Origin of the sequence: Paenibacillus glucanolyticus, assembly GCF_037333485.1 — a bacterium.
GTDB lineage: Bacteria > Bacillota > Bacilli > Paenibacillales > Paenibacillaceae > Paenibacillus_AQ > Paenibacillus_AQ glucanolyticus.
On the sequence record NZ_CP147845.1, the window covers coordinates 5,865,515 to 5,923,185 of the forward strand.

The following is a 57,671-nucleotide window of genomic DNA, read 5'->3' on the forward strand; positions in this document are numbered from 1 at the left end:
CTGTCCATACACCAGACCTATGCGAGTGGTTTCCTCAGATCCTGCCTTGTCACCCGTGAACATTTGGATCAGAAAAGGAAGATTAATCCCGATTGTAATGATCAGTGCAAAAATCAGGGTTGATACGAGAAACGACTTCGTTCTTACCTTATTCATAAACGTAAATCGGATAACGGTCCACATATTATTCATTAGATTCACCTACCGCCTTTATGAAGATTTGATTGAGTGTCGGCTCCTTCACTTCAAACCGATGGATCACGCTTTGCGACATCGCTGTATTCAAAATATTCTGGGCAGCGTCGATGTGGCTTATGCGGATGGAGTAACCATCCTCTGTCCGCTCAACAGCCGTTACGCCCGGCAGTGAATCGAGCCCCTGAACTTCACCAGAGGTGCCGAGCACCACTTCTTCTCGCGGATACTTGGATTTAATGTCCTTCAGGTTCCCCTTCACTACGGTGTTGGAGCGATGAAGAATGGTAATGTTCCTACATAATTCCTCAACATGCTCCATCCGGTGGGTAGAGAACAGAATGCTTGTGCCTTTGTCGCGAAGTTCTTTAACCGTCGATTTCAATAGTTCAACGTTCACCGGATCCAGTCCGCTGAATGCTTCGTCCAGAATCAGGATCTGCGGATCATGAACCACTGCTGCAATAAAGCCCATCTTTTGTTGATTACCTTTAGACAGTTCCTCAATCTTCTTATCGTAGTAGTCAGGCACTTCAAAGCGCTCCAGCCAGTACTTCAAGCTCTTATCGGCGTCTTTGGCTGACATGCCCCGAAGCTGGGCCAAGTATGAAATCTGCTCGCTGACTTTCACTTTCGGATATAACCCGCGCTCCTCCGGCAAATAACCCATAATGTGACGAAGCTCCTTGTTGTAAGGCTTCCCATTATACAAAATCGTTCCATCATCCGGGTAGATCAAGCCAAGCACCATCCGCATGGTGGTTGTTTTACCGGCACCGTTCGCACCGAGCAGGCCGTAGATTTCTCCTTCCTCAACCTGAAGTGAAATCTGGTTTACGGCTGTTTTGTCCGCATAAATCTTAACTACATCCTCTAATTGCAATCGTTGCATATTGTGAAACCCCTCTCTATCCTAGTTCTGCACGTTGGCAGGAATATTACCTTCAATCCATAGTCGAAGCACTTCATCCAGCTCCAAGGAACGGGCCCGAATAAACGGTATGCCTGCAGACTGGAGGATCTTTTCTACTTCCAAACATTCCGTCGTTATAAAAGAAATCGTATTCGCTGTCTCTTGTTTGCTGCTAAGAATACCAGGCAATTCCTCTACGATGGAAGCATCGCCTTGAATCCAACATTCCTTCCAATTGTCGAGCAGCGAATCCTTCTCCACCATACCCAGCAGCTTTCCATGATGGATAAGGATCACATAATCCGCCAGCCGCCGGATTTCATCCACCACATGGGTGGACAGCACGATGGTCGTATCCATAGATTTCATCACCTTGTGCAGCTGGTCGATCATCAGCTTCCAAGCAAAGGGATCCAGACCGGAAGAGGGTTCATCCAGAAGCAGGAGTTTCGGCTTCGGCGCAAGCGCCGCTGCAATCTCGAATTTGCGCCGCTCCCCTTTGGACATCTTGCGAAGTTTTACGCCCCTCGGGACATCAAATCGTGACAGAAGCTCATCGAAAAAGTAACCATCCCAACTGTCATACCAAGATGCTCGAAAGCTGGCCGCCTCATCCACCGTCATATGCTGTTCTTCTGAGCTCAGCTGTTCGGGAACGAACCCCATCTGTTTACGAATCGAGACGGGGAGCTCTCTCGGATGGGATTCACCGAACCAGGTGATCTCCCCTTCATCTGGAAACACGGTCTGCATCATCATGTTCAGCAGCGTGCTTTTCCCCGAGCCGTTAGGTCCCACCAGCGCAACGATGTATCCTTGAGGTATCGATATTTGGATGGGTCCGATGGTTTTCGTTTTCCGCCGTTTAATGACATTACGAATTTCAATGATATGCGGTTCCATTGATTGCTAGCGACCTCCTCTTGCTTGGTATTTATCCCGAACAACTTCCATGAACAGTTCCTTTAATTCATCTTCATTAAACTGAACAGCAAGCCCCTTATCTACCGCAATCTTTAATGCCTCAACGACCGAATCGCGTTTATATTGTTCACGGGCCCGATCACCGACACCAGCAACAAAAGTTCCCGTTCCTTGTCTCGTTCGAAGCAGCCCTTCATTCTCTAGATCCTGATACACCCTGCGTACCGTAATGACGCTGCAGTTCAGATTCCCGGCAAATTCCCTGATGGACGGCAACAGCGTTCCCTCCTCGATCTGACCGCTGATAATAAGCGAGCGCAGCTGTGATTCAATCTGGTGATATAAAGGCTCCGCGCTATTTTCATTAATCTGAATCGGAATTCGCACCTTGTATCACCTCTCTTCTTCCTTGTACATAAGCGGCGAACCTCCGACACCAACGTGTATGTGTTCTATATAAATCATGTTAGATCCCTTGTCTGCTGCCGGGTGTACGTGAATTTACTCATGAGCAGCATGGCCGCCAGTCCGATGATGAGTGATCCCCACATGACCGGTGATATCAAGCTCCATCTGATGGATGCGTTAGCAATGAAATCGGTTAGGCTGTAACCCAGCAAGTTAAACAGAACGACGGATCCGGTGGTTAGCACCATCACCACAAGGGTGTTTCTGAAGTACGCCTTGCCGCTGCACATATGCTCCCAATAAATATAGGGCCCGGTCATTAAAAATCCGATGCCGATCCATGTCAGCATGAATGCGATATAACTCGGGATATCCATTGCGGATCTGATATGATCACCTATCGCATACATGACCCCAAAAAACACGATGCCGTTTATGGCATAAGCTATCAGGCTGTTTATAATGCGGCTTACGAAAATCGCGGAGGCCGGCACCGGTATGCTGCGGTAAAAATACAGCATCCGCGTATACGAATCCTCGCTCAGATAACGGAAGGATCTTCTGCTGAAGAGGTATCCCAATAACGGAGCGTAAAGCACCAATATGAAGTCAATGAACGGGTTGCTGCGCTCATACAAATGTTCAAACTGATTGTCTATGATAACGCTGGCGGCAAATCCCATGTATACCATGAAGAGAATGGTCCATAAAATCTGCAGCTTGTCGCTTGCAAAATCCTTCTTTACGATCTTCATTGCATTATGGAGTACTTGTTGCAACGCGCCTCACCCTTTCCCTCGTATATACAATCAATTTCTATACAATCAATTTCGTAATCATTGCAGTTGTGCACTTCCACTGTGCTTAGTGTGATTACTGTGCTCACTGTGTATATCTTTATATACAGTATATAGTCTGTATCTAAACAGTGTCAATAGAATTTGTAAATATTTATGATTCCTGGTTGATGGCAGCGACCGGAGCGGATCCACTTCCCCACTACATCCTGCAAATGAGTCACCCCGCCCGCCTCCATAAAAAAACACCCGCCAGATCTCTCTGACGGGTGTTCTCCCACACTTACATTCCAAATATGACTTTCCATACAGGCTGAGTATGACCGCCTGGATACAACAGATACAGCAAGGTGTACACGGCCACACCGGTAATTGCTGTAAAGAACCAAATAATGGACGTAACTCTGCCCCATTTACGGTGCTTGGAATATTTTTCCTTGAGTCCAAGAGTCAATGTCGTAATGCCAAAGACCGCAGCGACGGTAGCCAGCACAATATGGAAGATCAGGAATACCTGATAATAAGGCTTCAGTTCATCCGGTCCGCCCCACGACGTATTGCCAATGAATATAGTGCGCGATGAATAGATGATAAAGAAGATCACCGCTGCCACCGCTGCCCAGATCATCACTTTTTTGTGAGCTGCGCGTTTGCCTTTAATAATAAGTCCCCAACCGATAGCTACCAGCACGGCGCTTATCACGATAAACGTAGTGCTGACCGTGGGAAATATAAAATACCAATCCATATGGATCCTCCTTCATTAATCCTTATTAAGCTTGATTCAGGTTACCCGGAGGCACCTCACCAGGCAAAGGATCGTCTTCCTGATTCTCTCGTTTGTACCAATGGAAGAACACATAGGCCAGCATCGAAGCGAAGATGATCTCCTGGAAGAATTTCATGATAATCCCGCCAACACGCTGGTCAATGGCCGGCTCCAAGTAGCCGAAAAATTCGGGTCCTCCGAATTGGCTGAGTAATGCTGAGGTGTCACCAGACACACAATAACCCATCGCATTCGCCCATACAACCGGGTCACTATATGTAGCGTACATCGGCTCGTTTGCGAAAATAATGAGCCCACACGCCGGTGTCAGCAATACCATATTGAGGAAGATATACCCCATCTTCATAAGCCCCGAGGACTTGTCCTTCTCCGGAATCGGATTCAATATGGCCCACCACATGAGCAGTGAGGCAATTAACAGAATCAGATAGTACAACCGATGCACCCAGAAATTCAACATGACAAAGTCATGGATTACTGGAATGTGATAAAACGAAAACAAACCGTTAAACACTACTGCTGCCACAATCGGATGCGTGAGGAAGCCAAGCTTCTTAAATGGATTTATCCTGTCGAAAGCACGCCACAGCCAAACCGGAATGCCCAGAATCAGGAGTGGTGTTGCCATGAGATAAGACATCGCCATACTCACCATATGGAACGAGAACATTGTATGTCCAAGCAGATTAACCGGTCCACCTTGGGCAAGATAGAACGTAATCATCCCCGCAACAAATAAAGATTTCCGCCCAGCCGAAACCGGAGCACTTCCTTGGAATCGATGGCTCAAGGGACCGGTCAGCAAGAAATAGCCAGCAGTCAGGAGCAGCATAAACGCCAGGAACATGGGGGTCCATTTATCTGCAAAACTAAAATATTCTAAGCCCAGCATGCAAAAACCTCCCCTAAACGGGTTAAATTCTGTCGAAATTGTGACACCTTCCTACGACTTAAAAAAAGAGGGGGCTGAAGTAGCCCACCTCTTTTTCATTTTACCACCAAACCCAGAACAGTGCCATGACAATACAGGTACTTGCTACGAAGAAGCCGCCGATCATGAACAGGATTGGCATCAGATGCCCTTTGTCCTTTAAGTGCATCCAGTAACCCATTTGTACGAACACCTGCAGCACAGCCATAACCAGCAAGATGATGATCGTAAATGCTGTGTTGATGCCACCGGCTGCGACGGCTGCGAAGGCAATTGCCGTCAGCACGATGGAGAAGATAAATACTACAATGTGTTTCTCAGGGCCCTCCACGCGATGGCGGTGTTTAACTGTCGGCCCCTCATTAGCATTAGATGATTGGTTCGCAGTCATTCCTTAGCCCACCTTTCCAAGAAGGTATACGACCGAGAAGATGAACACCCATACAACGTCGATAAAGTGCCAGTACATGGCAGAAACATATACCTTGGGTGCTGTAACAACGGTTAACCCTTTTCTGTACAGCTGAGCAATCAACAGGCTGATCCACACGACCCCAAAAGCAACGTGAGCACCGTGGAAGCCAACCAGCGTATAGAATGCAGACGAGAATGCACTCGTCTTCATATTAAATGATTCATGTACAATATACTCGTAGAACTCATAAATCTCAAGGCCAAGGAATCCAAGACCCAGTGCTACGGTTACGATGAGCCACAACTTCAGCTTCTCGATATTGTGACGGTGGAGCGCCTGAATGGCGAACACACTGGTCAAGGAACTGACAAGCAATATCAGTGTTGCTGCTGCCGTAATCGGCAGCGAGAACAGCTCAGAAGCCGTTGGACCTTCGTTGTTCTGGCCGCGAAGTGCCAGGAATGTTGCAAACAACGTACCGAAGAGTACAGCCTCTCCACCAAGGAAGAGCCAGAAACCAAGAACCTTATTACGGCCTTCGAGTGTTGCCTTCTCCGGCTCGTGAGGAAGTTCGCCGTTTACATGTTCAGCGTGACTCATGCTTTCCCCTCCCCTTCCAGTTCTTCAACTTCGATGTGATATCCATGATCATCGTACAGGGAACGAGCGATCATTGCAGCGAACGTAATCAGAAGACCAACAATCAGAACAATGTATTTATTGAAGATTAAGCTCATGAACGAATTCGAGAAGTCCTCCGTGCTAAACATGAAACCAAGACCCGCGATAAACAGACCCAGTGACATCACAAACGGAAGGATGCTTGGCGAAGGCATATGGATCGGACCAACCGGCTCGGATGGTGTCATCTCTTTATTGCCTGCCATCTTCTCTTTCCAGTAAGCATCGATACCGCGAACGAGCGGAATTTGCTTAAAGTTGTACTCTGGTGGTGGAGAAGGAATGCTCCACTCGAGCGTACGGCCATCTTCCCATGGATCCGCTGCTGCACCCACCGGTTTTCTTGAAGTTGCAACAACGTTGGCCAAGAAGGCCAACACACCGATACCCATCAAGATTGCACCGATGGTACTGATGAAGTTGAGTTCATCGAAATTCTGATTCGGCAAGTACGATACAATCCGCCGCTGCATACCGAGCAAACCAAGGAAATGCTGTACAAAGAATGTCATATGGAAGCCGATAGCGAACAGCCAGAACGTCCATTTGCCCAGCGTTTCGTTCAGTACGCGACCGAACATTTTCGGCCACCAGTAGTGCAATCCGGAGAACAGTCCAAATACCAGACCACCGACGATTACGTAGTGAAAGTGAGCTACAACGAAGTACGTATCATGGAACTGGAAATCTGCAGGAGCAGATGCCAACATGACACCGGTAACGCCACCCATAACGAAGGTTGGTACGAAACCGATCGCGAACAGATTGGCACTGGTGAAACGGATTTGACCGCCCCACATCGTAAAGAGCCAGTTAAAGATTTTGATACCCGTAGGAACCGCAATCAACATCGTAGCGATGGAGAAAAGTGCATTTGCTACAGGTCCAAGACCTGTCGTAAACATATGGTGAGCCCATACCATGAAGCCCAAGAAGGCAATCAGGATGGTTGCAAATACCATCGAGCTGTATCCGAACAAACGTTTACGAGAGAATGTCGGGATAACTTCTGAGATAATACCGAATGCCGGCAAAATCAGAATGTATACTTCAGGGTGACCGAAAATCCAGAAAATATGCTGCCACAATACAGGGTTACCGCCGCCCGCAACATCAAAGAAATTGGCACCTAGCAAACGGTCAAAGCTTAGCAATACAAGGCCTACTGTAATTGCAGGGAATGCGAACAGGATCATAGCCGATGTAATGAACGCCGTCCATGTAAACATTGGCATTCTCATGAAGGACATTCCAGGTGCACGCATTGTAATAATGGTTGCCAGGAAGTTGATACCGCCGATCAACGTACCCAAACCTGCTATCTGCAGCCCGATGGTATAGAAATCCACACCGTGTGTAGGCGAGTAGTCCGTTGAGGATAGCGGTGGATAAGATGTCCATCCGGCATCAGGCGCACCGCCCATAATCCAGCTAAGGTTAAGCAACAGTCCACCGAACAAAAACGTCCAAAACCCGAGTGAGTTCAAAAATGGAAACGCAACGTCCCGCGCACCGATCTGAAGCGGAATGACCGCATTCATCAAGGCGAAGATAACTGGCATTACACCCAGGAAGATCATCGTCGTTCCGTGCATCGTAATTAATTCATTAAATACTTGAGCCGATACCAAATCGTTCATCGGCTTGATCAGCTGCAAGCGAATGAGAATCGCTTCAATACCGCCAATCCCGAAGAAAAAGCCGCCCGCTATCAGGTATAATATACCGATTTTCTTGTGGTCAACGGTTGTTAGCCAATCCATTATCCCCGTGTAGCGTTTGACGCTATGGCTATGAGCATGAGCGTGAGCCAAGGTTTGTACCCCCTTTTAAAGTTCCTGCTGTATTAATAATCCAACTTATAATTGGCTAAGTAATCGGCAATTTGCTCGATTTCTTCATCACTGAAGCCGAGATCCTTCGGATTAGGCATCGTGTTACCAGGTTTTACAGCCTGTGGCTCCATCAGCCATTCCACCATGTTGTCTTTTGTCGGCTTTGTCCCTGGATTGCCGCTTATGTCGTTCAGCAAGATACTCGCTACCGTCTCACGCGATCCAATGCCAGTCAAGTTAGGACCCATGGCTCCGCCTTGATCGCCAACAGCGTGGCAGGAGAGACAGTTGGTCTTAAATTTCTCAGCTAGCGCAGCGTCTGCAGGAAGCACGGCAGGTGCTTTCATTGCAGTGACCCATTGCTCAAACGTTGCATCATCAACCGCTTTCACACGGAATTCCATGAAGCCATGGGAAGGGCCGCACAACTCTGCGCATTTACCAATGTATGTATCCGCTTTGTCAGCCACCAGAGTCATGTAGTTAACGCTGCCTTCTGTGTTCGTATCCATCTTGCCGCCGAGCGATGGTACCCAGAAGGAGTGAAGCACATCATTCGTTTTTAATTGGAAGGCAATTTTCTTGCCTACAGGAACAACCAGCTCTTGAGCGGTTTTCACACCGTGGTCCGGATAAGTAAACTCCCACCAGAACTGGTGAGAAGTAACTTCCACCTTAACTGCTTCCGGATCGTTCCAATCGTTCGCTCCGTACGCAAACACCTTTTGAATAGTAGGAACTGCAAGCACAAGCACCAAGAGCAGCGGAATCGCCGTCCAGATAATCTCCAGCTTATGGTTCCCTTCCACTTGTTCAGGAATTTCGTCTTGTCCCTTTTTTCTACGGAACTTAACAAGCACGTATGCGGCAATTCCAAATACCACAACCATTACGACGATCATAATCGAAATGGAGAGCTTAATTAAATCCAGTTGACCTTGTGCTACCGGACCTTGTGGTCTTAAGACCGACAAATCCTCTCGGCCGCAGCCGGATAACACCAAAGCAAACATGGCCATCAAAGGAAGAAGACGCTTTACAGCCTGCCACCGTTTCATCATTGATCTACCCCACTTTTCCGATTTTCGTAGACTACCATCCGGCGCAAACAGCGGTAATCTACCTGCACAATCACGGATGAAGTAATCCTGTCAATTAAAGCAATCACTTATTAAATATAAGTTCATGGGTTGCTTTTGTCAATCATTCACAGGGAGTTCACAAATTGTTCGAAAAGTCGTCAAAGTCGCGCCGTTACTGATTTTGCAATCGCTTTCAAACTCATTTCACACTCCCGTGACCCATGATTCGACATTCTGCACAATGCCTCAGCGACAGTCTTTATAGCTATATATACAGTCATTTCCGTCTTTTTGAATCTGTATGCAGCGGCTGTGCAGGAGCTACATTCACCCCTGAATCTCCATGCTAAAGGAGGTGTTCCAGGCAAGCTGCATCATCCCCGCCAGGAATACCTCCTATTATTATGCTATATTTCTCTGCACTTTAATCCGTCAGAATGACAGGCCCTTCACGTGTGATAGCAATCGTATGCTCATATTGAACACCTATTGATCCGTCCGCGCTGGATATGGTCCAGCCATCATCTCCCCAGAACACTGCACCTGTGCTCCCCAGAGTGAATACCGGTTCGATGGTAATGACCATACCTTCTTTAAGCTTCAATCCCCTTCCAGGAACTCCATAGTTCAGCACATCAGGCGGCTCGTGTATGGCACGGCCGATTCCATGGCCAACCAGCGATTTTACGATCCCGTACCCTTCCCTTTCGGCAACCTGCTCGATGGCATGACCCACATCACCCAACGCAGCGCCGTGACGCGCCGCCTCGATCCCTCTAAACAGCGCTTCGTGCGTATGCTCCATCAGTTTTCTTACCTTGGGAGAAACCTCGGCTACCGCATAGGTCCATCCTGAATCCGCCAGCCATCCGTTCTTATTCACCACCATGTCGATGGTCACCACATCACCCGCCTCCAGCGGCCGCTGGTCGGGAAATCCATGACAGACTACATCATTAACCGATGCACAGGTTGCGTAGGGAAATCCTTTATACCCCTTTTGCTCAGGGACAGCTCCGTTCTTCTCCAGAAACTTCTCCACCCTGGCATCAATCTCGCTTGTCGTAATCCCTGGTTGTATGATCTTAGCTATTTCACGGTGGCACGCAGCCAAGATGCGTCCCGCCTCGCGGATATATCCGATTTCTTCCTTTCGTCTCAGCTGTATCCTCACATCTGCCACTCCCTTATATCCTTATCGGATCGACTGCTAACAATATATGAAGGGACAGATGCAAAATACCCTCAAAATAGTGGACTTCGCACGGAAGTTCGAGCCCGATGTCTATCATCGACCGCAAACGCAAAAAAACCGCCTTCGGGACATTTGTCCCAAAAACGGTTTAACCATATTCTCTAAATGGTTCATATTATTAGTTGATAACAAGATGAACATGCTTGTGATATTTCTATAGATATCAGGTGCTTATTACAGGTTACGAAACGGAGGAATTCAGCTTGCCAAGTTCATGCTCAACAACAAGTGTAAGCTCTTCTTCATAGCCCCCCATAATATGGTACTTCCGGACATACTCCTTTACAAATTTTTTCGGATCTTTAGGCCGGAAAATTCGTGTCATTTCCCGCAGACTTTCCTTAACCTCATTGTGACCTTTCGTTGCCATGATGGATCCCTCCCAAAACGTGTGGAATAAAATTACTCCGTTTAAAGAGAATGCCGAAAAGATCTACCTCATTAAGTTGAAGCCATATTGCAGTTCTAACGGTGATGATTAGGTTGATATTCAGCAACTTACCAATGCACCTGACACTATACATACCCTTACAGCATGCAACTGAATCATTAATATATTATATCATATTCTTCTGTTTGTTTCATCTTTCCCAAAAAATGTTTTTTTGTACGATGAATTTCATGAATCATCAATTACGCCCGGAATTGGTTAAGATACATTCATACGATCCATAAAGCGCAATCAAATCGCAATAAGATTCCAACATAAGGAGGCCCTTCCTATGGCAGAAACACGCTCTATCCTGCACTCCCCTTATTCTTCCGGCTCCCCGATTCCTAGTGCGGAACCGCAAGACTTGGGGCTCCAGCATGAGATCCTGGATCAGGTCGACAAGATCATCCAGAAACAATATCCGAAAATGCGCAGCTTTCTGCTGCTGCATAGGGGCAAGCTCGTATATGAACGCTATTATGGCGGGCACAGTGTTTCTTCGCTCAATGATCTCAGGTCAGCCACAAAGAGTTTTACATCCATATTATTTGGCATTGCCCTCTCGCGCGGCGAATTGCCCGATCTGAATTCATCCATTAAAGACATCTTCCAGCGGTATATTCCCGAACGCGCTCATCCTCTCCTGCACAAGGTTTCCCTTCATCATTTACTGACTATGACCTCAGGCTTTGCATGGCAAACAGGCAAGAAGCTGGGAGAGCCCCTCATTCACCGCTTCCACCGCAACCGGAAATGGACGAGCTTTGCGCTTTCCCTGCCTGTGGTTGAGCAGGAGATGGGGCTCTTTCAATACCGGAGCACGGATTCACATCTGCTCTCCGTCGCCATTAGCGAGGCCACGGGAATGGATGCTTACGCCTATGCCAGGCAGCATCTATTCGGTCCCCTGGGCATTCACCATGCTGCATGGTCTCCAAGCCCTGAGGGCCACAGCATGGGTCACGTCGGGCTCTATCTCACGTCAAGGGATATGGCCAAATTCGGTTTATGCTGCCTGGACGGAGGACGATGGGAAGGTGAGCGTCTCATTCCGGAATCATGGCTGGAGCAAGCACTTACTCCCCAAGTTAAGGGCTATCCCGCTTTTGGCGATTATGGATTCCAGTGGTGGAACGGCATGCAGAACGGTACGCCCTTTGCACTCGCACATGGCCATGGTGGACAGCAAATCTATCTTTTTCCCAAGTTGGATACGGTCGTTGTATTTACTGCCGATAGCAAGGTCAGCCGCTGGAAGAATCCTCGTGTGCTGCTGGAACGCCATATCCTTGATGCTATCCAATCCAAATCCCCACCATCGTCGGATGACTCTAACTAGTTTGTTAAATTGGGGCGGCATATTTAAAGAAGCGACCATTATTTTCAAGCCTGTATTTGACTTTCATGCACCTTTTAGCGGATAGTACCTTCTCTTTCTGGTTACTTTATGCGATATGAATCATTTCTAAAATCAAGCCTGAGAGGAGCATGCGACATGTCCGGTAAAGACAAAGATCTCCATCCGATTTCAAACGAAGAGGTTGAAGTGGACGGAACGTACACCAATGAATGGGGTCGGGAGGAATATTTGAAGCGCGGCGAGGAGTTCCCGTTTGATCCGCAGAAGGGCTCTACGGAGTGGAGACTGGCTGAATATGATTTTGACAACCATCATCAAGGCAGAACAGACGAACGTCTGGTTCCAAAAGAGAAGGGCCCGGATAAACAGGTGAATGCCGAATCTCCGCTGCGCCATGATGTCGAAGTTGATTAATCCCTTGTATACCGGCAGTGTACAGAGATGGTTCATCAAGTCCTGACCATAAAGGGTGATACCACATGCGAAAATCGAAATGGGTTCTGCTGCTTATCCCCATTATAGCCGTGGGCGCCCTATGGCTTGCAGCTTATATCGGGAAGCCGGAATACGCCTATGTACCGCCTGAACACAAGTTGGAAAATGCACCACAGCTCCAGGCCCAGCAACTGGGCTTCATTCGCCAGTATGATCTCTGGGGCAAAACACTTACGGTTCCCGGTTCTGCCCTTCAGGACCAGGATCCTCGCTTATCCGCGGCTAACGGAGCTATCGAAATAACGAAAGACATGCTTGCTCTGGGGCGCCGCACCCTTTATGAGGAGACCTTTGGTAATGAGGTATTCTTAACCGATATTCTGGGGATTGTTGATGGCCCAATGAAGCTGGGTAAAATCGCCAAGGCTATCGCTGAGCTGAAGGGAAAGGGCACGAACAATTTACAAATCGAGCTTGATCAGGATGTTACAATTGGTGGCAAATCCTTCCGCAAGGGAGATAAGATTGACACTGGCTTTGATGTGGCCAAAGGAGCTTATGCCCCGATCGGTGTCAAAATAAAATATGACAAGGGTAAAGCCCGTATCGGAGTCACCTGCATGGCCTGTCATGCTACCGTCAACCGCGAGACGGGAATGGTGGTGGAAGGCGCACCGAACTCTGATCTAAACTTGGGTTTCATGCTGGCGCTGGCACCTAACAGCTCGGCATATTTTACCCATACGGATGTCACGAAGCTCGTGGATTTTATTAAGAACGAGAACCGTACCGTCATCAATTCCAAAGGAAAACCCGAGGCACTGCCCGATCCAGCAGCACTGGAAAAGGCGGTTGACGACAATCTCATGAAATGGGCACCCGGCAATTTCGATACTACCGTTGATCTTATCAGCGATGTGACCCAAATTCCCGATATGTTCACGAAGGGTGATCATCCGTTCAGCTGGAGCGGCTTCGCTATTGCGGGCCCTTTCAAGGGGCTCAGCACCTTCAGCAACAATGTGCATGCACAGAATACGGATACCTTGAGCCAAAGCGAGATCAGCGAGCCTTTATGGGGGATCGACAAGGAAATCTATGTGGGTACCATTTTGCAAAATGCAGCTCATCGCAAGTTCCGTTACGACCCAAAGAGCGGGCTGAAGCCAACCGAATTCTTCAACCGGCTGGACCCGAATCCCGGCACCCCCGGTGTCAATGAAGTAATCAAGATTCCGAACTTCCCTAAGGTTTCGGCAATTGCGCCCAATGGACTGTACATCAGTTCGCCCGGATTTCATGCCGGGGAGCAGGTTAATGCCATGTCTGCCTATCAGAATACGGTGCGTCCGCCAGACACGGATTCTTCGGCAGCCACCAATGCCAAGACCATCCATCTCGGAGCGGAGGTATTCAAAAAAGCACAGTGCATCTCTTGCCATGCAGGTGATTTTTTCACGAATAACCGGATTCTGCCTGCTGTCGAAATCGGCACTGAGCCTGCAAGGGCCAAAGCCTTCCACACCACGCAAAACGCTTTTGGCGAGGCAGAGTTCTATCCTCCCAACACTCCCGTACCCCTCCCTTCGGATGCGAAGGGGGTCAAGATTCCCCTGGACGGAATCGACCCGAAGCAGATCGAGCTGGGCTTCGGCCATCATCAATCCGGAGGCGGTTATAAGGTCAAGGGGCTGATAGGGCTGCGCTGGTCTGCACCGTATTTGCATGATGGCGGAGTGGCCGTTGGCCCGGAGCTAGGACAAATTGGCGTAGCCGAAAGCGTTATGAAAGGCATTCAGCCGGATCCTTATAACAGCCTGAAGGCCCTGATCGACCGGAAGCTGAGAATGCAGGTCATTGAAGCGAACCGCAAAGATGCACGGCTGAGGGACACCCACATTACGGGTCAGGGTCATGAATATTGGGTGGACGAAAGCAGCGGTTTTACCAAGGAGGAGCAGGATGCTCTCGTGAAGTATCTGCTGCAATTGAAAATGAAATAATATCGGTGCACAACCATCATACTTTGTCCAATCGCTTCATAAGGTAAGTTATAAAGCTTGCCCTACCCAGAACCGGTTTTTAAGACAAGGAGTTGATGAGATGTCCCCTTTCAAATCGTCCACAGGGCTTCCCGAGAATCTGGCCGCAACACTCTGTTATCTTCTGCCCATGGTCGGAGGAATTCTGTTTCTTTCATTAGAAAAAAGAAGCCGTTACGTCATATTCCATGCCCTTCAGTCCCTGCTGGCCTTCGGCATCCTTGCCGTCGCTCACCTGCTGTCGAGCGCGGTGCCCATCATCGGCCTCCTGGCTTCCGCCCTCCTCGCACTGGTTGGCGTGCTGATGTGGCTGGTGCTTATGGCTAACGCCATTCAGGGAAAATGGTTCAAACTGCCCTGGATCGGCAATTTTGCCGAGAAACAAATGCAGCGTATCTGACGTGAGCTGCTCCCATTACGACTGGATACATTATTGCATATGTGAACAACAAAAAAACGGCCTCGCTCCTGCATCTGGAGCGAGGCCGTTTTGGTTGTTCGGGACCGCTGCTGGGAACGCTGTTAGAGAGCAGGCTGAATTCGACCCGTATGCTGGAGCGAAGTTGTTCTTAAGTTCGGGACTTTTTTTAAATTGACCCTCTTAAGGGTGCAGTTCACCCTTTATCCGTGCTAGTGCTATAGGTAAATATGGCGTAACGGACCTAGTAGACGTTATTTTCAAAAAGCGAGCATGTTTTGAGATGTAACGGACCCTGGAAGCGTTATTTGACAACTAACGGTGGGGATCAAGCCCATATGGACACTTTAACGACTACTGTGTCCGTTAGAGTTGAGGAAGTGGCGATATCCTGTAAATAAGGGATATGAGGTCCGTTAGCTAATAGCTCCTGATTCGAGGGGACAGCAACTATCACATTAGTTACTATTCATGCAGCAGCGATCACTTTAGTTACTATGCAAATCAAGCAGCATTCTATTGTGTTAGTTACTTATTACATTCAGATCACAACAATCCATCACATTAGTTACATTCATGCAGACACGGAGCAGCCATAGCCCCCAACCCATCATTCAAAGAAACCCACGGGTCCGCATAACACCGGGTAACGGCCATAACCAAGATAACCGTGAGTAATATTGAAGAGAATCACGGATAGCGACTCGCCGTCGCTATCCATCTGTAATGCCGGTGCAGCGATCCCGTCAGTCCATAATAAAAGGCAGAGCAAGATATGGAATCTTGCTCTGCCTTTTTTTTGAAACCCGAGTTATCCAGCTGCTTACACAGGCACTCCTTATGCGGCATGCCCTTCCGCAGTATCACCTTGCTCTGTACGAGTAGGCTTCGTATAGTTCAACCCGTTAAATATCAGGTTCAGCACGATTGCTGTCAAGCTGCCTGCAACAATGCCGTTATCTGCAAGAATACGGATGCTGTCCGGCAAATTAGCGAAGAGATCCGGTACAGTCGTCACGCCAAGTCCCATACCCACAGAACAAGCAATGATGAACAGGTTCTCATGACGGTTCAAGTCAACCTGATCCCCCAGCATGCGAATACCGGAAGATACAACCATTCCGAACAATGCAACCATGGCCCCACCGAGCACAGAAGGAGGTACCAGTTGAGTCAAAGCCGCAATTTTCGGAACAAACCCGATCAGGATCAGCATACTGCCTGCTACAACAATCACGTCCCGTGTCTTCACGCGACTCATCTGGATCAAACCAACGTTTTGAGAGTAAGTGGTATAAGGGAACGAGTTGAAAATACCACCTACCACAATAGCGATTCCTTCTGCACGGTAACCGCGCGAAAGATCTTTGGAGGTAATATCTCGGTCTACGATTTTGCCAAGCGCCATAAATACGCCCGTGGATTCGGCCACACTGACAATCGCCACGAGAATCATCGTTACGATCGGAACGATCTTAAACTCCGGAGTTCCAAAATAGAATGGCTGCGGAGCACGGAACCATCCCGCTTCACGCAGTGGCGTCAGATCCAGGCCCCCGAACATAGCAGCAGCAATGGTACCGATAATCAGACCAAGGAGGACGGAGATGGAACGCCAGAACCCTTTTGCAAAACGGTTCATAATAATAATGAAAACCAGCACCCCAAAGCCAAGGCTAAGGTTCAGCATACTGCCAAATTCTTCGCCGGCATTCGCACCGCCCCCTAGATCCGTCAAAGCAACAGGTATCAGCGTCAAACCAATGATGGTTACAACAGAGCCTGTAACGACAGGCGGAAACACCTTAATCAGCTTGCCAAACAGACCGGAGAACAGAATTACAAATAAACCGGAAGCAATGATCGCTCCGTAAATAGCCGACATCCCGTGCTGCTGTCCGATAATGATCATCGGACCCACCGCCTGGAAGGCACAGCCCAGCATGACCGGCAAGCCGATGCCGAAATACTTGTTGCCGAACACCTGCAGCAGAGTTGCCACCCCGCATGCAAGCAGGTCGATGGCGATCAAATACGTCAGCTGCTCCGTCGTTAAACCGAGCGCCCCGCCAACGATAAGCGGTACGATAATAGCCCCTGCGTACATTGCCAATACATGCTGCAGACCCAGTGAAAAGGTTTTACCCGGATTCCGATTCTTATCAAAGATCGGATCTTGCACCGCTTGTTTCTGCTGTTCCATGACTTCTTAATTCCTCCCAATAAATTGTTGGCTTGGTTCTATGCGAATGTCACTACACCATCATCAAGTGATGCAATACGTACAAGCGATTCGACCCGGTAACCCGCTTCAGCCAGCAATCGCCCTCCGGGTTGGAACGCTTTTTCGATGACGATACCGATGCCTGCCACTTCAGCTCCCGCCTGCTCAACGATGCGCGCAAGTCCAAATGCCGCCTCGCCATTCGCAAGGAAATCGTCCACGATCAGCACTTTATCGCCTGGCTTGATAAATTTCTTCGCTACCGTAATTTCATTCGTTTCCTGCTTGGTGAAGGAGTACACTTTCTCCACGAATATATCCTCACGGAGCGTCAGCGACTTCTGCTTCCGTGCAAAGATGAGAGGCACTTCCATCTCAAGCGCGGTCATAATGCCGGGTGCGATGCCGGAGGATTCGATGGTCAATACACGCGTCACATTCGCTTCCTTGAACAACCGTGTAAATTCCTTTCCAACCTCTTTCATCAATACCGGATCCATCTGGTGATTCAGGAACGAATCCACCTTCAGTACCTGTCCGCTTAATACAATGCCTTCCTCTTTCACTTTGTTCTGCAGTAATTGCATGATGCTCCCCCTTAAATTTTGTTCACATTCCAAGCAAGAAAAGCCCACTTCCTCCTCTCACCGAAACGCCGGGAAAGAAACAAGTGGGCATAAGCAACAAAAACGCACCGTTAACCAACCGGTCCATTGACCTGGCTTGTCCGCTGCTGCTGCCATAACCCGTAGTCCAATCATTTCCGGTGATCGGGTAGAAACATGCAGGCCTATTCCTGCACCTATACGAGAAAAGTATGATATCCAAATATCTTAGAATGCTTACGTATAAATGTTGAATTTCCGAATGGTTGAATTTCCGAATGAATGAAGTATAACGCATTCCGTATGAAAAAATAAAGTGAAAATTTACGGAAATTAAAAACGTACGCTTCCTGAACTGAAACCTGCAAATGAAAAAGCCACCCCCGGGTGGCTTCCTCAACAGCTTTTCTGCTGCGGTCATTTATTCAAAGGTAACATGGATCTGTACGATCTCGGAACGAGAGCCCAGCCGAATCGGCGGTCCCCAGAATCCATAGCCTGAAGAAACGATGGAATGCATCTGCCCTTTTTGCAGGTACCCCCAATCATTCTCGAACAAGGCCTGGGTAATCAAATGTGCCGGGAAGACTTGCCCGCGATGCGTGTGGCCGGAAACGGTCAGATCAACGCCCTGCTCCTGAGCCTCGCCCAGCGCATTGGGCTGATGATCCAGCAGAAAGACAGGCTTGGACAAGTCCGCACCCTCCATGATCGAGGATAACGCAGCTCGGTCCTGATCCTGTTTGTCACGCCTGCCTACAAGCGTTATGCCCTCCACCGTCTGCTTCTCATCATACAATACGGTCATGCCACTCTGTTCAAGCGCCTCGATCAACTCCGGAATTTCCCCTTCGAAGCGATCATGGTTCCCTAGTGATGCATACACACCGTAAGGTGCCTGGATGCCAGTCAGAATCTGATCAATGCCTTGGTGCAAGTACGCATCCAGATCGTCATCAATAATATCGCCCGGGAATAACACCATATCCGGCTTCAGGTCATTGATTTCCTTCACCATTCGCTCGGCATGGGCCTTGCCTGACAGTACGCCGAAGTGCATGTCGGATGCCATGACGATATTCAGCTGCTGAAGTGCGCCGGCGTCCTTGGCTACGTGAATGTTGTAAGCCCGCACCACTGGACTATATGCATTAAAGGAGCCAAAGCCAATCAGAATGACCATCAACAAAAGCACGATGGAACCAGCAACCTTCTCCATGCCGTCTCTCCGCAAGGCCGTCATTCTCAGCAGCCATAACGTGATATGCATTAACGGTAGCAGAACGATCAACACATAGAATATAGCCATCCAGTAGGAGCCGATAATATTCAGCACCGTAAGGTTACCGAGAAACCGTCCGGATATAAACGATGTCGATACCACGGTCAGCACGGCAATATACATCATTTTGAGCGCAAGGGAGGGGCCGGGTTTCATCCAGCTCCATACGCTTCGCCCGATATAATAAACTAATAAGCCATAAATTATAATCGCTACAATTCCTACAAAAATAAACATCGTCATCCCCTTCCGTAACATCCATTATAACAAGTGGATTTTATAAATCCCAGCGGACGCCGTGGAAGGGGGAATTTCCGATCTATTTAGTTGGGGTACTGATGATGAATGACCCGTATTTTGCAGTTATAGACCTGTTCTTTGTTTAGGGAGCAGCTCATTCAGAAGCGACTTAAGATTGCGATCTTCCGTATACCGCTCTTGACCCAGATCCAGCTCGTTCACCCGGATATACGTATAGGTTTCGGCACTATTCTCCGGTCTAAACAGCAGCTCGTCATGGGGATCAGGCACCACCTGGTATTCCATTTCATGAAACATGTCGAGCAGCTGCTGGCCTGTAGGACTCTTGCCTTTATCAACAAAAATCAATCCCCGCAGCTTCTTAGGCCCTTCCTTGTGTCCGACTGTAAAATGAACGATGCATTCCATGCTCATTCATCCCCCTTCTCTTGGTTGTCGTGGTTGTCGAATAAATCTGTCTCTCTCATGATCTCCTGTCATCTCAACCTTCATTCTAAAACCCATACCGAATCTTAAGCAAATAAACGCCAAGAACCTTCCCGGCGTTCATATCCTAATATGTCTACTTCATTGTATGATAAAAAATGATAGCCATCTGTGAGAAAAGTCACTTCTGGTCAACAGGATATCGCAGCCCAATGCTCAGGCCGTGTTGCGGCTAGCTTCGTCTACGATTTCTGTGGCGTCCGCTTCCAGTTCCTCCAACACATCCGAATGTGTCGAAGTGATGCTCTCCTCCGTGGATTCAAGGTCTGCTTCTGCATTCAGATACTGGCTTTGAATGAGGCCAAAATGATCTCCATAGCGCTCTTCCAGCTGTTCGCCCATATCCTGTTCAAGCTGGAACAAGACCATCTCCTGGGTAAAATGATGCAGCAGCAGCTCTGCCATTACCGGATGCTCCGTGATCACGGCCCCTGTATCATAATCTCCTCCGCGCATGCCGAGTATGCACCATTGCCGGTCTACCACAAACGAAAATTTCCGGCCGCCCCCTCGGCGCTCCGCAAGGCCGTTCCATCCTGACCATGCCAGCGTTCTGGAGAGCCCCTGGTCAGGTCCGTCACAGGCCCACAGAACCTTGACTCCGCGCGCTTCGGCCTCAGCTAGCGGTTCGCGCAGAAGTGCGGCTTCCTCACGCCATACGTCAACTACAATCTCTCGCTGGGCCCGCTTTAATTCCCGGGCTAGAACATCCAGCACGGCTTGGTCGCCTTCCATGCTAAGGAAGGGAGCTGCCGTTCCGCTGCCCCGCGGCAGGCTCTTCTCCACAAAAGCCAGTGATGCTTCCACGCGCCCGGATATCATCCGCGTCAATTCCTCCGGCTTCAGCGAACGGTAACGAACAGGTTCTCCGCTCATACGCTCCAGTGCCCCCTGCCGCTCCAGGCGCTGCATGGCTGCATATACGTTAGAGCGCGAGGCTCCCAGGCGTTTAGCGACCTCATAACCACCCGCAGGCCCATACTCGGCCAGGTCCACCATAATCTTCGATTCAATCTCCGTAAATCCCAAATTGCGCAGATGATGCAGCAATTGTTCCATAATATTAGTCCTCCCATAGATGCTCGAACGCTTGCTCATTCATATATAAAAGTCTTCTCTCGCGCGCAAGGGCATGATTGTCCGATCCCTACATCTTAAATCTGTTCAGCGCCGCAGCGCGGGCACCATTTGGAACCCTTTGGCAGGTCGACACTGCAGATTTGACATTTCACCATATCGCGGGTTTCCTCATCGTCGCCTACATAGTCCTGACTTTGGTTATTCTCCTGCCAGAAGCGTATCCTGCGATCAAGCTCCAGCTGTCTCTCCCGCTCACGCTCAAGCTCCTCCCAGTGACGGCGCTCCTTCTCCTGCTCTTCCTGCTCCAAGCGCAGCTGATCTCCATCTACCTCCGGTTCAGACAACTCGATATCCTCAAGCTCACGTCCACGATCGCGATCATGTTCCGGCTCTGGCTCCGACTCATACGAATCGACCTCGTATGGATCCGGATTCTGACGGTATTCATAGGAATGAAGCTCTTCCCGTTCCTGTTGTTCTTCGGCAGCTGCATATTCATGATCATCAAACAACATGCTCTTGCGCTCCTGCTGCTCTTTAGGTTCTTCCGGAGCCGATTCTTCCGGATTCATCAGATTAGCAAGCTTGTTCCCGCAATAAGGACAGAAATTGGCATCCAGCGCAACGACCCGGCCGCATTCGCAGACACGCTCATTCTTGAGCACCGCAATCCGGTTCCGGATCGCTTCGATTTGTTCCTGCAAACCATCGCAGGTCTGGGCGAGCTCCACCATTTCCTTTTCCGCGATGGTCATATCCTGCAAGCGGTAGCCTTCATAGAAAACTTTACCCATCTGCAAGTAATAGGAACTCCGCTGTTGTTCAATTTCCGCAATTTGGCTGTTCAGTTTATTCACTTCCACCACGTGCTGGGCTTTTTCAGTTGCACGATTGGCACCATCTTTTAGCTTTTGCAAAATATTCATTCATGAATCCTCCTCTTTCGCATATCCCGAGTCTTTCGACAATCGTCGGCTCATTGCCATATCTCTTCATTATGGTTATAAACGATTTGTAGTTAGCCATAAACCGGGCTATCCCATGTTTCTTTGCAGTTCACAGACTGAACCTCAAGCCATCATATGATCTCTTATCGTCCAGTATACTGCCGTCATGGTTATACTATCATACCAAATTCCATGCCTCATGTGAAAAAGGAAGGGCCTTCCAATCCTCTCTCTTGATTCATCCACGTCCTGAACGTGTATATGATTAGAAAAATGCACCGCACCCTAAAGGATACAACTTGCCTCTTAGCCACACCCTATTTCCGTGCAGCGCATGCTGCCGAAGTCTGGAGGGATATTATTATGACAAACGATAAGAAGACCTATTATGTTTCAGTCAATCACAACCTGATCCAGGATGTGCCGAACGATTCGAATGAATATGTTGTATATATGGATGATGAAGAGGTTTCGAAGCTGCGGGGGCTGCTCCATGAGGTCAGCAGCAGTGACCGGTACGCTTTTAAACGCACCTTTGTCCCTTATAAATCAGCAGATCATGATGACGCCGCGGAGGAATACGATGAACGAACGATAAACCTCTATATCTTTCTCCATGAACATGGGGATGAAACCACTCGCAAAACCATCGAGGATATGAACATCATAGGCAAGCTGAAGGATACCGGTTACGATGATCCTGGTTACGAAGACTCGCCACTGAATAAATAGCCGTTAAAATCCACTCAACACGAATGAATCCCGGAGCAGCCGCTCCGGGATTCATTCACGTAACAAGAACATTGCCCGGCCTTCCTCAGGTCCTGTTCTACTTTATAGATTTGCAGGGCGGGGGACAAAGATAAAAAGTCCCGTTTATCCTACGACTATTAGCACAGCTTACAGTTTAATGTTCGCCTCATCGAAGTATTCCTCCAGCGTCAAGCCGCTATCGGCGATGTCAGGCGCCAAGTCCTTGCCAACATAACGAATATGCCACGGCTCGTACACATAGCCCGTAATGTCCTCGGCCCCGTCCGGATATCGGATGATATATCCGAATTCAGGCGCGCGGCGTGCCAGCCATTGGCCTTCCTCCGTATGTCCGAATGCTTCCTCCAGCGCATTGCCTGCGCTTGGACTGGACACATCAATGGTTAGACCCGTTTGATGCTCGCTCGTACCTGGCACTGCGCTAACACGGTTAGCCTCTGCCTCCCCTTTGGTACGAACGTTATTCTCATATATTGTTTTCTGACGGTCATAAGAACGGTATCCTGATACGGCGCGAAGCTCAATACCGTCCGCTTTGGCTGCATCGAACAATTCTTCGAGTGCATCCGCCGCTTCTTTTCTCAGGTTCCGCTTCTCATGCGGCTCATCAAAAGAAAATGGAACATTCGGCTCCACGAGATCACTGGGTTCATAACCATCCGGCAGGCTGCGCTGTTTATTCACAACCACCGTCACGGCCTCCGCATTCGTTACGACTTGCTTGCCATTGCTCTCCTGAATGGTGGCCTGAAGTGCATTCTCGCTGCGCTTCGCCATCACCGGATCTGCTGGCTGATTCTCAGGCGATGTCTCTCCGTCACCCGAGCCGCCTTCAGGAAGCGTATTTCCTTCCTGACCTTCCGCAGGCGATTGCAGCTCCTGCCCCTGCTCCTTGCCGGAACCCGCATCATCCGATTGACACCCCGCCAGAATGGCCCCTGTCAACAGCATCGATGACAGCATCACGCTTGTAAATCGTATTCCTCTTCCCGAAAATGCATTCATCTCTGCTTCTTCCTTTCCCACAGTTTGTCCTGACCTCATTGTACCTTATCGGGAATCAGCGGGACAAACGAGCGGCTGGCGAATCATGGCGGATATACTCCGATTATGTCAGTTATACAGCAGCTTATCGCGTTTTTCGGCGCCATCCTTAGCTAATCCCATCCAAATTTATGATGGATTCCCCAGCTAAGGCAACCTCAAACTGCGGCGCTTCTGCTCGGCTTGCTTGGCCGCCCCGCGGGCGATCAGGCCGAGCGCCTTGGAAGCGCCGCGGACGCCGGGCAGCAAGCTTGTCCAGTCCCCGACTGGGCCAAGCTGATCTGCCGGAGGCGGCGGTGACAGCTGTACCGCCAGCTCGCCAAGCTGAGGGCCGGGCCGGTGCAGCCGGCCCTCGGCCGCGGCTTCGGCCACCCATTCGCCGGGAGAAGGGCCAGACGGCCCCTTCTCCTTCGCGCGCGTGGCCGTGTCTGCGGCAGAGCCGCCTGCCGGCGGGGCTGCTTTGGCCCAGGCAGCGAAGACGCCGGCCAGCAGCGCTTCCCGCGGCAGCCCCAGCAGCGTCAGCTGCTGGAGCGGCTCTGCCGCGATGTGCGACGCTGCGGCAGCCAGCAAGGCCGCAGCGTGCCCGCATGCCGACTGGCCGCAGGTGCAGTCGGCAGCAGCGGCGAGCGCGGCGCCCGGCAATGGCGAAGGTGCCAGCTCATCGAGCCAAGGGGCACCTTTGCCTGCGAGCAGGCGGTACAGTGCCTGCGGGTCTTCCTGAAGATAGGCCAGTACCGCCTCACGGGCAGCAGCGTCCAGCATTTTTACATGAACGCTGACTTCGCAGTCATCTGGTGATTCTTCGGCTCGCTTCACCTTACCCTTGAGCAGCCCCGGTTCGAACACCAGCTCCATCGGTTCGGATGCTCCTATCGGTTCCATAGCCCACACCTCCTGCAGCCCATCCTTATACTTCAACAGGCTGATTATTACGCTCTATTTAATCCAGGTTACATCCAATCCTGCTCCTGCAGCTCAATAAGCTGGCGGAGCTCGCCGTCTGACATTTCCGTCAGCCACGTTTCTCCTGATCCGACAACCTGTTCGGACAATGCCTTCTTCTGTTCAATCAGTTCATCGATGCGTTCCTCCAGCGTTCCTTGAGAAATCAGCTTATGCACCTGCACATTGCGATGCTGACCGATCCGGAATACACGGTCCGTTGCCTGATTCTCGACCGCCGGGTTCCACCATCGATCATAGTGGAGCACATGATTCGCACGGGTCAAATTCAAACCGACACCGCCGGCCTTCAGCGACAGAACAAAAAACTCCGGCCCTTCGCCTGCCTGAAATGCCCGGACCATCTCATCCCGTTCGCGTTTGGGTACCCCTCCATGAAGAAAATACGGTCGTTTCCCGTATTTGCGACCAAGCATGCTGACCAGCAGCTCCCCCATACCAACATACTGGGTAAAAATCAGCGCCGATTCGCCGACATCTGATATGCTGTCGAGAATCTCGAGCATGCGTTCCATCTTGCCGGAGGACTCTGCGCGTACCGCGCGGCCTTCATCCCGTCGAAGCAGCTGCGGATGATCACATATCTGCTTCAGCTTGGTAAGGGATGAGAGCACAAGCCCCTTGCGGGCCATGCCCGTCCGGCTCTCGATCTGCCCCATCATGTCATCGACGACCGCTTGATACATCGCACCCTGAACCTCGGTCAGCGGACAATATGATTTCAATTCGAGCTTCTCCGGCAGATCCTTGCGAATATCCGGATCACTTTTCAGTCTGCGCAGCATAAATGGAGAAACGAGTTTGTGAAGTTCACGGAATTTCTCCTGCTGTCCCTCGCCCGGCGCATAGCGCTGACGAAAGTTGTTAAACGATCCCAAATACCCCGGATTGAGAAAATGGAATATGGACCACAGTTCGGCCAACCGATTTTCCACCGGCGTTCCCGTCATCGCTATGCGATGAGGTGCAGACAATTTCATGACACTCTGTGCCTGCTTCGTACGATAATTCTTAATATATTGAGCTTCATCAAGCACCACACTCGACCACTGGATTGCGGATAAATCACTGCCGTCCCGGCCCGCCAAATGATACGTGGTCAGCACGACATCATGATCAGTTGCCTCCTTCAGGAAGTCTTCCCCGCGCAGACGGCGGACGCCATGGTGCACATGCAAGGTGAGACCGGGGGCGAACCGCTGAATTTCCCGCTGCCAATTGCCCAAGAGCGAAGTCGGACATATGATCAGCACCGGACCGCCTGCGGATTCGGTTTGAAGACGCTCGAGCAGGCAGGTAATGACCTGAACCGTTTTTCCAAGTCCCATATCATCCGCGAGGCAAACCCCGAATCCCAAATCGCGCATCACGCTAAGCCACTGATACCCCCGCTCCTGATACGGTCTTAATTCCCCGTGCAGCGAGGAAGGAATCGGCCGGGAAGGCAGCTTGCGAACCGTATCTCCATCCAACAAGGATGAGAGCAGTCCTGTCGTCTCCACTTCCTCGATGAACAAGCCCTTCCACAGGCGTTCCCCATCCATATCTGCGCTAAGATGCATCCATTCTGCAAGCTCCATCTCGCTCTTCTCATGGCGTTTCATGAAGCGTAACACCTGATGGATTTCCTTCAGATCGACCTCGACCCATTCACCGCGAAACTCCACATAAGGCAGATTCTGTTCGGCAAGAGACTTCAATTCTTCCCGTGTGAGGGATTGACCTCCCATCGCCGCCGATATCTGAAAGCTGACCAGATGTTCCATGCCCAGCACAGGCAGGGGATGCGCTTCACCAGGCAGCCTGGCCTCGGGCATCATTTTGAGAGATAAGCCGACGCGGCGCCGGCCTTCCCGGCTCCAGCGAGATGGCATTTGAACCGTGATACCGCTTGCCGTTAGCTTGGGAACCGACTCCTTCATAAACGTGGACAAGCGCTCGAGCGTTAGTGTTACGCTATCCGGAGCGCGTCCATACAAGCCTTCGGCCAGCTCAGGCGCCAGCTCTGCGGCTTCTCCCAGCTTCATTAACAGCTGGAGCTGAATCGAAGTATACATACGGCCGCGGATCACTTGATCCGGCTCCGGGTTCCCCCAGATGCTGCGAACAGGCATTAATAAACCTTCATCCTCCTGGCTGCGTACCCAGAAGGAAACCTTCCAGTCCTTCCGGCTGTCTTCGAGCGGCGGCTCGAGCCGGAGTCCAAGCGCGAACGTTCCGTTCTCGGGAGGCTGATCCTCCCCTGTAGGGTAAGGGAACACCGTTCCCCCAACACGTTCCACTGCTTCCTCCAGTTCACTGACTTCCTCCGCCGTGCCTTGAATGGGAATATCCCGGCTGACCGTCAGCAGACCGTTCCACCACAGCTCAGCCAGTGGAGATTGTCCCCGCCGGTAGTTCGCCAGATAGGTCCGCAGCTTATCCTCCGAATCCTGGACAGCGACTCTGGCCTGGCTGTCGATGATTCCGCACAGGAAGGAATACAGCACAATGGCCCCTGCTTCCTCCCGGGTAGATGGATCGCTCCCGGCAAGAGCAGCTGGCGTCCCAATCCCGATGGGCGGAATATTCGCCGCAAGCAACAAAAAGCGCGAAGTATCCTCCGCAGACAGCTGCGGCTTCCATACCGCTTTTATATTCTGCATCGTTGTCCGGCGCCTTCCTGCTGAAGGCACCTCCGCTGTACCCGGTGCAAACTTCCCTTGCAGGAGCAGCTCCAATGCAAACCTGCTGGCTTGTACCCAATACTCCATCTCTTCACCGATAGTCAGGCCCTGAGCCTGATAGTACTCGGTGTCCAGTGAGAGAAGCATCTGAAATGCGTCTCCCGGTGTGAGTGCGAGCCCTTCCATTGTCCGTCCGCCAAGCGTCTTCCGTTCCGGACGCCGCGTGCTTTTCGATCCGAGGACTTTGGACGGATATCTGAGCTCGGCAAGCCGGAGGGAAGCGTTAGCAAAGGGACGGGTTCCATCCGGTCTGTGAAAGGTACGGACCACGCGGCTCCATGCATCCACTCTGGGCTCCGAAGTCTCACCGGAAAAACAAAAGAATACGTCACCTAACCATACGCCATAGAGCGGTTGATTCATCGTTGTCTCCCGTCTTTTCCTGCTTTATAGATATTATTACTATCTTATACGATAGCTGCATAATTTCAAAACGATCAGGAATTTTACTTACTCTAAAATAACATCATCCTTTATCATACCATGTATTGGCTATTGCGTTGTGATCTATGTATTGCAGAATTCTTCTATTATATAGGTTCAGGAAATATCCTAATTATATAAGTTTGTGAAAAATCCGCCTTCTTATACAATACAGATACCCTCATCATCAAAAGGCAGAATTTCGAATCGCGGGTAATTTTATGCGACCCCTTTTGCCTGACACTCGTATGTAGATCATACTTTTTCAATTTTGGGAGGTTATTCATATGAGCAGTGTTGCTGGTGTCGGCATATTCGGTATCGGAGCTATGCTGGTAATGTTATTATTCTTCGTTCTTCACATTGTCATCTGCGTATGGGGTTACAACGATGCCCGGCGGAAAGGCCGCAGCCCGGAGTTTGTGCTCCTGGTTGTGCTCGGATTACTGTTCTTCCCCGTTGTTGGTTTAATTATTTATTTACTGATTCGAAATCATTATTAACAATGCCACTTGATGACTTGGTTGGTGATAGCTCCCCGCGCTTCCACCCTACCTGATCTGGCCCTGCTCATTGGCTGTTAAGCTCTCAGATAGACGTAAGCTGCAACGGACCAAGAAGACGTTAATTCGTGAATAATGGCTCTCGTGAAATTCTAGCGGACCTAAGCGACGTTATTCCGGGTAAAAAGCGGCGTTTGAAGAGGAAAACAACACATTAACAGCTACTGAGTCCGTTAGAACTGAAAAAAAGCCCAAAAGGGTGAAATAACGGCTAGGTGGTCCGTTAGCGTGGAAACAAACCAAAGGGATGGAATAAGCCCTGCTAGATATCACCGTAGTGTGGAAGCACACCAAGGTGATGGAATATGCCCTGCTAGATAGCACCGTAGCGTGGAAACAAACCAAAGGGATGGAATAAGCCCGGCTAGATAGCACCGTAGCGTGGAAGCAAACCAAGGTGATGGAATATGCCCTGCTAGATAGCACCGTAGCGTGGAAGCACACCATGGTGATGGAATATTCTTAGCTTGATCGCCCCTAAAAGTGGAAACAAGCAAAGCGATGGATTAACCCACCAGATAGTCCGTTAGTGTAGACTGCTTTTTAACTTCCACTACTGCGCACGCATGATCCTCTGCCAGTCAGTCAATGCGAGAGTCTTCATTCTTAATCAGATGCTGCTCGCTCGAATGAAACTTGATTACACATGCCATTGTGCTCAATAACCGAGCCCCGGGCTCAGGAATAGCCCCATTGTTACTCTAATTTTCATTCCCTCATATGCCGCTATTGGTGCAATCTTGTCCTTGACTCGTTTATTTTAGTTTTCTTCGCATCCAAAAACCAAAAAAGCGTTGCAGGGCTGAGCCCTGCAACGCCTTTTCAATGGATTTAACCCTCAATGACCAAGGTCATCGTCATTATTACTTCGCTTTCAGGCTTTCCCACGATTTCTGAATGCCTTCAAACAATTGATTCTTGTCCACATTGCCGGCTACGTATCCTTGCATCTGGCTTCCGAACTCATTCATGCCGCCATCCGGGAATTTATTGAACTCCCAGCTGAGTGCTTTGTTCTCTTGGCTGTATTTCATCACATCGTTACCCAGGTCGCCAAGCGTCTCGCTGTTCGCTTCAATGCTTGTCAGTGCCGGAATGAATTTAAATTCTTCCGTAATGTAACGTTTACCTGTCTCGGAAGTCACGAGCCAGTTCAAGAATTCTTTGGCTTCATCCTTCACTTTGGACTTATTGTTCACTACCCAGTTGTTCGGCACGCCGATTGGGAGTTTATCGTTCTCTTCCGCATTATCGTTGATTGGCATTGGCAGAAGGCCAATGTTCAGATCCGGGTTGATTCCGTCGATTTGCACTTGCGTCCAGTTCCCGTTCTGCGTCATCGCTGCTTCGCCACTGGCAAAGGTTGTGATCTCTGTATTGTAGTCCGTTGTCAACGGGTTCTTCTGCCCATATTGAATCGTCAGGTCGAACAGACGCATCCATTCGTCAAATTTCGCGTTGCCTACCAGCTTCTCCGTACCTTCATTCAATCCTTTAACAAAAGCATTAGGATCTGGCTGATGCGCAAACGGAATGTTCAGCAAGTGGTTTGCCAAGATCCATGTTTCCTGGTAACCATTGGCGAATGGAGTAATGCCAGCCGCTTGCAGTTTTTTAGCCGCTTCCTCAAGCTCGGTAATGGTCTTAGGAAGCTCGGTGATTCCTGCTTTTTCAAACAGATCTTTGTTGTAGATGAACCCGTAACCCTCGATGGTCATGGGTTGACCGTACAATTTGCCGTCTTTGGTCATCGGCTCTTTAGCCACGTCAACAACGTCTTTCACCCACGGTTGATCCGACAAGTCTTCCACGTTCTCGAACCAAGTCTCAAGATCGCGATATCCGCCTACGTTGAAAATGTCCGGCTCATCGCCAGAAGCGAATTTGGCCTTCAGTGCTGCACCATAGTCGGAGCCGCCGCCAACCGTTTGAATGTCCAGCTTGATGCCGGGATGCTCTTTCTCATACTCGGCCTTCAGCTTGTTCAGAGCCTCGGCTATTTCTACTTTGAATTGGAAGATCTTAATCGTTTTTGTTCCACCCTCAGTTCCGCCTTCAGCGCCTTGATTCTCCTCTTTGTTGCCTCCGCACGCTGCAAGAAGCGTGGAGAAAGCCAGAACCATGACCAGGAGCAGCTTACTGTATTTCTTCATTGGTGAATCCTCCCTTTTGTCTTCTCTAATCAATTGGTTTACATCGCTTGATGATAGCGTTTACTTTTTCAGTATAATCAACCTTTTTTCGTAAGATCAGGTATTATATTGATCTATCAGGGGGAAGGAATTGACCGATTGACTCCCGCTTATCCCTTCACCGCTCCCTGCGTGATTCCCTCAATGATGTATTTCTGCATAGCCAGGAAGAAGATAATGACCGGCATGATCCCCAGCACAAGCGCCGGAAGCGCCAAATCCCACTGCTTTGTATATTGCCCAAAAAATGCGAAAGTAGCAATCGGAATGGTCCGGAGCTCCGCGGACTGCAGAATCAGGGATGGAAGCAGGTAGTCATTCCAAATCCACAAGGTATTCAGAATGATGACTGTAACAAACATCGGTTTCATCAACGGAAACACAACCCGGAAGAATACCCCATAGCCGCTCGCTCCATCCACCGTTGCGGCTTCTTCAATCTCTACGGGGATCGACTTCACAAATCCATGGAACAGGAAGACACTCAGCGGGACCCCGAATCCAAGGTAACAGATAATCAAGCCGTACAAGCTGTTATTAATGCCGAGCGTAGCCGTCACTTTCACGAGCGGGATCATGATCGACTGGAATGGAATAACCATGGCTGCAACAAACAAGGCAAACATGAGCTGATTAAAACGCGTGTTGCGGCGCACCATTTGATACGCAGTCATCGCGCTTAACATCGCCAGCAGCAGGTTGCTTACAACCGTAACGACCAGCGAGTTCCAGAAGGCCAGCGGAAAGTTAGTAATGTTCCATGCCCGTGAATAGTTACTCCATTCAAACGCGGTCGGAAGACCCGCGGAATCCGTCAACAACTCGCCAAAGGTTTTGACGGAGTTCACAAACAGGAAGTAGAACGGGACCAGGAAGAGCAGTGCCACGATGATCATAATGATCTCGGTGGCCAAGGTGTTCAGCCGGTATTTTTTCATAGTCTCCATTAAGCCTCAACCTCCTTGCTCTTGGTGAATCGAACCTGCAGACTCGTGATGATGGCAACCACGATGAAGAAGATGACCGCCTTCGCCGTTCCGAGTCCGAGACGGTTATTCGTGTATGCCTCGTTGTAAATATTCATGGCCACCGACTCCGTAGAGCCAAACGGTCCGCCCTTCGTTAGGGAAAGGTTCAGGTCAAACATCTTGAATGACCAGGAAATCGCCAGGAACAAACATACGGTAACAGCTGGCATCACCAGTGGTATAATGATCGATCGCAGCACTTGTCCTCTGCTTGCGCCATCAATCTCGGCAGCCTCCAGAATATCCTTGGGCACGTTGTTGAGCGAGGAAATGTAGATAACCATCAGATAGCCCGCCGTCTGCCATACGAAAACGATTACAATTGCCCAGAACGCAGTTCCTTTTGTTCCGAGCCATGGCAGGTTGAAGAATCCAAGATTCGTGGCATTACCGATAGCGGCAAACCCTTTTACAAAAATAAACTGCCAGATGAAACCAAGCAGCAAGCCGCCGATTACGTTAGGCATAAAGAAAATCGTCCGCAGCACATTCCGTGTCTTTAGCGGTTTGGTCAGGAAATACGCAAGTAAAAATCCGAGCAGATTCGTAAGGATGACACCCAGCACCGTAAATCGGGTAGTGAACCAGAAGGCATCACGGAATTTATCATCATTGGTAAAAATGGTAACAAAGTTATCAAAGCCGACCCAGTCGATTTTGCTTGACACGCCATTCCAGTTCGTGAAGGAATAATAAAGCCCCAGCAGGAATGGAATGATCATGATCAGGATGAAAAAAATAGTGGAGGGTCCCACGAAAAGAAACTGCTGAAGCAGCGCCGAAGATTTTTTTCGATTCATCCCTTGATCTCCCCTTTTCGTTAAGTTTGTTGTATGATGTATAGCCATTATGCGGTAACCTGTTAACAATAAACACGGAGAATCATGAACCGTTAGGTGTAAAATATTGACCATACGCGCTTATGCCCATTCGATCATATTCGATAATCCAGAGGTGATCCATCATGAAATATCGCAGCATCCAGACCCGTCTTATCCAGTTCATGCTTGCAGTCACAACCATTCCCCTCCTGCTGTCGCTCTTCATCACGTTTACGCATACACGTGAATCAGTGAAGGAACAGACTGTGAATGAAAATGTTCGGCTGATTTATCAAGGAGCTACCAACCTGATGAACTATTTACGCGGCATTGACCGGGCATCGCTCTCTGTATATTCCGATCCCCATTTTCTGCGCAACCTTGCCCTAGACCCCGATAATTACCGGGTAATTGCCGAGCTGTACGCAACCTTGCAGGCTATCCAAACCGGCACACAGGACGTCCATCAGATTTACCTTCATAACGATTTGACGGGACAGTCCACCCAAATATCAAGCAACCTGCCTCGCAGGGAATTTCGGCAGGCTCCTTACCGCACCATAGAGCAATTTGGTCAGGGCAATACCGCCATCGAGCCTGTACATCAGGTGCACAGTTACGGGTTTCCGCCGCGGCCCGCGGATATCCTGGATTTTGAGGTCATCACCTTCTATCGATCCATAACCAACGTGCCGTCACCCGACCAATATGCCCTCATGGCCATTGATGTGAAACTTGACAGTATTTTGGCCATTTGCGATCAACTGTATGCTAAAGAAGAAGAACAGTTATACTTGATTGATGACAATGGCAGCATCATATATAGTCCGGATCCGGCACAAAGAGGCCAATATTTGAACGATCCGGAGCTGATGAATGTAATCGCTCAAGCGGACAAGGGATATTATGACGGCAACGATGCGATGATCATTTATGAAAAGCTTGATCTGCCTTATGCTCCCTGGACACTGGTGAAGCAGATTCCACACCAGACCCTGTATAAGAACTCAACGGAATTAACAAGCATCAACGCGATTATTGCAATATTCGCGCTATTGATTGTCATATTCGGTACGTTATGGATTTCTATTCGAATTACCAAGCCCATCAAGCAGCTCACAAGTTATATGAATCAAGTAAAAACAGGGCGGCTTGACGTGAATATCGATGTGACAAGCCCGGATGAGATCGGTGTTCTCTCCCGCCGCTTCCGGAACATGATGGATACTATCAACAACCTGATCCTTCGTGAATACAGACTGGAGATCGCCAATAAAACCAATCAGCTGAAAGCACTGCAGGCCCAGATTGATCCGCATTTTCTCTATAATTCGCTTCAATCCATCGGCACCTTGGCACTGCAGCATAATGTACCGCGAATTTATTCCCTGCTCTCTTCGCTGGCGAACATCATGCGTTATAACATGCGCAACAGCGAAGCCAAAGTAACATTGCAGGATGAAATCAATCATGTACGGCTCTATCTCGAGCTGCAGAAGCAGCGGTTCCGGGATCAACTGGAAGTCATATGGGAGCTTGATCCGGAGAGCCTTACAGCTCCGGTTCCGAAAATGATCCTGCAGCCGATTGTGGAGAATTATTTCAAACACGGCATGAATACCCATGCCGGGGTCGGCCTCGTATCGATTTCTTCCCGTATATCCGAGGATAGCCGCTTAATCGTTGTGATCGAAAATAACGGTTCCTCGATCGATGAGGAAGAGCTTGCCTTGATTCGGAGCAAACTCGCCGCCGCTTACGATCACTATGATCGTAACGACAACGGGAACGATTCTATCGGGCTGTTGAATGTGTTGATGCGATTGAATCTCTACACCAACAACAATGCTGAATTAATAATAGAGAACGCGTTGCCACACGGCGTCATTGTTACGCTCAATATCAACGCATGGGAGAGTGAACAGTAGAATGAGAGTATTGATTGTAGATGACGAGCAGCATGTACGGGAAGCGATCGGGCTTCTGGCTGACTGGGAGCGGCATGGTATAACCGAAATCGATCAGGCCGCTGACGGCGAGGAAGCCGTGAGATTAATTGAGGAGACCAGCCCGCAAATTGTTATGACCGACATGCGAATGCCCCGTAAAAACGGACTGGAACTTCTGACCTGGCTGCATAGCACCAAACCGGACATCAAGGTGCTTGTCATTAGCGGTTATGACGATTTTGAATATGTACGACATACGATTCGCTCCGGAGGCATTGACTATATCCTGAAGCCCGTGGAGCCGGACAGCTTGAACGAGGCGTTAAGCAAAGCGGTGCATACCTGGCAGCTAGAGGAAGAGAAACGGCAGCGCATCACCACTCAAAATATTGAAATGAATCAGATGACCCCGTTCTATATGGACCGCCTGCTTTCGGATCTCGTGAGCGGATACGGGAACAGGGAAAGCGTCGTCTCCCAATTACGGAACCGGATTAGGCTGCCCGAGGCCGGTACTGTATGCAATGTAGCGGTGCTCAGCGATGTTCAATTTGACGAAGCCTTGCTGTCGAAATTTCGCAACAGGCGGCACCTGCTCTCTTTCACGCTTATCAATATCTGCAATGAGCTTCTGAAGGATCAGGGGGTTGCCTTCAGACACAGCGATAAGCCCGGCGAAATCATCCTGCTCTGCTGGCATCCGAGGCTTCCCTTCAACGACCTGCTGGGGAGGATTAATGACGGCTTTTTCTCTACCCTTCGCAGGCGCTGCCATTTCGGTGCGGCGGAAGCAAGCGCCTTTCCCAATGATCTCCCGAAGGCTTATCAAAATGCCGTCCAAGCCTTGTTCAGCCGCAATCTGCTGACGGGAACATGCCGAATACACCGTGAACGCGCCGTCGACAGCGAAGGCTCACGGACGCTGCGGCTCTCTTCCTATGAGGAGAAGTTCAAGCTGGCCGCTCTTAGCGGAAGCAAGGAACGCATGGAAGCTGCCACGGAGGAATGGCTGCAGGATGTACGCGATCGGGATCTTGTATCCCCGGAGCATCTGCTCCGGTGGAATTCGGAATGGGACTGGATACAGTATCACTGGACAGAGAGTGAGGTGAAAAGCACGCAGGAGCCTATCGAAGACGCTGAAATCTCGCAGGATCTTCCATCCGCTCTGCCCTTTAGCGAGGAAGGAATGATCTGCTGGGATCGCTGGCGTGAACAGATCAGCGGCAGGCTGCATGCGGCATCCAGGGTGCTTACCCAGATCCATTCAAAGGATAACCATATCATCCATGACATCGCCCACTATCTGGAGCATCACTATCACGAGGAGATCTCGCTGCAGCAAATCGCGGGGAGATTCTTTCTGAGCAGGGAATACATTTCGCGCAAATTCAAACAGGAATTTGGCGTAACGCTATCCGATTTTCTCGGTCGGATTCGCATCAACAAAGCCAAGACGCTGCTGCTTAACCCCCAAATCCGGATTGCTCAAATCGCGGAGATGGTCGGTTATCAGGATGAGAAATATTTCAGTAAAGTGTTTAAAAAAATGGAAGGCTTCACGCCGAACGAATACCGTAAGAAGCATATGAATTAACGAGTTGCCTGCTGCCTCTCTCGGGAGGCACTGGCTCGATATCGATTCTTTTGGGTATATTCTATATATTCCAGACTGATACCAGGAGGAGATCGTATGTACCGCAACAATCCATACCGCTGGTGGAATCTTCTGTTTTTTGCCGGGGTTATCACCGTGAATGTGTTATCGGGAATTCTGCCGCTTGGCGGCAGAACAACCGGGGAAATATCGGATATGTATTATACGGCGATCACTCCCGCGGGTTATGCCTTTACGATATGGTCCGTCATCTATGTGCTGCTGCTCTTTTTTGTCATCTACCAGCTGCGCCGTGATACCGGAACCCGGGATACTGTCAGATCCATCGGACCATGGTTTATACTAAGCTGCGTCTTCAATATGGCATGGCTGGTATTGTGGCATTATCTGTATATCGAGTGGTCTGTCATTGTGATGTTATTGCTGCTGTTAACCTTATGGGTACTCTATGTCCGCACGCACTCCATAAGCTATCCAGCAACAGGGGAGAAGCTGTTTCTCCAATTACCGTTCAGCCTTTATATCGGATGGGTGTGTCCTGCCTTTATCGTGAATATTGCAATCGTGATTCAGAAGAATGGCTGGAGCTTTCTGGGTCTGAATGAGACCCCCTTGGGGATTGTCCTGCTCTGTATCGGGGCTCTGCTCGCCATTCTCATCGGCCTCCGTTACCGTGACAGTATCGTACCGATGGTCTTTACGTGGGCATATATCGCCATCGCTGCCGAGCATCGGGAGACGGACGCCATCTTGATGACAGCCTTTATCCTTTCTGTTGTCTTGTTCGTATATGCCGTATGGCTCTTCTTTACACGAAACCGGAGAAGGTCACGGTATTAAGTGAACCCCCCTCGCTAAGCAGTTAAAGCGTCTTGCTACCAATAAATCGAGGGGAAGTGTCATAACTTGGGTTGAATTGATCAATCCAAGGGGATTCCAATTCGAGAGACCTATTCAAGCGATCTTAGAATTTCTCCAATAATCCCCTTGGATTGATGAACACCGGAATCGATGTTTGTCATAATGATGCTGCCCTTGCCTTGATACGGCTTCGCTGTCAACAGGCATTGGAATCCCACACCCCAACCAAGTGACGATATTTCAACTTCCTGCTCACTCCCATCCAGAAAAACTCCAAGCCCTGTCCAGTCTCTGCCACCTTGAGGAGTAATCCATTCTTTTGCCTTGCCCTTAGAAATCCCTAGTATACTCTTGCTCTTCAACGAATTCATCAATTCGATCACCAGAACGGCCAGATCGGCTGGCGTGGTCCAAAACCCTGAAGCTGCTGGGTATGGATACATGGGGTACTTGCCTTCAACTAATCTCCCGTTTTTGTGGTGACCGCATGACAGCTGTCCATTCATTGATTTGTAGGAAGACGGATTCATTTTACTATTTCTGATATGTAACGGAGCAAATATAAGTTCATCTAACAGTACCTGAAACGGCTTTCCAGATACGTCCTCTATTACTTGTTGGATGATGCAGAAACCTGTATCGGAGTAAGCAAATTCACTACCAGGCTCATACGTGACATTAATCGCTTCTCTGCAATAGGCTGACCTTCCCTCTAACAGCTCCACCATTGAAGGTGAACCCTGTACGGAATTCCACACGCCAAAACTATCTTCAGGATCCAAGATCCCTGATTGATGACTGAGTAATGTTCGAAGGGTCACTTTATGATGTTGCGTACATTCGCTCTCAGGAACCTTCCAGGAAGAGAGTTTAACATTAACATCTTCATCTATATCCACAATTCCTTGATCAGCCAACTTCAACACGAGCATGGATGTAACAAATTTACTAATGGAGCAAGCGTTAAACATAGAATGGCTAGTTACCCTGCGATCGGTTCCCGCTTCCAGAATACCGTAACCTTCCGTCATACGAATGTGACCCTCCTGAATTCTTGCCATACTCAATCCTGTCACCTGATATCGTTCCATCCATTCACGTATATTCCTGTTGATATCAGACCCCATTCCCATGGTATTCCCCCATTCCATCTATCCTCTTACTAGATTCCAATCCATTATAGAACATACGTTCCTTAAAATCAAGATTAATGGGAATTAATTCATAAAACCAAACAAATAGGAGCTCTGCCAAGGTAGGCAGAGCTCCTATCATAGAATTGCTTATTTCTTAACAGCGATAACTTCGATTTCAACCAGTCCGTCCTTCGGAAGACGGGCAACCTCCACGGCACTGCGGGCAGGATACGGCTCTGCGAAGAAACTGCCGTACACTTCATTCACGGCGGCAAAATCATTCATATCCTTCAAGAACACAGTGGTTTTAACCACCTGTTCCAGGCTTGTCCCGGCCGCTTCAAGAATCGCCTTCACATTGCTAAGGGACAGCTTGGTTTGCTCCTGTACCCCTTCGCCGAATTCACCTGTCTCCGGGTTCAGACCAAGCTGGCCTGATGTATACACCAATCCGTTAATTTCAACAGCCTGGCTGTAAGGCCCGATGGCTCCTGGCGCTTGGTTCGTCGATATGATATTTTTACTCATCGTTCATCACCCTCTCTATGTATTCCTATCTGTGTACATTGTAATCTGCCACGGTGACTCTGGCAAATCTAATCAGCTGCCTCGCCAAGTACATGAATGACTTCGTTGGTGTAGATATGATGGCCTTTCATATCCGTTAGCCCTATGTTGACCATTGACTTGGCTACCTTTACCGCCGGAATGGCGCGGTATGGAGCGAGTTTCGGACCTCTGAACGCAAAATCGAAGGCTGTCATGAGAACCGAAGCGGCTCGCTCCCCAAACCGCTGCTCGGGCCTGTCACCCAGCAATAATGACGGTCTGAACAGATGCAGTCCTCGAAAACCGATCTCGCCCAATCTTTGTTCCGTTTCCCCCTTTGTCCGCAGATAGAAATTACGCACCTTCGGATTGGCTCCAGCGGAGCTGACCGCCATAAACTGTCTTACGCCATGCCGCTTAGCCAGCTCTGCGGTTTTGATGACATAATCCACATCCACTTTGCGGAACTCCTGCTGGGAACCGGCCTTCTTAATCGTTGTCCCCAAACAGCAATACACGCTATGGACGCCGGAAAAAGCATCGCTGTATCGATCCAGCCGATCCCACTCCACCAGGATGGGCTTCAGCTTGGGATGTGTAACATCCGGAAGCCTTCGAACGAGCACGCGCACCTCGTCAAGCTCCTCACGGCGCATCAGCTCGTCGGTTACCAAACGGCCTACAAGTCCCGTGGCTCCGACCACAAGGGCAATCATTCCCACCTCGAGTCTCCCTCCTTCCGTTCATGATATTAAATATAAATTACGTGAAGGATCTATCCGCAAATCGCCACTCTTCTATGGAGAACGAAGAACTCTCCGCCCAACCGTCAATGCGATCAGCACCATCAAGACGCCCACTGCGGTTTGAAATCCGTATTGAGATACCCAGTCCGGGGCATTTGCGATCCCCTTAAATATAAAACCTCCCAGCACAGGGCCCAGGAAAGAAGTAAAACCCGTTATCGCCGAGTATACAGCAATAAACATCGGCCGTTCGCTTTTTGGCGTATCCCCAATCATAAAGTTGAAGGCCAGCTGGTTAAACCCGCCTACTCCGGCACCCAGCAGCATATGCGACAGCAGCAGCACCGGAATAACCGGCAGGACTGACAGCAGTCCCCATGACAAGCATGAACCTGCAATAAGCGGCAGCGTCCAGTAGAGCAAGGTTCTGTTGCTGAAGCGCGCGTTCAAATTCCCCCACACATAGAAGCCGATCATCATGACCATGGTTTGTGCAACCGTCATAATGGAAACGACCGAATACGAAATATGCAGAACATCCAGCATGGCGTATGAATATAGCGGGACAATCAGCGTCTGCAGAAACAACCAGGCTGCCAGAAATAACGTTGACCTGATGAAGGTGGAGTCCGCAAGCGGCTTTCGGATCATCGCTTTAAACTGACGCTCACTCGAATGCTCGAATGGAGGGTCCGGATACAAGAAGAATAGGGACAAGTTCGCGGAAATTGCAATCCATGAAATGATAAACAGAATCAGGAAGCCCTCGCTGCCAGGATAACGGTCCAGGATCACCCCCCCGACAAACAGGGTCAAGGCCCCCAGCGCATTCAAAATCGTATTGCGTATGCCAAAATAACGTCCCCGCACCTTCGCTGGCACCATATCACTAATGAGCGAAGTCCAGAGTACGCCGGATACGGTATTGGCTATAAAGGCGGCCATGTACAAAACCATAAACACCGGAATCCACCAGCGTTCCGGGAAAATAAACGGAATAACGCCTGTGGCCCCCCATAAGATGCGGTGCACAAAGACGAATACAATCATGGCCTTCTTGCGGTATTGCAGGCGCTGGATCAGGTACGCTACTAGAATCTGAAGCACGTTGAACAGCGTTGTGACGGCGAGAACGAATCCAACCTCGCTGGATTCCGCGCCCAGGAACAATAAGTACCCTGTAAGAAAAGGCCCTCCCAGTAGCGTCTGCAATATGATCGCCGGGACCCCTTCCCATGTTGCCGCTATCAAATTTCTGCGCTGGTATGAAACCTGTTTACGCGGCTTGTGAATAACCTGGACAGCCTTGATGATGATGCACTCCTTCGATGTCTTAGAATGGGCTGATCAAACTTCCTTTTGACCTCATTCTACACCGCATTACACCTAAGTCAATATGACTTTTCAAATATAAAACTCACATGATTTTCTTCATGCCTAAGGGCTGGATACCCCGGCTTAAGAAGACACAAAAAGAGTGCAAATCAGGCACGATTTGCACTCTTTTTCCAAGCGGTTATGAAACTGGTCAACGGTTTCCATTCCCTGCGGAGCCAGCCGGATGATTCGGCAGTTTCCTCCGCCATAAGCCCCGCGGGGGAAGCCGCCTGCTGACTGTCTTTGACAGGGAGAGCTTCCTCGTTCATCATCTCATAGTATCCCAAATGATAGGTGCTGACCATGTCTCCGTGTAAGGTAAACGCTTTGCCGTCACGAATATCAATCAATTTGCCGGTCACAACCCGGGATTCCAGCATGATCATTCCGCCTCCCTTATCCTCTGAATAGACTAGTCACGGAACCTGGTACTCCAATCTGTATATTCACGCTCTGCGTCATCTTTCGAGTGACCGTAGCGTTCCTGTATCTTCCCTACCAACTTGTCCTTTTCTCCGGCAATCACGTCGAGGTCGTCATCGGTCAATTTGCCCCATTGCTTCTTCGCTTCGCCCTTCATCTGCTTCCATTTCCCTTTAAATACGTTGCTATCCATAAATATCAGCTCCTCTTAGAGTAATGAATGATGAATTCTATAATTGCCTGTACTTGTGTATACCCGTCACGAGTTTCTCTGAATCCTGGCAAAGGATGTCATGCGCAGATTCTTCCTACTTCTTTCTCCGGTGGCCTGCAATTGTGAAGATATAGAAAAGCTGCCACCGTGGATCTCGACAGATCCACGGGACAGCTTTTTTTACACCTTCCTATTCAAGGCTCATTGTTTCTTAGGTACCGGATTCAACCGCCTATCACCCTTTCAATTTAATGACCGATGCCTCCCGATCTCTCTCTTTGTCCTTCTCTTCCTCTTTATCATCGCCAACAAGCTCTCTTGCGGAAGCTTTGAATTCGAACAATGTACGGCCTACCGCCCGGCCAAGTTCCGGCAGCTTCGAAGGCCCGAACAGAATGAGGACGACAACCAAGATCATCATTAATCCAACAAAGCCGACATTCTGGAACATTTGGACTCAACTCCTCTAATTAAGTAATAGGTCTCTGTTTGACTCCTAAGCGCTGGATTTGTTATTTCTTTTTTTTCAACTATCCTGCTCCCTATTTCTTCTTACTCGGAAACACGGCTACCGCCTCAATCTCAATCAACCAATCGGAATTAACGAGACTGGCTACTCCTACGGTGGAACGAGCAGGCTTAACCGGATTCTCCTTCGTATTAAAGAATTGGGCGTAAGCATCAAACCAGCCGGTATAATCAAAACTTCCATTCTTGGCTGCATCCGGGGTCAGGTACACCCTCAGATAAACAACATCCTTCATTGTCAGTCCCTGCTCCTTCAGCTGCTTCTCAATCTCCTTCAGGATGCCGAGCCCCTGGGTTTTGGTGTCTCCATAACGTTCGTACACCGTTTTGCCATCCTTGTTCAATATAGGGGGCACCGTCCCGCTGGTATAGAGGTAAGAAGACCCTTCCGGCACAATTACCCCGCTTGAGATAGAAGAAGTAGGACTGCCGTAAAATTTAGGAGCGGGCGCTGCCTTGGATGGCTTCTTATGGACAGTGGCACTGTCTGCATACGCGGTGACGCTTACGGCACTGAACAACATGGCCAGAGCCAGTAACGTCTTCCATTGGTTTTTCATTGGATAGTCTCCCTTCAATTTAGGCTTTCATGACACGCTTATGGATATCGGTTACGACCTCACGTGCAGATTCGATGGCTCCTGCCTGCCAGGCCGTGATATAACTGATGTGCTCCCCTGCCAAATAAACGCGGTTATCCGGCTTGCACAAGGTAGGATAGTAGGTTTTCCTGTCGTTGGCGGAATAGGACACCCAGCCCCCTTCCTGGTACTTGGTCTTCTTCCAGTCGATGGAGTAGGAAGCCTCGAACTCCTTCAGATACTGCGGATGGATTTTGGCCCCTTGCGTAAGCGCTAGTCTCTCGCGCTCTGCGTACGACATGCCCCCAAGTTTGTCGGCAGTCCCCCCGTATGCATAGTAGCCGAGCAGAATTCCCTTTTTCCCGAAATAATCGGTCGGAGGATAGTAGATTTGCGTAATATCCATATTCGTGAGGCTGCTGCCGCCGTAGAGATCATCGTCTTCCTCCCAGAATCGCCGCTTGAACTGCAGACCGATTTTACCCGCGGAGGCGTATCCGACACTGCTGATGGCCTTGGACATCTCCGGCGAGAAGTCTGCCGGAATCTTCTTTAGTACCGTCAGCGGTATGGTACAGATACAGTAATCCCCTCGGAGCTCCTGATCTTTGCCGGAATTGCCATCCTTATACACGATCCGCACCCCCGAGGAGGATTGGCGAATCTCCTTCACCTCTGACTTGAACTTGATTCGGTTGCCAAGCCGCTTCTCAAATGCCTTCACGATGGCATCCATGCCGCCGACCGGATGAAACATCATCATCTGCTGGTCATAACTGTACTCATTGCTGAAATATTTACCGAAACCTGAATGAATGATGGCCTTCAGATCGAACGGATCCCGGAGAACCCCCGCATCCAGCCGGCTTCCCGGTTCATCCTTGTAACCGCCGCGTTCCGATCCCTTATAGAACAGGTCCGGATTCAGGTCCCCCTCGGCCTTCAGATAATCTACGAGCTTCAGCTTCTCTTCCGCCGTAAGCGGCAGATCCAGCGCGTTTTGATTCACCGCTTTGGCAAGCATCTCGGCAACATAACCGCGAACATCTGCCTTGGCCGCACGTTTAGGGACCCGCTGCCCGGATAACGCGCCAACATTCTCGTTATAGTAATAGCCACTCTCATTCACATTGTTGAAGGGCTCGATGGCAACACCAAACTTCTTGCAATAATCAAGCGTGACATGAAACTGCGGGATCCGCATCGGGCCTGCATTGAAATAAAGTCCGTTATCAAAGCGGGAGGTCTGGCGACCTGAACCAATCTCCGCCACAGAGGTCCCTTTGCGGATTGTCCAGTTACGACCACCGGCGAATTCCTTCGCTTCCAAAATCGTACAGTCATAGCCTGCCAGCCCAAGCTCATAGGCTGCCGTTAAACCCGCTATCCCTGCTCCAAGAATGATGATTTTTTTGCCTCCACGGCCGCTAAGATTTAAGTCATTCTTACCGGGAGGCGTATATTCCGCTGCTTTCAACGTTTCAGGCGATAGGAGCCCCATCGTACCCATTAGACTGAAGACGGCAACAGATCCTCCCACTTTGCCAACGGTCGTCAGAAATTGTCTCCGGGTCATCTCTTTTTCTTTTGGTTGTTCTTTTGTAGCCACCCTCGTTCACTCCTTCGCTAGTTGTGCTGGATTGGATTCATGAGCCGATCTTAGCAAAGAAACCAAAATTTGACGTAAATTTTGTCAGGAATCCTAACATTGTTTTTTTATTTTTGAAAAACGATTGCTTTTTTCACTTCTTTTTCATAAAATCATGTCATAAATCCTTCCAAACGAAATGCAATTGCCCAATTATTACCGTTTTATCTTCTTTCATTTTTAATCCCAAGCCATTTAACAAAAGCTCAGGGTTAATAATACTTACATAGGAGGTAAAGTTCATGGAGAGTAAGGTGATGAGTATTGGGGTGGTTTGCGAACTGACTGGATTGACGGAACGACAAATTCGGTATTACGAGGAACGAAAGCTTGTTTTTCCGGAGCGTACCAAAGGAGGGAATCGCCGATATTCTTTTGAGGATGTGGAGAGCATCCAGGAAATTCATCGAAAAATGCAGGAGGGATTTAATACGTTTGAACTCAAGGAATTGAAGAAAAAACAGCGATGCACACCCATCTTCCGATGATGAACAAGGAGTGATCAAGACTATGGAGATCAAGAATACCATGACGATGCTGGAACATATCGCCGAGTTAAGGAAACGGATCCTGCAGGTGGCCGCCGTTTTTATACTTAGCATGGTCATCGGACTGATTGCCGCGCCTTACGTCTTATCAGTGCTAAAGCATCATTCGCCGGCATTTCAGGTAACCTGGAATGTATTCTCACCCTGGGACGGCCTGCGCATCTATATGAGCATCGGTATCGTCCTGTCGCTGCTGCCCACCCTGCCGTTTGCCCTGTATCAAATATGGCTGTTCGTTAACCAGGGATTGAACAACCGCGAGCAGAAAGCGGCACTCCGGTTCATCCCCTTCTCGGCCTTATGCTTCATCATAGGAGTAAGCTTTGCTTATTTTGTGGTTTTTCCCATGAGTCTTGCCTTTACAACGGGAATCAACAGTCAGATGGAGCTGGTGGAAACATATGGCGTCTCTCAGTACTTCGGGTTTATGTTCAATATTATGATCCCACTGTCACTGGCCTTCGAGCTGCCGGTTGTTGTCCTGTTCCTGACCCGGATCGGATTATTAAGCCCGGCTATCCTGCACACCATGCGGAGGTATGCCTATGTCATTCTGGTGATCATTGCAGCACTGATCTCCCCGCCTGATCTCGTCTCCCACCTCATGGTTGCTATCCCCCTGATTGGCTTGTACGAGATCAGTACATGGCTGGCAAGCCGGATGCACCACAAGCAAAAGCATGCTGAAATCGATGAAACGGAGATAGACGCAGCGAACCAGATGATATGACGCTTGTGAGCCAATACGGGAGACACTTCCTATGTTAACGCGCCTTGCTGCTGGTCCTGAGTCCAGGGAGGACAGTCTCAATCACCCGCACATCATAAAAAGGAGGCCGTTTACCTAACAGGTAACGGTCTCCTTTTTTAGAAGCAACGAAAACAAGTCTTGCATTCGCCGCTTGCCCTTAACGGATTGAAATGACCTTCTTCTCCGTTTTCATATATTTAACGAACATGCCCGCATAATCAGGATCCCACTGGGTTCCCCTGCCAGCCTCCAGTATGTTCAAGGCATCCACGGACTTCATGCCGCTGCGGTACGGTCGATCAGAGGTCATCGCATCATAAGCATCAGCCACCGCAATGATCCGGCCAAACAGCGGGATTTCTTTCCCCTTCAGCCCGTCAGGGTAACCGGCTCCGTCGTACCGCTCGTGATGGGAACGCACCCCTTCCAAATAAGGGGCCATGGCGTCAGCCGGCTCGATCTGCAGCAGAATGTTCTCTCCTTGTGCCGGATGGGCTTTCACTTGATCGAATTCCTCTGCCGTCAGCTTTCCTTCCTTCAACAGAATATTGTCGCGGACCCCGATTTTTCCGATATCATGCAGCAGTGCCGTCTTATGCAGGATATCGACCTCCTTTTCGCTCAAACCAGCCAGACGGCCGATTAACACCGAATATTCCGCTACCCGAAGCGAATGTCCCGCTGTATAGGGGTCTCTTGCATCAAGCGCTGCTGCCAAGGCAGCAAAATAGCTGTCCAACAGCTTGCGGTTTCGCTCTTCCCGCACCTGAAGCCCTCGAACCATCATATTAAACCCTGCAATCAAGTTGGAAAATTCATCGGAATACAGATTGGAGGTCTGAATGAGGCGGCCTTCCTTAATCTCATTCATTGCCCTGTACAACTGCCGGATCGGGCGCTGTAAATCCTGAGTCAACAGCCAGGCGCCAACATAAGCAAAGCCTACGCCCAGCAGCAAAATGAATCCTGCCCATCCCCAGTACTGCTGGGCTATGATCTGACTGAGCCCCTCCAGCCGAATCTGGACCGCGAGACTGAACAGAAACAAGGGAAAGGTACCGATCAGCATCGTACTCAGCAGAAATTTGGTTCGAATTGCCATGAATACATGGCCTTCCAATGAAAAATCCACACCATAACGAGACAACGCCTGCCGCCTGATCTCCTTGATTAACGGACGGATTGCAGCTATCGTCAGAAAAAATTCAATCATTGCATGACAGCTGGCAAGGAGAATAGCTCCAAGACAAGCCAGCCATATGTAAAAAGGGGGAAAGTTCAGCTTCCCCTGCTCCATCATCCAAACAGTAAGTACTATGGCCGGAAGGGATAAACCCAATAAATGAGGACCGAATATACGATATACTGCCATTCGCGGCATCCGATGAACGCTCAAATATGCTTTTTCCAACACTTCCAGATCGATGTTGTCTTCATCAAATCCCGCATGAATCGGTCGTAAGTGCCTAAGAAAAATTGTCAGCTCTGATGCAATCATAACCATAAACGAAATAGCGAGAATGATCATAAGACGTGCGCCTTCCTCGAACGGGATGTCCAAGGTCGTAACCATCAATACGCCACCCACAACAAGCACAGCTGCAGAGGACCCAATCATATAGTTCCGGATGAGCTGCTTAAGAAAAGACTTATACAGTTGCATGGTACGCCTACTTTCGTTGACAGATAATAAATATCGGCGAGGCATATTCATTGTAAATCAGAACTTATTCGACATTATGCTACAATTTTAAGAGGGCATCAGCGGAATTTGCAAGAAAAATTTGTTAATATGAATATCGTTGGAAATCGGAAAAAAATCAAGCGCTTTTACACAACATTCTAATACATGTTTGAATATCTTTGCTTATTAGAACATACTATGTTATAATAAGTAATTGTTACATGAAGTTTAACCCCGTTAGTTCCTCGAAACATGGTTATTTACATCTCTGTTGAAGTGAAAATTCCTATTTTAATGACCCTAAGAGTAAGAGTTTTATGGAACGTTTTTCTGATTCACACTGGAGCGGTCATCGGAGCCGCAAGGACGAAAGAGAGGCAGGGCTTTTGTTGTTTTAGAATGATTCTTGAAGAAACTTCAAATACGGAACCAACTGTGCAGCCAGCCCATACTGGCCGTCAGGGGTTAAATTTTATATGCGCATTTAGCGCCAAATCAAGGACTCGGCCTTTGCCGGGTCCTTTTCCATGCCTCCCTTCGCACGCCCTTTTCGAATACCGAAAGACAGTGACAGCCGCCTAAACGGCTGCATATGATACCGAAGACGATCAGTATTCGGAAGGAGCGTGTTGTTTTGAAAAAAAAGAAGAAAAGCGCTGTATTTTCAACTGCCCAGTCCTACATGATAGATCCCAATACAAGAGAGCTTGACCTGCTGGAGCGCACGAAAGAGCACAGTCACCATAAGGAAACCGACAGAGAGGCCCACATTCTATCAGCGGCTCCTGTTGCGGATCTGGAAGAGAATGCCGTTGGCATTAGCGAATTGCAGCAAACGAACGAAACCATGGACGAAGACATAATCAACCAGGTTATATCGGACCAAAATTCCCTTTTGCAAACTGCCCCAGATTCAGATTCGACCAATGAAACCCCTGCCTTCGATCTAGCATCACAAGCTGTCGATTCCAGCAATCCTGCTGCTTCGGATGTCGATCTCAGTTCTCCTACAGTATCGGATGCCGAGCAAGTGCAGCTCATAACGGAAAAAGAAATGCCAGGAATCAAAGGAGCATTCATATTCACTGAAGATATTGGTGAATTTGCCATAACCGAAAACCGGATCGCTTCCAAAGCGGTCACAGCATCCAAACTGGCGCGCGCATCGGTGGGTCCCGAAGCCATCCAGGACCATAGCGTTACCAGCCTTCACCTAGCCGACGAAGCGGTGACCTCGGGTAAAATCGCGCCATTATCGGTCACGGGAGATCATCTGATGGATGGTATCTTATCCACGCGCAAGCTTCGGGACGGCTCTGTGAATGCCAGTAAAATCAAGGATAGCAGCATCACTTCACAGAAGCTGGCAGACCACGCTGTGACTGGCGATAAAATCGCGGATGGTGCCATATCTGCCCGTCACCTTGAGCAGCTTCTCATTACAACCGAACTGCTTGATAACCACGCGGTTCACGGGGACAAAATCGCATCAAGCGCCGTGGAAACGCGCCATCTCGCGAATGAGACCGTCCACAACTCCAAGCTGGCCGACCTTGCGGTTACCTCTTCCAAAATCCGTGACGGTGCCGTCACTGGAGATAAAATTGCCAACGATGCCGTAAATGGTTCCCACATCCTGCCGCAGAGCGTTGACAGTGAGCATCTGGCGAAGAAGGCCGTCACAGAAAAGCATATCGCACTCGGCAGCATTGGATCAGAGCAAATCGCGACTGGAGCTGTTAACGCTGCACATATCAAAGAAGGTTCGTTGAACGCCCGCCATCTGGAGGATGGAGCCATTGGATCAGAGCAAATCCAGCCGGGTGCCATAGGACCGGTCCAAATCAATAAAAACGCTGTATCCACCCACCATCTGGCCGATTTCAGCGTAACCAGCTCCAAGCTAGCCGATCAGTCTGTTCATACGGCAAAGCTGGTTGAGCAAGCCGTTACGGCTTCGAAAATCGCAGATCAGAGCATTCTCCCGCACAAAATCGCCAATGAGGCTGTTCAAACCCGCCATCTGGCCAAGGGAGCTGTGGAATCCAGCCAAATTGCAGCAGCGGCTGTTCAAACCGAGCATTTTGCTGCACAGGCAGTGAATGCAGAGCATATTGCAAAGGGCAGTATCCTATCTCAGCATTTGGCTCCTCAAAGCGTGCCTGGCACTGCCATTCAGTCCAAAACGATAACGGACCAGCATCTGGCTGACGGAGCTATCGGGAAACGGCATCTTCAGGCCGCATCCGTCGAAGAAGATACGCTGGCACCCGAGAGCGTAACCAGCCAAAAGCTCGCGCTAGGTTCGGTTGGCGGGGCCATTATTGCACAGGATGGCGTGACCTCTAGCAATATTGCCAGCCAATCGATACAGCAGCAGCACTTGGCCGCAGGCAGCGTAGGTACGAGAGCCTTGCAAGAAGGGGCCGTTCACGAGTCCCACCTGGCTGAGAGTTCCATTGCAAGCCGTCATCTGCAGAAGGAAAGCGTACGGACAGAATCGCTCGGATTCGGCTCCGTAACGACAGATAAAATCGCGGCCGGCAGCATTCTGGAGTCCTCCATCGGTGATGGAGTTATTGCGCCTCGGCATTTGGGGGACCATGCAGTTACTTCTCTGAAGCTGTCTCCGGAAAGTGTATCCACGGATAAACTGACCGACCTTGCCGTAACGACATCCAAGCTTGCCGAGGGCAGCGTATCTGCTGGAAAAATTGCAGCACAAGCGGTTCAACCCATTCATCTGTCGCCTGATGCTGTAACCGCGGAAGCGATTCAGAATCAGGCCGTAACCTCAGATAAGATTGCACCGCAAGCCGTAGAGGGCGCCCATCTGGGACTGGAAACCATCTTGGGTAAACACATTGTGCAGGAAGCCATTCATGGTTATCACTTGAAAAAGAAATCCGTCACCTTAAGCCATCTGGCCGACGAAAGCCGTTCTGCAGAAGTGTTATTTGCCGATGCCAGCATTCCGGGCACTAAGCTTGAGTCACAGTCCATTACAGAAAACCACCTCTCGCCTTCATCGGTCTCGGGTACAACACTGCAAGCACATGCCGTGAGTGGCGACAAAATCAAGCCTCTCTCCATCTCTGCTGTTCATCTGCAGGAGGCGAGTGTCCAGTCGGATCATCTGGGTGTGGAGATAATCAAGACCCAGCATATTGACGAGGACTCTGTGACCGATCGCCATATTGCTTCCGGCTCCATCAACGCTGGGCATATTCAAGATGAGAGCATTGAGTCCGCGCATCTCACGAGAGGCGCTGTTCTCTCAGAGCATATTGCCGGAGAATCGATTGATGGCGGGCATCTCACCGAGGGTGCTGTTGGCTCCAGACATGTGGAATTGTTCTCGATTCAGAGCAATCACTTGGCTCCGTATTCCATCAACTCTGCACATCTCGGAAATCAGTCCGTCAGTCATGTCCACCTGCAGCCAGACAGCGTTGGAGTTGATCAATTGCAGCCAGGTGCTGTTAAATCTCGGCAGCTGGCCGAAGGCGCTGTTCTTCCGCATCACCTGCAAACCCATTGCATCGGTTCGCAGCATATCGAAGCTGGTGCGATCACAACAGAACTTCTGCAGGATGGCGGAATAACAGGAAGCAAGATTGCAGAGGCTTCCATCACCGGGGTACATGTTGCCGATGGCTCTCTTACTGGTACTCAAATTGCCAATAGTTCCCTTACCGGCGCTCAAATCGCTGACAGCTCCATCGGCAGCAGACATCTCGGCCCTAATGCCTTCGATAACTTCGTATTAGACGAAGGTTCTGTGACTGGGGACAAAATTGCGAAGGCTTCTATCACTGGGGCGCATGTGGCCGATGGCTCTCTTACTGGCACTCAAATTGCCAATAGCTCCCTGACAGGTGATCAAATCGCTGACGGCTCCATCGGCAGCAGACATCTCGGCCCCGATGCTTTCGATAACTTCACCTTATTCGAGGGCTCGATTTCGGGAGAGCATATTGCTGCTGGCTCCCTTACCGGCGATAAAATTGCAGAGGTTTCCATATCGGCTGCGCATGTTGTCGATGGCTCCCTTACTGGCACTCAAATTGCCGATGGGTCCATTACCGGCACTCAAATCGCTGATGGCTCCATCGCCAGCCAACACCTGGGTCCCGATGCCTTCGATAACTTCGTATTAGACGAAGGTTCTGTGACTGGCGACAAAATCGCCAAAGCTTCTATCACTGGGGCGCATGTGGCCGATGGCTCTCTTACTGGCACTCAAATTGCCAATAGTTCCCTGACGGGTGATCAAATCGCTGATGGCTCCATCGGCAGCAGACATCTCGGCCCTGATGCCTTCGATAACCTCACCTTAGTCGATGGTTCGGTCACTGGGGACAAAATCGCAGAGGCTACTATTACTGGGGTGCATGTGGCCGATGGCTCTCTTACTGGCACTCAAATTGCCAATAGCTCCCTGACAGGTGATCAAATCGCTGACGGCTCCATCGGCAGCAGACATCTCGGCCCCGATGCTTTCGATAACTTCACCTTATTCGAGGGCTCGATTTCGGGAGAGCATATTGCTGCTGGCTCCCTTACCGGCGATAAAATTGCAGAGGTTTCCATATCGGCTGCGCATGTTGTCGATGGCTCCCTTACTGGCACTCAAATTGCCGATGGGTCCATTACCGGCACTCAAATCGCTGATGGCTCCATCGCCAGCCAACACCTGAGTCCCGATGCCTTCGATAACCTCACCTTAGTCGATGGTTCGGTCACTGGGGACAAAATCGCAAAGGCTTCTATTACTGGAGAGCATATTGCCGATGGCTCCCTATCCGGCAGCCAAATCGCGGGCGGTTCCTTGACTGGTTATCAAATTGCTGATGGCTCCATTGAAAGCCGCCATCTCGGCCCTGATGCCTTCGACAACTTCACATTAGTCGATGGTTCGGTCACTGGGGACAAAATTGCAGAGGCTTCTATTACTGGAGAGCATATCGCTGATGGCTCCATCGCCAGCCAACATCTGGGTCCCGATGCCTTCGACAACTTCACCTTAGTCGATGGTTCGATCACTGGGGACAAAATTGCGGAGGCTTCTATTACTGGAGAGCATATCGCTGATGGCTCCATCGCCAGCCAACATCTGGGTCCCGATGCCTTCAACAACTTCACATTAGTCGATGGTTCAATCACTGGGGACAAAATTGCGGCGGCTTCCATCACTGGGGCAAATATTGTCGATGGCTCCCTATACGGCATCCAGATTGCCGATGGTTCTCTTACCGGCACTCATATAGCTGATGGCTCCCTTACCGGTTCTAAGATCGCCAAGGGTTCCATCGAAAGCCGCCATCTCGGCCCTGATGCCTTCGACAACTTCACCTTAGTCGATGGTTCGGTCACTGGGGACAAAATTGCGGAGGCTTCCATCACTGGGGCAAATATTGTCGATGGCTCCCTATACGGCATCCAGATTGCCGATGGTTCTCTTACCGGCACTCATATAGCTGATGGCTCCCTTACCGGTTCTCAGATTGCCGATGGTTCCATCGAGAGCCGTCATCTCGCTCCCGATGCCTTCGACAACTTCACCTTAAACGAATGCTCGATCACGGGCGATAAAATTGCAGAGGCCACTATTACAGGAGAGCATATCGCCGCTGGCTCCCTATCCGGCATCCAAATTGCCGACGGCTCCCTTACCGGCACTCAAATCGCCGAGGGCTCTATCGACAGCCGTCATCTCGCTCCCGATGCCTTCGACAACTTCACCTTAAACGAATGCTCGATCACGGGCGATAAAATTGCAGAGGCCACTATTACAGGAGAGCATATCGCCGCTGGCTCCCTATCCGGCATCCAAATTGCCGACGGCTCCCTTACCGGCACTCAAATCGCCGAGGGCTCTATCGACAGCCGCCATCTCAGCCCGGATGTTTGCAGCAACTTCACCATAGACGAAGGATCAATCACTGGGGACAAAATCGCAGAGGCTTCCATCACAGGAGCACATGTTGCCGATGGAACGATTACCGGACAACAGCTGGCTGAGGGTACTATCACGACAGAACACTTGGACTTTACTCCAATACGCGGCATAGCTGGACAGCCGAAGCTGCAGCAATTCGGAATGACTCCTTTCGTGTTTGGAGCTGATGCACTGACCGAGGTAACCGTCCAGTTCGATGAGCCCTTTGCCGGAATTAATTATGTCATAGTAGGGATGAGCAACAATCCGGGCTTCCAGATCTCCTTGAAGTCCCAGCGCGAGAACAGCGCCGTCTTGGAAGTGATCCGTCAGCAAAACTGCAATCTTGCCTACGGCTTCATGTCCTGGATTGCCATCGGTCCTTCCCTGTAACCTCCACACCAATTCAAGGAGGCTCTCCCGCAGCATCCAACGGGAGAGCCTCCTATTTCAATGACCAGATTGTTCAAGGATGCAAAAAAAGACGAGTTTTAAGCTCGTCTTTTTTCCATTAATTCAGAGATGAATCTGTGCGGAGCCCCTCACCTATTTCCGGTAATCTCGAACGTATCCGCAAGGCATAACAGCCCGAAATGAACATAATCGCAGCTGCAATGATATACGTAGCCCGCACACCGAATTGGTCGGTAATGAAGCCGAACAACAGTGTGGACACGCCGAATACCAGCGATATCAGAGCACTTTGAGCCGCATACACTTTGGGCAGCAATCGAACGGACACACTTCGCTGCAGGGTGGTTTGTAGCGAAACAGCCTTCAATTGTTCGAACATACCAAAGCCGGCCGAGAACACGAGTGCCAACCAGGGCAACGAGGTAAGTCCGAAGCCGAACGTCATGAAGCTGATGCCAAAGGAAGAGATAATTACAAACTGACGGATGTTGCGGTCAATCACCTCCGCAGCTCTCATTCCAAACAGTCCGCCAAGCATGAGCCCGAGGAAGAAGCTTGCATTGATGTAACCCCACCACGCCTCTTCCCTATGCAGCACCTCCGCTACATATACATAGATGATAGCCGCAATCCAGATCACACCCGCAATCGTCTCCAGCACAAAAATCACATGGATCGCCCGGAGTGAGGGCTCCCTCCAAATAAGTATCCACCCTTCTTGGATCGAACTCCAATGCGATACTCCGGATTTTTCCTTCTGCCCTTGGGGTGTTTCATGCTGATCCTCGATCAGCCTCATGAAAATAGCGGCGGCTGCAGCCAGAACAAAGGTAACCCATATCACATTGCTGCCCCCAAGGGCTGCCACCAGCAGTCCTCCTACGGCCCATCCGCCCAGTTGAATCATCTGATCGACAAGCGCTATGAAGCTGTTCGCTTTCGTTAACTCGCTGGTATCCACGAGACGCGGCAGCATGGCATGGCTTGCAGGCGCAGCCCAGCCATCAAGCAATGAGATGAGGAATACGAATCCGAGAATGGCGTAGACCGTCATCTCCTGCTCACCCAGCGCATAGTCGGTCATGATCAATAGAAATAACATGGCCGTTTTTCCAATTTGAGACGAAGCAAGCAGCGACTTGAGATTGTATTTATCCATTAAAATGGGCGCAAAGCTCCCGCTTATAAACCGTGCCATCGTTGTGGCAAAAGGAATCAACGCCATAAACATGGCAGATCCTGTTATCCCATGAACGATAGCCATCAAACCGACAATATAAAATAAATCGCCGCTGTTGGCGAGTGCCTGACCCACCCAGAGATAACGAAAAGATTTCCTCTTCATCTTTCTACCCCAATTCTGTATTTAGTTGTGTTGGTTAGGGTAGAAAAACCTACATACTCTGGCCTCCAGACATTTTATATGCTTAATATAGTAACATCATTAAAGACTCCTGTTAAGGTAATGGCTTATTTTTCAGACCCTCCCTTTCCCTGCCGGTATCAGCTTTTGATGACCCTGATTTTACTGGTACATCTCCCCATTCGCCTATTTTTTGTCCCAAGCTAAAACTATTTGCCCGGCTCCAAGGTCTAATGATCAGTCAAGCGCACTCAAGTACTTGAGATGATCCAAGCCAGCCAATGAATAGATCAAACGAATTCGTGCAATGACATTAATACTAGTGCTAGTAGTTAGGGGTGAGTGAACTGAGAGCGAAAGAATCGCAGCAAAAACAGTTCAGCGAAAATATTGAGAAATGCAGAAACAAGTTATATCGGGTGGCCTATTGCTATGTCAAAAACGAGCAAGAGGCGCTGGATATCGTATCGGAGGCGACCTATAAGGGGTACCTCGCATATGAGCGGATGAATACGCCGCAGTACTTTGATTCCTGGATGACCCGAATTGTCATTAACGCTGCCATCGACCATCTCGGTCGTAAAAAACGGGTTACCTATATGGAAGACCACGCTCAAGACTATGCAGCTGCCGAGCATGCCGTGCCACTGGAAGAAAAACTGGATTTATATGATGCGCTGGACAGACTGATGCCAGAAGAAAAAACCTATATCATTCTGAAATTTTTTGAGGATCTGCGCTTTCGAGAAATGGCGGATGTGCTGTCATTATCCGAGAACACCGTCAAGACCAAGTTCTACCGCACTATCGGTAAATTAAAAACGTATCTAATCGAGGGAGAGGTCGATCGTCTATGACAGGAAAAGAACGCTATGAACACATTGAAATCCCAGCCCAGCTTGCCAGCGTTATGGAATCGGCTCAGAGAAAAGCAGCCGCACGTAAAAGATCCATGCGAATGATGAGGTACTCTTCCGTTGTTGCAGCAGCCGTTGCCCTGCTCTTCGTGATAAATATTCCGACGGTGGCTAATGCCCTATCCAAAGTACCCGTAGTGGGCAGCATCGTTCAGGTGCTCCAATTCGGAGGCGGAGGCGAAGTCACAGACGGTGTTACCGTGGGAACGGAAGCTTCCGAGGATGTGTTCAAGATTCATTTTGACCAGGAGGGCCAGTCCGTTTCCAGCGTACCTGCCTACACTGTGGATCACCGTGATGCGCCAAACCGTCTGATCTTTACGTTCAACGGGGTTCGAAACTTTGATTACGAAACCATCAAAAAAGATATGCTGGCGCTCCCGCTCGTGAAGGATGTCTATGAAAACGTCATTTTGGATGATTCGGCCATGCGATTTGTTGTTGAACTGAAGGATGGCGTGAAACATACCGTTTCCGAATATAAAGATCCTGGGTATATCGAGCTGAAGCTCACTTCTACCGGCGAGCCGGTAACACCGCAAGAGGTCTTCTACATTCGCAGTGAAGAGATGCCGCAAGGGGAATCCCTCGCTATCCTTGAAGAGATTTATATTGAAGACGATGTGACTTTCATCAAGACCGCCAGCAGCAACTTCATTGCGGTCATTGGCGGATTTGATACCCGTGAAGAAGCCGAGCAGAAGCTCAGCGAAATCTCGGCTCGTGAGAGCTACAGCGATGATCTCCGCATCGACAGCTGGATGAGCAATGAACGCCCGGACTAATCCGGATTATCAAAAAAGCACCGCTCCGACAAATGTTGGAGCGGTGCTTTTTATAGGATTCGACTTCGCTCTTTAGCGTTATGAGAGTGTCAGACCCGGAAGCGACTCTCCGGCTGCAGGGGTAGAGCTTCCACACGCGCGGTGTTCGGATATTTGATTCCCGCTCCGGTGTTCAGCACCACCACGGTACACCGCTCCAAATCATATTTGCCAGCCTCCCGTTCATGTCGTCTATTTATTATTTCAGGATATTCCGACTTTTTAACTATTTACAACAGTTTATTATGCATACAAAAAAGCAGGGCTCCTTCCCGGAGCCCTGCTCATTCTTTCGAAAAATTCAGCTGAATATTATGCGGTTGGATGAGGATAGATCATGACTTTTACACTGGTATCCTTCTGCGTTCTGGCTAGCTCGACGGCCTCCTCAATCTGATCTAGCGAAAACCGATGGGTGATGATGTCCCGTATGCGGCTGTCCTTGTTCTGCAGCATCTGAATGGCGGCCGGATAAGTGTTCGCGTAGCGGAACACCCCGAATACATCCAGCTCGGCATCAACCAAAGCGCCAATGTCCAACGGAATGGCATCGCGTGTCGGCAGGCCTACAAATACAATCCGTCCCCCGCGATTCACGTAACCGATCGAATCCGAGATGGCACCGGCATTACCGGATGTTTCAATGATAAGATCAATCCCTTGGCCGCCCGTAAGTTCGTACAAGCGGTCGGTAACGTCCTCCTCCAGTGGATTGATCACGCCGGAAGCTCCCATCTGAAGGGCCAGATTACGACGGTATTCAACGACGTCGCTGCCATATACCTGAGAGGCCCCGGACATTTTGGCGGCTTCGATAGCCAGCAAGCCGATCGGTCCCAGCCCGAGCACAAACACTCGATCCTCCGGGCGGATACGCCCGCGGCGGACGGCATGGAGGCCTACGGACAGCGGCTCAAGCAAAGCGCCCTCTTCAAAGGACATCTCATCCGGCAGACGGAACAGAAAATCGCTGCGAACCGCCACGTATTCTGCCCAAGCCCCATCCACCGGAGGCGTGGCCATAAATACAACATCCGGACACAGGTTGTAGCGCCCGCTCTTACAATAGGAGCAGCGCCCGCATGTGACACCCGGCTCTACGGCCACACGGTCGCCGACGGCCACGTTTGTCACCTTTTCTCCTGTTTTTACAACAACTCCTGCAAGCTCATGTCCCAGAATCAACGGTTCTTTGACCTCATACCTGCCTATTCGTCCGTGCTCATAGTAATGCACATCCGAACCGCAAATGCCAATGCAATAAAC

The 57,671-nt window shown here is 49.7% G+C and carries 51 protein-coding genes and 1 riboswitch (2 of these 52 running past the window's edge); of the genes, 14 read left to right on the top strand and 37 right to left on the bottom strand.

Annotated elements, in window-relative coordinates; all coding sequences use genetic code 11:
• The 13 genes from WDY75_RS27155 to WDY75_RS27215 form a co-directional block, all read right to left on the bottom strand.
• A protein-coding gene (locus WDY75_RS27155) for an ABC transporter permease (RefSeq protein ID WP_006208096.1) crosses the window boundary here: on the bottom strand, window positions 1-192 show its 5' portion. It extends 1,113 nt beyond the left edge of the window; the window shows 192 of its 1,305 coding nt (coding positions 1-192); the start codon lies at window positions 190-192; its stop codon lies beyond the left edge, outside the window.
• Window positions 185-1,087 carry an ABC transporter ATP-binding protein gene (locus WDY75_RS27160; protein WP_006208095.1) on the bottom strand — a complete coding sequence of 301 codons (903 nt, stop codon included), beginning with the start codon at window positions 1,085-1,087 and terminating at the stop codon, window positions 185-187. Before WDY75_RS27160 ends, WDY75_RS27155 begins: the two co-directional genes overlap by 8 nt.
• A 21-nt stretch (window positions 1,088-1,108) precedes the next feature.
• Window positions 1,109-2,011: an ATP-binding cassette domain-containing protein gene (locus WDY75_RS27165; protein ID WP_006208094.1), complete on the bottom strand. Its 903-nt coding sequence runs from the start codon at window positions 2,009-2,011 to the stop codon at window positions 1,109-1,111.
• 6 nt (window positions 2,012-2,017) lie between these two features.
• Complete coding sequence (locus WDY75_RS27170) at window positions 2,018-2,419, bottom strand: GntR family transcriptional regulator (protein WP_006208093.1); 402 nt, start codon at window positions 2,417-2,419, stop codon at window positions 2,018-2,020.
• A gap of 74 nt (window positions 2,420-2,493) precedes the next feature.
• The gene (locus WDY75_RS27175; protein WP_006208092.1) at window positions 2,494-3,219 is read right to left on the bottom strand and encodes a hypothetical protein; all 726 of its coding nucleotides are present in this window, start codon (window positions 3,217-3,219) and stop codon (window positions 2,494-2,496) included.
• A 301-nt stretch (window positions 3,220-3,520) separates the two neighbouring features.
• Window positions 3,521-3,985 (bottom strand): DUF420 domain-containing protein, encoded by a 465-nt coding sequence (locus tag WDY75_RS27180; RefSeq protein ID WP_006208091.1) that lies wholly within the window; start codon window positions 3,983-3,985, stop codon window positions 3,521-3,523.
• 25 nt (window positions 3,986-4,010) lie between these two features.
• Window positions 4,011-4,919, bottom strand: coding sequence for a cytochrome c oxidase assembly factor CtaG (ctaG, locus tag WDY75_RS27185; protein WP_006208090.1), 909 nt, complete (start codon window positions 4,917-4,919; stop codon window positions 4,011-4,013).
• 100 nt (window positions 4,920-5,019) lie between these two features.
• Window positions 5,020-5,349, bottom strand: a complete 330-nt coding sequence (locus tag WDY75_RS27190) for a cytochrome C oxidase subunit IV family protein (protein WP_006208089.1) — start codon at window positions 5,347-5,349, stop codon at window positions 5,020-5,022.
• 3 nt (window positions 5,350-5,352) lie between these two features.
• The gene (locus tag WDY75_RS27195) at window positions 5,353-5,973 is read right to left on the bottom strand and encodes a cytochrome (ubi)quinol oxidase subunit III (protein ID WP_006208088.1); all 621 of its coding nucleotides are present in this window, start codon (window positions 5,971-5,973) and stop codon (window positions 5,353-5,355) included.
• The gene (gene ctaD, locus WDY75_RS27200) at window positions 5,970-7,817 is read right to left on the bottom strand and encodes a cytochrome c oxidase subunit I (protein WP_051449340.1); all 1,848 of its coding nucleotides are present in this window, start codon (window positions 7,815-7,817) and stop codon (window positions 5,970-5,972) included. The genes WDY75_RS27195 and ctaD overlap by 4 nt, the downstream gene beginning before the upstream one ends.
• A gap of 83 nt (window positions 7,818-7,900) precedes the next feature.
• Complete coding sequence (gene coxB / locus WDY75_RS27205) at window positions 7,901-8,950, bottom strand: cytochrome c oxidase subunit II (RefSeq protein ID WP_006208085.1); 1,050 nt, start codon at window positions 8,948-8,950, stop codon at window positions 7,901-7,903.
• A gap of 445 nt (window positions 8,951-9,395) precedes the next feature.
• Window positions 9,396-10,145: a type I methionyl aminopeptidase gene (gene map, locus WDY75_RS27210; protein WP_063479737.1), complete on the bottom strand. Its 750-nt coding sequence runs from the start codon at window positions 10,143-10,145 to the stop codon at window positions 9,396-9,398.
• Window positions 10,146-10,407: 262 nt separating this feature from the next.
• On the bottom strand, window positions 10,408-10,596 hold the full coding sequence (locus WDY75_RS27215) for a hypothetical protein (RefSeq protein ID WP_006208082.1): 189 nt from the start codon (window positions 10,594-10,596) through the stop codon (window positions 10,408-10,410).
• 352 nt (window positions 10,597-10,948) lie between these two features.
• Between WDY75_RS27215 and WDY75_RS27220 the strand changes: the two genes are divergently transcribed.
• The 4 genes from WDY75_RS27220 to WDY75_RS27235 all read left to right on the top strand — a co-directional run bounded on the left by WDY75_RS27220 (window position 10,949) and on the right by WDY75_RS27235 (window position 14,896).
• Complete coding sequence (locus WDY75_RS27220) at window positions 10,949-11,998, top strand: serine hydrolase domain-containing protein (protein WP_063478518.1); 1,050 nt, start codon at window positions 10,949-10,951, stop codon at window positions 11,996-11,998.
• Window positions 11,999-12,154: 156 nt separating this feature from the next.
• Complete coding sequence (locus tag WDY75_RS27225) at window positions 12,155-12,433, top strand: hypothetical protein (RefSeq protein WP_006208080.1); 279 nt, start codon at window positions 12,155-12,157, stop codon at window positions 12,431-12,433.
• Window positions 12,434-12,498: 65 nt separating this feature from the next.
• Window positions 12,499-14,457, top strand: coding sequence for a hypothetical protein (locus WDY75_RS27230; protein WP_063478517.1), 1,959 nt, complete (start codon window positions 12,499-12,501; stop codon window positions 14,455-14,457).
• Between the two features lie 100 nt (window positions 14,458-14,557).
• A complete protein-coding gene (locus tag WDY75_RS27235; protein ID WP_006208078.1) occupies window positions 14,558-14,896 on the top strand; it encodes a DUF4870 domain-containing protein in 339 nt (112 codons plus the stop codon).
• Window positions 14,897-15,752: 856 nt separating this feature from the next.
• On the opposite strand, the gene WDY75_RS27240 is transcribed toward WDY75_RS27235, so the two are convergent.
• The 6 genes from WDY75_RS27240 to WDY75_RS27265 form a co-directional block, all read right to left on the bottom strand.
• Entirely contained in the window at window positions 15,753-17,117 is a 1,365-nt protein-coding gene (locus WDY75_RS27240) for a nucleobase:cation symporter-2 family protein (RefSeq protein WP_063478516.1), read from the bottom strand.
• A gap of 38 nt (window positions 17,118-17,155) precedes the next feature.
• The gene (locus WDY75_RS27245; RefSeq protein WP_006208073.1) at window positions 17,156-17,725 is read right to left on the bottom strand and encodes a xanthine phosphoribosyltransferase; all 570 of its coding nucleotides are present in this window, start codon (window positions 17,723-17,725) and stop codon (window positions 17,156-17,158) included.
• A 142-nt stretch (window positions 17,726-17,867) separates the two neighbouring features.
• Window positions 17,868-17,968: riboswitch (purine riboswitch) on the bottom strand.
• A 196-nt stretch (window positions 17,969-18,164) separates the two neighbouring features.
• Window positions 18,165-19,262, bottom strand: coding sequence for a metallophosphoesterase (locus WDY75_RS27250; protein WP_197477086.1), 1,098 nt, complete (start codon window positions 19,260-19,262; stop codon window positions 18,165-18,167).
• 126 nt (window positions 19,263-19,388) lie between these two features.
• Window positions 19,389-19,694: a hypothetical protein gene (locus tag WDY75_RS27255; RefSeq protein ID WP_370511138.1), complete on the bottom strand. Its 306-nt coding sequence runs from the start codon at window positions 19,692-19,694 to the stop codon at window positions 19,389-19,391.
• Window positions 19,695-19,928: 234 nt separating this feature from the next.
• Window positions 19,929-20,831, bottom strand: coding sequence for a TrmB family transcriptional regulator (locus WDY75_RS27260; protein WP_063478514.1), 903 nt, complete (start codon window positions 20,829-20,831; stop codon window positions 19,929-19,931).
• Between the two features lie 95 nt (window positions 20,832-20,926).
• Window positions 20,927-21,778 carry a zinc ribbon domain-containing protein gene (locus WDY75_RS27265; protein WP_006208069.1) on the bottom strand — a complete coding sequence of 284 codons (852 nt, stop codon included), beginning with the start codon at window positions 21,776-21,778 and terminating at the stop codon, window positions 20,927-20,929.
• A 384-nt stretch (window positions 21,779-22,162) separates the two neighbouring features.
• Here WDY75_RS27265 and WDY75_RS27270 point away from each other — a divergent pair, with 384 nt between their 5' ends.
• Window positions 22,163-22,531 carry a hypothetical protein gene (locus WDY75_RS27270; RefSeq protein WP_006208068.1) on the top strand — a complete coding sequence of 123 codons (369 nt, stop codon included), beginning with the start codon at window positions 22,163-22,165 and terminating at the stop codon, window positions 22,529-22,531.
• A gap of 168 nt (window positions 22,532-22,699) precedes the next feature.
• Here the strand turns inward: WDY75_RS27270 and WDY75_RS27275 are convergent, their stop codons facing one another.
• From WDY75_RS27275 to WDY75_RS27285, 3 genes are all read right to left on the bottom strand, one after another.
• The gene (locus tag WDY75_RS27275) at window positions 22,700-23,578 is read right to left on the bottom strand and encodes a D-alanyl-D-alanine carboxypeptidase family protein (RefSeq protein ID WP_063479736.1); all 879 of its coding nucleotides are present in this window, start codon (window positions 23,576-23,578) and stop codon (window positions 22,700-22,702) included.
• A gap of 186 nt (window positions 23,579-23,764) precedes the next feature.
• Entirely contained in the window at window positions 23,765-24,499 is a 735-nt protein-coding gene (locus WDY75_RS27280; protein ID WP_063478513.1) for a hypothetical protein, read from the bottom strand.
• 68 nt (window positions 24,500-24,567) lie between these two features.
• A complete protein-coding gene (locus tag WDY75_RS27285) occupies window positions 24,568-27,669 on the bottom strand; it encodes a DEAD/DEAH box helicase (RefSeq protein WP_063478512.1) in 3,102 nt (1,033 codons plus the stop codon).
• Window positions 27,670-28,016: 347 nt separating this feature from the next.
• Here WDY75_RS27285 and WDY75_RS27290 point away from each other — a divergent pair, with 347 nt between their 5' ends.
• Entirely contained in the window at window positions 28,017-28,232 is a 216-nt protein-coding gene (locus WDY75_RS27290; protein ID WP_063478511.1) for a hypothetical protein, read from the top strand.
• A gap of 923 nt (window positions 28,233-29,155) precedes the next feature.
• Here WDY75_RS27290 and WDY75_RS27295 read toward each other — a convergent pair.
• The 3 genes from WDY75_RS27295 to WDY75_RS27305 all read right to left on the bottom strand — a co-directional run bounded on the left by WDY75_RS27295 (window position 29,156) and on the right by WDY75_RS27305 (window position 32,312).
• Window positions 29,156-30,445, bottom strand: coding sequence for an ABC transporter substrate-binding protein (locus WDY75_RS27295; protein WP_006208061.1), 1,290 nt, complete (start codon window positions 30,443-30,445; stop codon window positions 29,156-29,158).
• Window positions 30,446-30,594: 149 nt separating this feature from the next.
• Window positions 30,595-31,431, bottom strand: coding sequence for a carbohydrate ABC transporter permease (locus WDY75_RS27300; RefSeq protein WP_006208060.1), 837 nt, complete (start codon window positions 31,429-31,431; stop codon window positions 30,595-30,597).
• The gene (locus WDY75_RS27305) at window positions 31,431-32,312 is read right to left on the bottom strand and encodes a carbohydrate ABC transporter permease (protein ID WP_006208059.1); all 882 of its coding nucleotides are present in this window, start codon (window positions 32,310-32,312) and stop codon (window positions 31,431-31,433) included. The genes WDY75_RS27300 and WDY75_RS27305 overlap by 1 nt, the downstream gene beginning before the upstream one ends.
• A 164-nt stretch (window positions 32,313-32,476) precedes the next feature.
• Here WDY75_RS27305 and WDY75_RS27310 point away from each other — a divergent pair, with 164 nt between their 5' ends.
• The 3 genes from WDY75_RS27310 to WDY75_RS27320 all read left to right on the top strand — a co-directional run bounded on the left by WDY75_RS27310 (window position 32,477) and on the right by WDY75_RS27320 (window position 36,740).
• Window positions 32,477-34,261 carry a sensor histidine kinase gene (locus WDY75_RS27310; RefSeq protein WP_006208058.1) on the top strand — a complete coding sequence of 595 codons (1,785 nt, stop codon included), beginning with the start codon at window positions 32,477-32,479 and terminating at the stop codon, window positions 34,259-34,261.
• Between the two features lies 1 nt (window position 34,262).
• The gene (locus tag WDY75_RS27315) at window positions 34,263-35,879 is read left to right on the top strand and encodes a response regulator (protein ID WP_063478510.1); all 1,617 of its coding nucleotides are present in this window, start codon (window positions 34,263-34,265) and stop codon (window positions 35,877-35,879) included.
• 96 nt (window positions 35,880-35,975) lie between these two features.
• The gene (locus WDY75_RS27320) at window positions 35,976-36,740 is read left to right on the top strand and encodes a hypothetical protein (RefSeq protein WP_063478509.1); all 765 of its coding nucleotides are present in this window, start codon (window positions 35,976-35,978) and stop codon (window positions 36,738-36,740) included.
• 110 nt (window positions 36,741-36,850) lie between these two features.
• On the opposite strand, the gene WDY75_RS27325 is transcribed toward WDY75_RS27320, so the two are convergent.
• The 9 genes from WDY75_RS27325 to WDY75_RS27365 form a co-directional block, all read right to left on the bottom strand.
• Window positions 36,851-37,894, bottom strand: coding sequence for a serine hydrolase (locus WDY75_RS27325; RefSeq protein WP_231887993.1), 1,044 nt, complete (start codon window positions 37,892-37,894; stop codon window positions 36,851-36,853).
• Between the two features lie 150 nt (window positions 37,895-38,044).
• Window positions 38,045-38,425, bottom strand: a complete 381-nt coding sequence (locus tag WDY75_RS27330; protein ID WP_006208053.1) for a RidA family protein — start codon at window positions 38,423-38,425, stop codon at window positions 38,045-38,047.
• Window positions 38,426-38,493: 68 nt separating this feature from the next.
• Window positions 38,494-39,168, bottom strand: coding sequence for an NAD(P)H-binding protein (locus WDY75_RS27335; RefSeq protein ID WP_063478507.1), 675 nt, complete (start codon window positions 39,166-39,168; stop codon window positions 38,494-38,496).
• A 75-nt stretch (window positions 39,169-39,243) separates the two neighbouring features.
• Complete coding sequence (locus WDY75_RS27340; protein WP_387799724.1) at window positions 39,244-40,503, bottom strand: MFS transporter; 1,260 nt, start codon at window positions 40,501-40,503, stop codon at window positions 39,244-39,246.
• Window positions 40,504-40,676: 173 nt separating this feature from the next.
• A complete protein-coding gene (locus tag WDY75_RS27345) occupies window positions 40,677-40,949 on the bottom strand; it encodes a hypothetical protein (protein WP_006208050.1) in 273 nt (90 codons plus the stop codon).
• A gap of 32 nt (window positions 40,950-40,981) precedes the next feature.
• Window positions 40,982-41,185, bottom strand: coding sequence for a CsbD family protein (locus tag WDY75_RS27350; protein WP_006208049.1), 204 nt, complete (start codon window positions 41,183-41,185; stop codon window positions 40,982-40,984).
• A gap of 256 nt (window positions 41,186-41,441) precedes the next feature.
• Window positions 41,442-41,657: a twin-arginine translocase TatA/TatE family subunit gene (locus WDY75_RS27355; RefSeq protein ID WP_006208048.1), complete on the bottom strand. Its 216-nt coding sequence runs from the start codon at window positions 41,655-41,657 to the stop codon at window positions 41,442-41,444.
• 91 nt (window positions 41,658-41,748) lie between these two features.
• Entirely contained in the window at window positions 41,749-42,294 is a 546-nt protein-coding gene (locus tag WDY75_RS27360) for a RidA family protein (RefSeq protein ID WP_006208047.1), read from the bottom strand.
• Between the two features lie 19 nt (window positions 42,295-42,313).
• On the bottom strand, window positions 42,314-43,924 hold the full coding sequence (locus tag WDY75_RS27365; RefSeq protein WP_082834288.1) for a flavin monoamine oxidase family protein: 1,611 nt from the start codon (window positions 43,922-43,924) through the stop codon (window positions 42,314-42,316).
• A 281-nt stretch (window positions 43,925-44,205) separates the two neighbouring features.
• On the opposite strand from WDY75_RS27365, the gene WDY75_RS27370 reads away from it, so the two are divergent.
• Together WDY75_RS27370 and tatC are read left to right on the top strand one after the other, a co-directional pair.
• A complete protein-coding gene (locus WDY75_RS27370; RefSeq protein WP_006208045.1) occupies window positions 44,206-44,451 on the top strand; it encodes a MerR family transcriptional regulator in 246 nt (81 codons plus the stop codon).
• A gap of 22 nt (window positions 44,452-44,473) precedes the next feature.
• A complete protein-coding gene (gene tatC / locus WDY75_RS27375; RefSeq protein ID WP_063478506.1) occupies window positions 44,474-45,241 on the top strand; it encodes a twin-arginine translocase subunit TatC in 768 nt (255 codons plus the stop codon).
• A 178-nt stretch (window positions 45,242-45,419) separates the two neighbouring features.
• Here the strand turns inward: tatC and WDY75_RS27380 are convergent, their stop codons facing one another.
• Complete coding sequence (locus tag WDY75_RS27380) at window positions 45,420-46,925, bottom strand: HD-GYP domain-containing protein (RefSeq protein WP_006208042.1); 1,506 nt, start codon at window positions 46,923-46,925, stop codon at window positions 45,420-45,422.
• 655 nt (window positions 46,926-47,580) lie between these two features.
• Here WDY75_RS27380 and WDY75_RS27385 point away from each other — a divergent pair.
• Complete coding sequence (locus WDY75_RS27385; RefSeq protein WP_197477085.1) at window positions 47,581-53,280, top strand: WIAG-tail domain; 5,700 nt, start codon at window positions 47,581-47,583, stop codon at window positions 53,278-53,280.
• Between the two features lie 118 nt (window positions 53,281-53,398).
• On the opposite strand, the gene WDY75_RS27390 is transcribed toward WDY75_RS27385, so the two are convergent.
• Window positions 53,399-54,646: an MFS transporter gene (locus WDY75_RS27390; protein WP_063478505.1), complete on the bottom strand. Its 1,248-nt coding sequence runs from the start codon at window positions 54,644-54,646 to the stop codon at window positions 53,399-53,401.
• 356 nt (window positions 54,647-55,002) lie between these two features.
• Between WDY75_RS27390 and WDY75_RS27395 the strand changes: the two genes are divergently transcribed.
• Both WDY75_RS27395 and WDY75_RS27400 read left to right on the top strand, forming a co-directional pair.
• A complete protein-coding gene (locus WDY75_RS27395) occupies window positions 55,003-55,521 on the top strand; it encodes a sigma-70 family RNA polymerase sigma factor (RefSeq protein WP_006208035.1) in 519 nt (172 codons plus the stop codon).
• Window positions 55,518-56,366 carry a hypothetical protein gene (locus WDY75_RS27400; RefSeq protein ID WP_006208034.1) on the top strand — a complete coding sequence of 283 codons (849 nt, stop codon included), beginning with the start codon at window positions 55,518-55,520 and terminating at the stop codon, window positions 56,364-56,366. The genes WDY75_RS27395 and WDY75_RS27400 overlap by 4 nt, the downstream gene beginning before the upstream one ends.
• A 351-nt stretch (window positions 56,367-56,717) precedes the next feature.
• Here the strand turns inward: WDY75_RS27400 and WDY75_RS27405 are convergent, their stop codons facing one another.
• Window positions 56,718-57,671: the 3' portion of an NAD(P)-dependent alcohol dehydrogenase gene (locus WDY75_RS27405; protein ID WP_006208032.1), read on the bottom strand. The gene runs 108 nt beyond the window's last position; the window shows 954 of its 1,062 coding nt (coding positions 109-1,062); its start codon lies beyond the right edge, outside the window; the stop codon is at window positions 56,718-56,720.

Bases quoted from the DNA above. Each gene is read 5' to 3' on its own strand.
- WDY75_RS27275 (WP_063479736.1), bottom strand. From the start codon at position 23,578: ATGAATGCATTTTCGGGAAGAGGAATACGATTTACAAGCGTGATGCTG.
- tatC (WP_063478506.1), top strand. From the start codon at position 44,474: ATGGAGATCAAGAATACCATGACGATGCTGGAACATATCGCCGAGTTA.
- ctaG (WP_006208090.1), bottom strand. From the start codon at position 4,919: ATGCTGGGCTTAGAATATTTTAGTTTTGCAGATAAATGGACCCCCATG.
- WDY75_RS27195 (WP_006208088.1), bottom strand. From the start codon at position 5,973: ATGAGTCACGCTGAACATGTAAACGGCGAACTTCCTCACGAGCCGGAG.
- WDY75_RS27345 (WP_006208050.1), bottom strand. From the start codon at position 40,949: ATGCTGGAATCCCGGGTTGTGACCGGCAAATTGATTGATATTCGTGAC.
- WDY75_RS27330 (WP_006208053.1), bottom strand. From the start codon at position 38,425: ATGAGTAAAAATATCATATCGACGAACCAAGCGCCAGGAGCCATCGGG.
- WDY75_RS27180 (WP_006208091.1), bottom strand. From the start codon at position 3,985: ATGGATTGGTATTTTATATTTCCCACGGTCAGCACTACGTTTATCGTG.
- coxB (WP_006208085.1), bottom strand. From the start codon at position 8,950: ATGATGAAACGGTGGCAGGCTGTAAAGCGTCTTCTTCCTTTGATGGCC.
- WDY75_RS27305 (WP_006208059.1), bottom strand. From the start codon at position 32,312: ATGAATCGAAAAAAATCTTCGGCGCTGCTTCAGCAGTTTCTTTTCGTG.
- WDY75_RS27250 (WP_197477086.1), bottom strand. From the start codon at position 19,262: ATGTTTATTTTTGTAGGAATTGTAGCGATTATAATTTATGGCTTATTA.
- WDY75_RS27265 (WP_006208069.1), bottom strand. From the start codon at position 21,778: ATGAATATTTTGCAAAAGCTAAAAGATGGTGCCAATCGTGCAACTGAA.
- WDY75_RS27190 (WP_006208089.1), bottom strand. From the start codon at position 5,349: ATGACTGCGAACCAATCATCTAATGCTAATGAGGGGCCGACAGTTAAA.
- WDY75_RS27355 (WP_006208048.1), bottom strand. From the start codon at position 41,657: ATGTTCCAGAATGTCGGCTTTGTTGGATTAATGATGATCTTGGTTGTC.
- WDY75_RS27350 (WP_006208049.1), bottom strand. From the start codon at position 41,185: ATGGATAGCAACGTATTTAAAGGGAAATGGAAGCAGATGAAGGGCGAA.
- WDY75_RS27280 (WP_063478513.1), bottom strand. From the start codon at position 24,499: ATGGAACCGATAGGAGCATCCGAACCGATGGAGCTGGTGTTCGAACCG.
- WDY75_RS27255 (WP_370511138.1), bottom strand. From the start codon at position 19,694: ATGGAATGCATCGTTCATTTTACAGTCGGACACAAGGAAGGGCCTAAG.
- WDY75_RS27270 (WP_006208068.1), top strand. From the start codon at position 22,163: ATGACAAACGATAAGAAGACCTATTATGTTTCAGTCAATCACAACCTG.
- WDY75_RS27225 (WP_006208080.1), top strand. From the start codon at position 12,155: ATGTCCGGTAAAGACAAAGATCTCCATCCGATTTCAAACGAAGAGGTT.
- WDY75_RS27160 (WP_006208095.1), bottom strand. From the start codon at position 1,087: ATGCAACGATTGCAATTAGAGGATGTAGTTAAGATTTATGCGGACAAA.
- WDY75_RS27290 (WP_063478511.1), top strand. From the start codon at position 28,017: ATGAGCAGTGTTGCTGGTGTCGGCATATTCGGTATCGGAGCTATGCTG.
- WDY75_RS27320 (WP_063478509.1), top strand. From the start codon at position 35,976: ATGTACCGCAACAATCCATACCGCTGGTGGAATCTTCTGTTTTTTGCC.
- WDY75_RS27245 (WP_006208073.1), bottom strand. From the start codon at position 17,725: ATGCAATTACTGCAGAACAAAGTGAAAGAGGAAGGCATTGTATTAAGC.
- WDY75_RS27235 (WP_006208078.1), top strand. From the start codon at position 14,558: ATGTCCCCTTTCAAATCGTCCACAGGGCTTCCCGAGAATCTGGCCGCA.
- WDY75_RS27165 (WP_006208094.1), bottom strand. From the start codon at position 2,011: ATGGAACCGCATATCATTGAAATTCGTAATGTCATTAAACGGCGGAAA.
- WDY75_RS27390 (WP_063478505.1), bottom strand. From the start codon at position 54,646: ATGAAGAGGAAATCTTTTCGTTATCTCTGGGTGGGTCAGGCACTCGCC.
- WDY75_RS27240 (WP_063478516.1), bottom strand. From the start codon at position 17,117: ATGGAACAGCAGAAACAAGCGGTGCAAGATCCGATCTTTGATAAGAAT.
- WDY75_RS27360 (WP_006208047.1), bottom strand. From the start codon at position 42,294: ATGAAAAACCAATGGAAGACGTTACTGGCTCTGGCCATGTTGTTCAGT.
- WDY75_RS27260 (WP_063478514.1), bottom strand. From the start codon at position 20,831: ATGGAACAATTGCTGCATCATCTGCGCAATTTGGGATTTACGGAGATT.
- WDY75_RS27285 (WP_063478512.1), bottom strand. From the start codon at position 27,669: ATGAATCAACCGCTCTATGGCGTATGGTTAGGTGACGTATTCTTTTGT.
- WDY75_RS27230 (WP_063478517.1), top strand. From the start codon at position 12,499: ATGCGAAAATCGAAATGGGTTCTGCTGCTTATCCCCATTATAGCCGTG.
- WDY75_RS27220 (WP_063478518.1), top strand. From the start codon at position 10,949: ATGGCAGAAACACGCTCTATCCTGCACTCCCCTTATTCTTCCGGCTCC.
- WDY75_RS27400 (WP_006208034.1), top strand. From the start codon at position 55,518: ATGACAGGAAAAGAACGCTATGAACACATTGAAATCCCAGCCCAGCTT.
- WDY75_RS27315 (WP_063478510.1), top strand. From the start codon at position 34,263: ATGAGAGTATTGATTGTAGATGACGAGCAGCATGTACGGGAAGCGATC.
- WDY75_RS27370 (WP_006208045.1), top strand. From the start codon at position 44,206: ATGGAGAGTAAGGTGATGAGTATTGGGGTGGTTTGCGAACTGACTGGA.
- WDY75_RS27380 (WP_006208042.1), bottom strand. From the start codon at position 46,925: ATGCAACTGTATAAGTCTTTTCTTAAGCAGCTCATCCGGAACTATATG.
- WDY75_RS27215 (WP_006208082.1), bottom strand. From the start codon at position 10,596: ATGGCAACGAAAGGTCACAATGAGGTTAAGGAAAGTCTGCGGGAAATG.
- WDY75_RS27295 (WP_006208061.1), bottom strand. From the start codon at position 30,445: ATGAAGAAATACAGTAAGCTGCTCCTGGTCATGGTTCTGGCTTTCTCC.
- WDY75_RS27310 (WP_006208058.1), top strand. From the start codon at position 32,477: ATGAAATATCGCAGCATCCAGACCCGTCTTATCCAGTTCATGCTTGCA.
- ctaD (WP_051449340.1), bottom strand. From the start codon at position 7,817: ATGGATTGGCTAACAACCGTTGACCACAAGAAAATCGGTATATTATAC.
- WDY75_RS27300 (WP_006208060.1), bottom strand. From the start codon at position 31,431: ATGGAGACTATGAAAAAATACCGGCTGAACACCTTGGCCACCGAGATC.
- WDY75_RS27325 (WP_231887993.1), bottom strand. From the start codon at position 37,894: ATGGGAATGGGGTCTGATATCAACAGGAATATACGTGAATGGATGGAA.